Source organism: Paenibacillus piscarius, from assembly GCF_022234545.1.
GTDB lineage: Bacteria > Bacillota > Bacilli > Paenibacillales > Paenibacillaceae > Paenibacillus_AQ > Paenibacillus_AQ piscarius.
On the sequence record NZ_JAIEUI010000026.1, the window covers coordinates 1 to 57,671 of the forward strand.

Here is a 57,671-nt window from a genome sequence, read left to right on the forward strand (position 1 = left end):
GGTACTCCTTTTTCTATGCTCAAAAAAACCAGATATAACAAGGGTTTTGAATTATGAAATTGTCTCTAAATTGCAACAATAATCTGATCTGATTCGGCTAACTGCGGGAAATCCTGCAAAATGTGCAACAATCCCCGCCTTTACTCCTGAGTCAGCCAGGAATCCTGCATTATGTGCAACATTGGATGCATCTCGACTCTGGGTTCCTTCTACATCTGCTATATCTGCTCTAGCAAAAAAGCTGACAGACTATTTCACATCACAGATGAGAATAGCCAGTCAGCTTCAGCTTGTATCTAAGCGGAGAATATTATTCTTTCCATCCTATCACTTCATGCTAATCGCAATTCTGCCCTCCTGCGGCAGCCAGTCGACCTTGGCGCCAAGCTGTTCGCTGATGAAGCGCAGCGGCAGGTAGGCGGAACCGTTAACGACAAACGGCTTATTGGCCAGAGTTACACTTTTACCATTAACGGTTGTCGCTCCGGTCACGGTGTTGATCACAATGGTTAGCGGGGAGGCATCAGCAGCGGTGCCGGTGATGGTGGCTACTTTATCCGTAGAATATCCGACAGTCGCACCCATCTTGCTGAATAGCGAACGCAGCGGAATGAAGTTCTGTTCACCCCGGGTAATGACACCGTTCGTGAAGGCAACAGATTCGCCGTTCAAGGTAACAGAGATTGGCTTCTGCATCGGGACAGGCTCCTTATAGCTGAACTCATAAGTGCCGTAGCCGAGCTCGGCATTCTTGTTCACGCCCCAGCCCCAGAGGGTGCCATCGTTCTTCTGCATGATGATGTGTCTTCTGGCGCCCTTCATCGACTGGACATCGGACAGGAGCAAGGTGAACTTGGCATTCGGCGACATAAGTTCTGCAGCAATCGAAGCGGCATAGACCTTGCCGTCTGAGGTCAGTGCCACAATAGATTGTTCAACGATGTAGGCATCGGTCACCTTGCTGATCCCCGAGAAGACAATCGGAACGGGTTCATCCTGATACGTGGTTCCATCCGAATATCCGGTAACGGTGGAGCCCCAGAACCAGAGACGGGATTGCCCGTCAATCGCTAGCCGGCTGCGCCCGTTGTTGTAGAGAGACTTAATATCCTTCAGGCCGGCAAAAGGAACAGCCTTCACCTGGGCAGGGTCACTCTGGGTCTCCGGCTCATATTCATTCTGGACCGGCCAGGTCCAGACGCTGCCATCCTTGCGGAGGGCATAATTCTGTTCCAGCTGAACAACATCCTTCAGATTGGCGATTGGTTTAGTAGTAGCCAGCTCATCTATGCTCGTCCACACCGTCCCGTCTGTCTTCAGGAACAGGTAACGCTCCCAGCTGTTATACTTGTTGTTGTTTAGCTTGTTACTCTCGTAATATTGAGAGATAGATGCAACTTGATCCAGTCCCGGCACCTGGGTAAAAGGAGGGGCAGTTCTTTGCTCAGATGAGACGACAGAAGAATAGACACTGCCTGTGGCGGTGAAGGCCAGATAACGGGGATACATCCCTTGGACTCCGGCGACATTCTTCATGTCTTCGGGAGACAGGATTTCGCTGCCCTTAGCGTCAGTCTCCCATTTCGAGACGCTGCCATCCTTGGTCACTGCCAGTCCGCCGTTCCACAGCGGGAAGGCGGATTCCACATCGTGTAATCCCTGTACCTGCGTAGGTACGGACTTCTGCTCTCCCCAGACCCAGAGAGAGCCATCATCCTTAATCAGATAATCGGGTCCATACGAAGAGATACCGGAAGCCGCGGCACTGGCAGCAGAGCTGGTAGCCGGTGTCGAAACGCTTAGGATTGCGGTCAGACTCAGGGTAACGCTCATCAGTACATTTCTTTTTTTCATTATGTGATCCTCTACTTTCCCTATCATTAGTAGTTTCCATATAATTGCACCTTCACTATAGACGCTGCTTGAACGCAAAAAGTTTCTTTGAAAATTAACCGTTGCTGGCGGCGCTCCTGTGGTACAATGATTTAGTCTGTTTTTTGGAATTGTCCGTATTTGAGGAGGAAATTAGCGTTAATGAAACATGCACCCTTTATAGCCGTGGAAGGCCCGATCGGGGCCGGCAAAACCACTCTCGCCACCATGCTCGCCAGCGAACTAAAGCTTCCGGTCATCAAAGAAATTGTCGAAGAGAATCCGTTCCTGGACAAGTTCTATCAGAATATGGACGACTGGAGCTTCCAGCTGGAAATGTTCTTCCTCTGCAACCGGTTCAAGCAGCTTGAAGACACGACGGTGCAGTACATAGATCAAGGAAAGCCCGTCATCTCGGACTATCATATCTATAAGAATCTGATCTTCGGGGAACGGACGCTGAAGGGATCGAAACGGGACAAATACCGGGAGATCTATCATATTCTGACTGACGATTTCCCCAAGCCGAACATTATTCTGTATATCCGGGCGGACCTGGATACGCTGCTGGCCCGGATTGCCAAGCGTGCACGTACATTTGAAGAGGTCATCGCGCCCGCGTACCTGCAGCAGTTAATTGAAGATTATGACGAAGCCATGGCCTCACTGGCCCGCCGCGAACCGTCTACGATTATTGTCACTATCGACGGCAATCAGGTGGATTTCGTGGAGAACCCGCAGGATTTCGCTGCTATTGCGCAACAAGTAAAGGAGCTTATGCAATGAACAGTTACAATATCCCTGGCAATGCGATTATCACGGTGGCCGGAACCGTAGGTGTCGGCAAGTCGACGCTGACCGCAGCACTGGCGGAGCGACTGGGCTTCCAGACCTCGCTGGAGCAGGTGGACCATAACCCTTATCTGGAGAAGTTCTATCATGACTTCGAGCGCTGGAGCTTCCACCTGCAGATCTACTTCCTCGCGGAACGCTTCAAGGAGCAGAAGAAGATGTTCGAGCTGGGCGGCGGATTCGTACAGGACCGCTCGATTTATGAAGACACTGGTATTTTCGCAAAAATGCACGCCGACCAAGGTACCATGTCTCCGACAGATTACGCAACCTACACCAGCCTCTATGAGGCGATGGTGATGACGCCATACTTCCCGCACCCGGATGTGCTGATCTATATTGAAGGCAGCCTGCCTTCCATCCTGACCCGGATTCAAGAGCGCGGACGCGAGATGGAGATTCAGACCGATGTCTCCTACTGGGAGCATATGCACGGGCGCTATTCCCAGTGGATCAACGAATTCAGCGCCTGCCCGGTGCTGCGGCTGAACATTGATGAGTACGATGTGAAGGACCCGGCTTCGGTGTCTGCGATCCTGGAGCAGGTAGGGCGGACGATCGGGCAGCGGGCGGCACAGGCATAACACGGACATAAAGTGTGTATTTACAAAAAAAGAGCGTTTCACAGCCGATAGCGACTGTGGAGCGCTCTTTTGCGTTAGGACGAACGTTTAGTTCAATGGATCTACATAAACATGAGCTTTCCACAGGAAAATTATGCTATCTATTGGTCTGTATAATAATTCGCATTTGCACCTTAATTTGGGTAATAGGGCCTGTTTCAAATCGTCTTCTATTGGATTAATTAAAAACAGAAGGAAATATTACCAATTGAAGAAAGCTAAATCAAATCAAGCTAATACATAATGAACACGGTCAGAATGACTGGAACCGCAAGAAAAGGAGCGAAGGGCACGGAACCGGGAATCTTGTGCCCCGCTGTCCGCTTGAGCAGCAATGCCAGAGCACATAACAGACAAGCCGCACCGAACAGTGCCACATTCAGGAGTCCTCCCAGCCATACCCCTAGCGCAGAGATCAGCTTAATATCTCCCGCTCCAACTGATCCGGAGTACCTGCGCAGAAGAAGAAGGGGGGCGCCGGGGAGAAGCAAACCGCTCAGGGAATTCAATAGAGAACCGTACAGGATCATATGAAGAATACCCGCACCCAGAATTAAGGCTGCCAGGAGGTTGGGAATTCTTCGCTGACGGATATCACTGAGACTGCATAAGAGCAGGAGAAGCAGCAGGCTGGATAACAATAGGAGTTTCATATAGAGACACCGCCTCGTGTGTGCTGTGTTGGGTTTTGTGCTATGCACGATTAGTCATTTTGTGGGGAATTTTCTCATGAGGTGTCGTCCTATGTCAAGACTGAAAGCCTGTGCGGCATTCAAGCAAATTTCACTATGAAAGAGGATTGAGGATGAGGGTACTTATACTCGCAGGTACGGCTCACGGGTACATCACTGCCCATATCGCTGATCCGTGGACAACAATGAATGACGGAGGACTGAGGGTCCGGGAGACCGGAGATTACTTCCGGAATCTTACGGTTCCCGGACTGGAAGCTATTGTGATTACAGACCAAGGGCTGCCGGACGGGCTGGCTGCTGACAAGGAGTCTGTTCATACTCTGTTAGAGCATCTATCCCAGACCCGGGAAGACACTCCGGTAATTATATTAACGAGAGATCCGGGTCAGAGAGAAGCTTGGTCATCGCTTGCAAGACAATATCCGCAGCTTAATGTTCATGAATATCATACACCCCGGCTGCCGGTTTCGTTGCTGATACAAGCTCTGGCGCAGCTGACAGGTCGTCACAGGAATAAGGGGAGAGGTTCAAGCAGCCAGAACCATGATATACGTTCCGCGCAAGCCGGCGGGAATGAACCGGGTGAGCAGAAGGGCAGGAAGCGTTCTTTTCTGGACAGGTTCCGTTCCAAAGGCAAGGATGCAGAAGCGGTCCAGTCCACGGATCCGCTCTCCCGGGAGCTGGCGAACATCAGCCGGGGGATGAGCCGGATCGTGGCGGTGACCGGACACCGGGGCAGCGGGCTGACGAGCACGGCGGTCAATCTGGCGGCAGAAGCTGCCAGGCGCGGACTGAACACGATCCTTGTAGATATGGACGCTGAATACAGAGGGCTTAACCTCTATTTCAGCGGCTTCGATGAACAGGCGCGCAAGGATGAGCATCTGGGGAGCTCCCTGATCCGGATGCTGGCGAAGCCGCAGGAATACAGGAATAATGCTTTTCCTGTCCAAGAGAATCTATGGATCACTACACTCAGCTACGGGTTCCAGGACCAGCGGGCCATCCAGCAATTCTATACCAGCGGGAAGCTGGCCGGATTGTTATCAGCACTGCGGAATAACTTCAACCTTGTGGTGCTCGATCTCCCGCTGGATGCGATGCGTCAGATGGAGAGTGCGCTGATTCATATGGATACCTTCGCGCTGTGTGTGCCTAATAACCTGTATTCAGTATTAAGCACTCTGCGGAATATTGAATTAGTGTTTACAAAGGATTCTGCCGCCTATCTGAATGCCAAGACCAAAGTGGTTGTCACCCGCTATAATCACAGTTCCCGCTTCCACGGTGACCTGTTTACCCCGGAGAAGGTCGCAGAGTTGCTCGGCTCGGGGCTAAGTGACAGCTTCCGGTTCGAACCGGCCCTGGCCGGATACGTGCCTGCCAGTCCTGATTTTGACCAGCAGATCGAAAGTGATATCCCGATTGTGAACAGCGGGCCGGAGTTCGAGCGGGCGTTCGGCACCATACTTCTTAGATTGATGGAGGGTTCGGGGTAGATGGATATCAGAGGTGTAAAAAATGTGGCTCCCAACCGCAACCTGCTTAAACGAATGGGTGCAGTGCTGTTCAGTCTGACCGTCATTGTCGTCTCATACATAGTCATTACCAATGCCAGCCAGGATGCCCGGGATACGGTAGAGGTGCTGCGGCTCACACAGAAGGGAGGGCTGCCCGCCTTTACGGTGCTGACAGACAAGCAAGTGGAGACCTATAACATTATCCGCACAGAGTATACATCCGATATGGTGCTGGCGGACAAGCTCCCTGACGTACTGGGCAAGTTCACCAAGTATTATATTCGTGACAACAGTGTGCTGTATGAGGATCAGCTGCTGGATGAGAAGCCGGTCAAGAATGAATGGCTGTATAAGCTGGATGAGAAGCAGGAGGTCCTCACCCTGCCCTACAATTTCCTTGAGGCCGGCGGAGACATTCTGATGCCCGGAGACCGCGTCCGTATCCGTGTATCTTACAATGTGGAAGAAGCAGCAGCTTCTGGTGCAGGAGGCAATCCAAATGCCGTATTCAACTCTTCACAGTCCTCCGTCACGAAGACCGAGATTCTGTTCGACAGTATTGTCATCAAGGACATGCTCAATGCCAACAGCCATTCGATCTATGAGGTATACAAGGAAGTGCTGAAGCTGAGCGAGGACAAGCGGCAGGAGGTCATGCGCAGCGACGATTTCCTGAAGAGCATTCAGCCGAAGGCTCTGCTGCTGGAAGGCTCAGGTGAGGAGATTAATAAGTATGCCAAATACAAAAGCCTGGACAGCAAAAGCTTTCTGATTACGATGCTCAGCAGAAGCGGCAGTACGGTCATTATGGATGAGCTGCCCACACTGCAAAATGAGGTGGAGTCATGGATCGAAAAGAAGTAAAAAAACTGGAGAGCATCTTCCGCAAGATTTCCTCCAAGGAGCTGGTCGGAGCCGAGTTCCGGGACAGCCCGTTAATCTATAGTGTGATTGGCTTCCTGCCGGCCTGTGAAGGGACAGATCAGGCCATGCTGATCGGCAATTTAGGCTATTTGCTGGCACAACAAGGCTTCAACACCTGTATCGTGGATTTTAAAGTGTTCAATCCGAACCTCTACTATCTGTTTGGTGTTGATCCTCCCGCCAGAGGGAAAGGGCTCATCCGGGTGCTGAAAAGCGACAAAGCGGATATACGCGAGGATATTGCTTCCACCTCTGAGGAGAGCCTGTATCTGCTCTCCCCTAGTCCATACGATCTGCTGGAGGAATATTTTGAATTTGATTTCACGCATATTGAGCGCGTATTAGCCACACTCAAGGGAATGTTCGATATTGTCCTGCTGGATATTCCGTATAATCCGCCACTCGAATTCTGCACGGGGGCCATGAAGCATTGCCATATCGGATATTTCACAGCAGCCGAGCGGATCGAGGCTCCGGGCAATATGACCAAGCTGCTGGACTTCGCTGCCTCTATCGGCATCAGCACAGCCAAGTTCACCAGTGTCATTATGATGAACCTGCATGAGATCGGGCTGGATTATAAGGTGTTCAAGCAGATGGGCTTTCAGATCGCAGCAGCGCTGCCCTTCGTGAAGGCCGCAGCAGCGTACACCCAAGACGGCAAGCTCTACGTGAAAGATCATCCGCTGCAAAATAAGGCATTCATCAAGGAAATGAACCGTTTGCGGGATTCCATTATTAATCAGTAAAGGAGGCCTCAGCCTTGCTAACCCGGGCAAAAGTAAGTGAAATGCAGCAGAAGTTCTCGCACCACAGCACGCAAGAGGAAGATATGGATGCACTCAAAAATAAATACACCACGATCAGCTTCGAGGAAGCACTGGAATTATGCCAGAAATACATTAGCAAGGCGGCAACGAATGCCTTCCGCCGGGAGAGAGACCCGGTCCGCAAACGGGAAATGACCCAGGGCTATATTATGGAGTTCGTCGATAGCCAGAAGCCCAGCGTGGAGGGATATAACGGCTTGCAGTCCCTCAAAAATGCGCTGATAAATGAAATCACACACTACGGTCCGATCACCGAGGCTATGGAGGACCCGCAAATTGATGAGATTCGGGCCAACGGGCCGGAGCAGATCTTCGTGGAGAGCGGAGGCAAAACGCTGCGCTGGGAACAGCATTTCACGGACCGCGAGCATATGGAGCGCATTATCTCGAAGTTAATCGGAGTGTCCAAGATGCGCTTAACACCGAAGGTTCCGATGGTAAATGCCCGGACGGTGGAAGGGTACCGGGTGAATGCCACCCATGCGGAAATCTCGCCTTATGAGCTGCCGGCTTTTGTAATCCGTAAATTCAGCAAAAAAAGTCTCACTCCGGCCATGATGATTCGTGAACAGAGCTTCTCTGTCAATATGTTCCGGCTGCTCTCCCTGATTCCCAAAGCAGATCAGTCATGGATTACTGTAGGGCCAACCGGCAGCGGTAAAACGACGCTGAATGAAGTGCTGGTGAAGCAGATTCATCCGCTCTCGCGGATCATCACGATTGAGAATCCGTCCGAGATGCGGCTGCACCGCCGGGATGGCGGTGAATTCGGCCCCGTCATCAATGATGTGCTGCAGTACGAATCCGTGCCTGAAGAGGATGATGCCAGTCCTGCTACAATGGAGAATCTGCTGATTAATGCGATGCGGCAGTCTCCCCATTGGATCGGGCCGGGCGAGCTGCGGACCCCGGGTGAATTCGCCACTGCACTGCGGGCGGCACAGACCGGGCATTTCTTCTTCACCACGCTCCATGCCGAAGGGGATGAGGAGGCGATCTACCGCTTCCTGACTGCCTATCTGATGGTGTCCAATGAACCGGCTGAGCTTGCCTTGCGCAACATTTGCAGTGCCGTCCGGTTCGTAATCTACCAGGAGAAGCTGGCGGACGGGACCCGCAAGGTCACGTCGATCTCAGAGATTCTGGGATCAGAAGGCTTGAAGCCGCTGATTAATCCGATTTACAAGTTCATCTACGATGATGTGGTGGAAGAGGCGGGCGGCACAAGGGTGGTCCAAATCATCGGGCGGCACAAGCGGGTGGGCAAGCTCTCGCTGCGCGCCCAGGAGTCTATGATCAAGGCCGGCATTAAGCGCAGCCGGTTTGAATTCCTCACCCGGGAGCCCCTTGAGGACGAAACGGAGGGTTATGCATTCGATGAATGTGAACTTACTCATTAGTCTGCTGCTCGGTGCTGCGGCCTTCGTGCTGTTCAATACGGTCTTCCAGGTCCGCTTCTTCGAGGGCTCGCTTCACCGCTTCTTAGATATGCTGGACACGGTGGCCGACCATCTTGGTAAATACAATACCAAGCGTTACGTCGCCCGGATTAAGCGGGAGCGTATCGTCAAGCGGAAGGAGAACCCGATCGCGAAATACAACCGGCTGGTGGAAGGGCTGATTCTGGATTTCAACCTTCCGGTTACCCTGGAGAGCTTCACCTCGCTGCTCTGCATTTCTTTTGCGCTGGTCGCCGTAGTCATTGTGTTCTTCATGAACAGCGTTACCTTGTCGGTAGTTGTAACGATCTCCATCTTTGTCGGGCTGATGACCTGGTTCGTGATGCAGTCTAAGATTATTCGTGCCCAGGATATCGAAGATATTATGGACGCAGAGGATCTGATCTGTCCGCTGGCCCGGGACGGCGTGCTGGTCGCGATCAAGAAGGTGATGGAGAGTGACGAATACATCAGCCCTAACATCCGGGTCTATCTCCGGCAGTTCATTGATAACTGCGAGAACAACGGATACAGCTTCAGGCAGGCCATCACCCTGCTGAACCGCCAGCTCGGTCCTAAGTTCGATGATTTTACGAAGAAGGCGATTGTGTTTGAGTATAACGAACGCAAGGGAATGGCCGACATTTTCCTGGATATTGTCGATGAGAATGCGGTGCTGAGGGAGATCAATGCGCGTAAGGAGACGATTTTCCGTAAAATGAACCGCGATTTCCTGCTCAAAACCGTCATCGTATTGCTGTTCTTCATCTACGCCCTGTCCATTGACGGATTTCGCGGGTTCATGCTGTACACGCAGGCCGGGAAGCTGATTAACACCATGATGATCTGTGTGATCTGTCTGAGCTTTGCCCGCACCCAGGCGCTCCAGGGCAACCTTGGGGGAGGAAGTGACCGTAAATGATCTTTATCGCCAAGGTGTGTGCCTTAACCTCCATTCTGTATCTGATTAAGCTGTTTCTCCTGCCCATGCTGAAGCCGGTCAGCGGACGAAAGAAGAAACGGGCACGCCGGTTCATGAACGAACGCAAAAGCGCGCAGCTAAAGCAGAGAGTAACGCTGTACAAAAAGAGCTTTGCCCTGAAATATATGACAGGCTTGGTGGGCACAGCCGACCGCATCCGCTTCCGCAAGATGATCGACCGGCTGGAGCTGGCGGTCCGGCCAGAGGAAATTAGATTGAACCAATTGCTCTATGCCTCGGGTGGAATTCTTCTGACCATTGTGCTGGGCAGTGCCAACCGGCTGCTCGGCTGTGTGACCGCCATCTTCATTCTGCTGGGCTGGATCTATCCGGTTAAGAGTCTGGAAGAAACGATCGAGAAGAAGAACCGCAATATCTCGCTTGATTTTCCTGCTTTTTACAGCATGGTCTATTACCAGTACTCCAAATCGATCAATATCTATCTGGCGGATGTGATCCGCGATTACCTGCCCCATGCGGGCCAGGATATGGCTGAAGAGCTGGGTGTGATGCTGGACAATATTGAATACGGTGAGGAATATGCGCTGAAGCAGCTTAAGAAACGGGTGCCTATGCGTTATGTAATCAAGTTCTGCGACATTATGGAGACCCGCCTTAGAGGGTATGACAATGTCTCCCAGATGGTGTACCTCAAGAATGAGGTCAATCAATTCCGGGTGGAAGCGCTGGAGAAGGAGCTGCTGCGGCGTGAGCGCAGCAATGCACGAATCCAATGGGTGCTCATTATCATCTTGTTCGTGTACATTGCTATTTATTATCTGTTCCTGGTCAAGGGTTCACTGGAAATGTTTCAATAAATTTCACATTCGGAGGTTGAACAATATGGAGAAGAATTCGCAGAACGCGGCTAAGCCTAAGAAGAGTCAAGAGAGCTTTTGGACAGAGGAACGCGGGGATATCGGGGTGAAGCAGATTGCACTTACCGTAGCGGCAATCGTCATTATAGGTGCGGCAATCGCTATTGTGAACCGGAATTTAGGAGACTGGATCAGTGATGTTTGGGATATGTTCATGGAACAGATTAAGAAATTCACACAGTAAGCTGAAGGAGGTACACCGGCAATGCGGGGAGTCGCAAAATCCTTTCTGATCGCGATTGTGGTGGCAGCCAGCATTATGGTGTTCACCAATCTGGTGTTCTTCTTCCCATGGTACATGACTCTGGTCATCGAGACCTTCAACCTGTCACAGGTCGCTGCCGGAGATAACTACATCAAGCAATCCTATTATGATGATGCGCTGAAGCGCCTGAAGGAACGCCCGATCTACAGGGAGCACCCGGATCAGATCGAGATTGAAGCCGTCAATGAAGATAACGGCAGGGCCGTCGGCAACGATGACGAGACGGTCTATGCCAATGCTACCGAGCTGGAGAAGCCCTACCGCCAGCGGGGCGAGCCCGTGACGGTCACAGTACGCGCAGTTTATCCGCTGAGCGTCAGGCTATGGGGGGAAGAGCTCCGCACGGAGATTCCCGTGTCTTTTTCGCTAACCTCAGTCGGTCTGAAGCACTATAAGGATCTGGAGTATTATTTCGATTAACTCACTGAGCTGAGAAGCGGGGACTGAAGGACTTGAGAACATTCGCGGTGTCCATTCTGATCGCTGTGATGCTGTCCATCCTGATTGCACCGCTCACGGAAGTGTTCAATATTTCACGCGAGCAGATTGTGCTTAGTACGGCGCTTAATAACGCGCTGCGTTCTGCCAAGGACCGGAGCCTGGTCTATGAGAAGCTGCGGGGCCTGGACGCGGAGGTGGATGAAGAACGTTTCGCGGAGTATTTCGCTGAAGCGTTCGGTGCAGCGATGAAAGCCGGACTGACCAGTAATGAGGGCGGGCAGCTAACCTTCACAGGGGAGCAGCAGGCGATACAGGTAACCTTTGAATTTAGACATGAGACTGAGGGCTGGAATGAGCGGGAAACCACAGAAGTGCATGTCCGGGCAGAAGTCCCTTATGTATTCAAGACCCGTTATTTACGGCTGGCCCGTGAAGCCGGGCAGGATGTGGATTTCGTCATGACCGGCGAGCGGATGACCGTACTCTCTGTGAAGAATTAAGGACCTTAGGAGACGATGCTGATGGAATATGTGATGGTCACATTGAAGGCAGGAACGGTGGAGGCTGATCTGAAGCTGCCCGCGGAGATCCCGGTAGCTGAACTGCTGGAGATGCTGGAGGAGCCGCTGGAGCTGAAGCAGCCGCAGAGAGGCAGGCTGCAGGCAGAGCCGCTGGGCCGTATTCTGGAGAGCGCCCGTTCACTTGAGGAAGAGGGTGTCAGCCACGGTGCGCTGCTGACGCTGATAGGAGAGGAATGACAGCATGAATGATAATATTGCAGGCGGCGGACTTCTGCTACAGACTCCGGGTGCGTTCTACATTACGGATCTCTGCGGGACGCTGGAACCGGAACCGGGCACTTACCTGTTGAACCGGGACGAAGGAGGGGCCGAAAGGCTGCCCGGAATCCTCTGGTTCATGAATGAAGCGGGCGGTATGCTGTTCGCCAGTGATCAGAGCCGTGGCAGTGTCCTGGTTAGAGTGGATACGGGGACGCAGGAGCTGAAAGTGGTGCTGCAAGAGGCTTGCCGCGAGCTCAGGCTCCGTGCAGGCTGGCTGTATTACATTAATGAAAAGGATGAAAGATTGTACCGCTGCCTGCCGGATGGACGCAAGCCCGAACGCCTTACAGACAGTGCTGTACAGTGCTATACGATCTTGGGAGAACAGCTCTATTATGCTTGCGCACAAGGGATTTACAGTTACCCGATGGATGGTAACCGCTCCACCCGGCTGATTGAGGGGGGCGCTGCTTATCTGCAAACTTGCGGAGCGCGGCTTCTGTATGCGGATCTGACGAACGGACATGTCTTGACGCTGCTTGATCCGCTGTCTGGTGAGCGTGAAGCCTACCCGGACCTGATTCCGCTCAGCATGGTCAGCGAAGGGGGGTTCATCTACTGCTGCAATGCGGGCAATGATGGCTCGATTTATAGACTCGATCTGAAGTCGGGTGAGAGCCTGCGCATCTACGGGGAACGTGCAGACCGCATACATAAGGTAGACGGGCAACTGTTTTTCAATCATCAAGAGTCTTGGTACACGATGCCAATGTCAGGCGGACAGGCGGTCCGCTTTCAGGCAGACAGATATAGATAAGGGGGATGACGATGACCAAAGCTTACGAATTCAGCCGCCAGCCGAGATTTTTGCCGGATATGCCCGGCGGTGAACTGGAAATTCCGAATCCTCCACATGCCTATGCCAAACCGGAGATTGCCTGGATGGCCCTGCTGGTGCCGCCAGCCGTAATGCTTGTAATTACAGTGCTGCTGGCACTGACAGCCCAGTCTATGTATATGATGCTCTCCATTGCCATGACGGTAACCACGCTTCTGTTCTCATTCACAGGTGCAGCGTCACAGATCCGTAAGTATAACCGGCAGAAGAAGGAGCGGGAGCAGAAGTATCTGCAATATATTGCCGATGTCCGGGCCGAGCTGTCACTGGCCCGGACCCAGCAGAGCAAGGCGCTGCACGAGATGAACCCGGAGCCTGAGGCTTGTCTGCACAGGCTTCAGCAGCATGACAGCAAGCTGTGGGAACGGACGCCGGTGCACCAGGACTTCCTCTCCTTGCGGCTGGGAGTAGGCAGTGTGCCGTCCGCCCTGCGTGTCGTATACAACAAGCAGGCCGTCGTGCTGGAGAATGACCCGCTGCTGATGGAGCCGCACCGGCTGGCGCTGGAGTTCGCCAAGGTTCCTGATGCACCGGTTACGGTTAACCTGATGGAAGCTGAAATCTGCGGCCTCGCGGGGGATACAGAGCGAACCCGGCAGCTGCTGCAGCAGATGGTCCTGCAACTGGTGACCCATCATGGATACGATGATGTGAAGCTCGTGCTGCTGGTGCCGGAAGAACGTGTTCAGGATTGGAGCTGGCTGAAGCATCTGCCCCATGTGTGGAATGAAGATTTCACCACCCGTTATCTGCTCTGCGGCCGGCCTATGGCTCATCCTGTGCTGGGTGAATTGCAGGAGATTCTGAGAGAGCGGGAGCTGCGCACGGTTCCCGGCAGCCTGCATCCGCATTATGTCTTTATCATTGAAGATCCTGCGCTGCTGGAGAGTGAACCCATCTACAATTATCTGTATAACGGGAATGCAAGGCTGGGCGTATCCGCGATGTTCATTGCAGCCAATAAGGCCTATCTGCCGATGAACAGCCGCGTAGTGATCCATATGAACAACAAAAGTGCTGAGCTTGCGGACAAAATAACGGGAGTCAAGCTGACCTTCTTGCCTGATCAGGTGAATACGAGGTCACTCGCACAATCGGCCCGTAAGCTGGCTCCTCTGCGTCTGCGGTCCACGGGTGCAGCGTTTGCTCTTCCTGCCTCGGTCACTCTCCTGGATATGCTTGGGGTTCGTACGACAGAGGAATTGAATTTCCCGGCCATTTGGAGCCGTAATAAGACGTTCAGGGGAATGAGTGTCCCGATAGGCGTCCGCGCCGGCGGAACCGCCTTCCGCCTGGATCTGCATGAGAGCGGACATGGCCCCCATGGTCTGGTAGCCGGGACAACAGGCTCAGGCAAAAGCGAGCTGCTGCAGAGCCTGATTATTTCACTGGCGATCCACTATCATCCGCATGACCTGATTTTTGTCCTGATTGACTACAAAGGCGGCGGGATGGCCGACGTATTCCAAGGACTTCCTCATCTGGTGGGGACGATTACCAACCTGGGCGGAAATGAGACGAACCGGGCGCTGCTCTCCATCAAAAGCGAGCTGCTGCGCCGCCAGCGGCTGTTCGCTGAACAAGGGGTCAACAATATCGACCGCTACCAGAAGCTGTATCATAACGGAGGCCTGGAACGCGGCATGACTCCGATCCCGCATCTGATCATGATTGCGGATGAATTCGCGGAGCTGAAGCAGGATCAGCCCGACTTCATGAAGGAGCTGGTCAGTGCCGCGAGAGTAGGCCGAAGCCTGGGAGTGCATCTGATCCTGGCTACGCAGAAGCCGGCCGGGATTGTGGATGATCAGATCTGGAGCAATGCCAAATTCAAGATCTGCCTGAAGGTCCAGGATGAAGCGGACAGCAAGGATGTCATTAAGCGTCCGGATGCGGCCATGATCAAGGAGCCGGGGCGTGCGTTCATTCAGGTAGGCAATGACGAGATTTTTGAAATGTTCCAGTCCGCCTACTCTGGAGCGATGTATGATCCCGGCAACGAACAACGTCATCATCTCCGGCACAAACGCATTTACCGGCTGCAGCTCAACGGCAAGCAAGAGCAGATCTATCCGCTGGATGAAGAGAAGCTGCCTGAGATGGAGGTGCCAAGCCAGCTGGAGAGCGTGGTAGGGGGGCTGGCGGCTTCTGCCGAGAGAGCAGACATTCGCCCGCTCCCCGGACCCTGGCATCCTCCGCTGCCTGATACGGTACATTTAGAGGAATTGTACAAGGCCGGCGGGGGCTGGAATGAAACCGGCGGCTGGCCGCCAGTCAAGGAGACGCTGAGTATCCCTGTTGGACTGGTAGATGATCCGCGCGGGCAAAGGCAGGAAGCGTTGCTGCTTGATTTGGCCGGGGAAGGCAATCTCTTCATTTACGGTGCGCCGGGCACGGGCAAAACGGTGTTGCTGAGAACCTTATGCTTGTCAGCGGCGTACCGGTATTCACCGGAAGACGTACATCTATACTTGATGGATTGCGGAGGCTCTTCGTTCAAATCGCTTGAAGCGCTGCCTCATTGCGGAGGCGTGATGACGCTGGAGCAGGAGAAGACGATTCTCCAGTTTACGAAGTTCCTGTTCCGCACCATGAATGAACGCAAGCGGATTTTTGAAGACAGCGGGGCGGACGGCTTTGCCGATTACCGGTCAAGGATCGGCAAGCTGGCGTCTGTGGTGCTTGTGATTGACAATTATTTCGCCTTATCGGAGACCTATGAGGAACTGGATGAGCAGATGGTGGTGCTGGCGCGGGAAGGAACCAAATATGGAATCTATATGGTGGTTACGGCTACCAATGCATCGCTTGTGCGCTATAAATTCGCCATCAATTTCAAGAATGCCATCAGCCTGCAGATGACGGAGAAAAGCGAATATGAAATGATTGTCGGCCGCACGGAAGGCCTGGAACCATCACGCGCGGCCGGCCGGGGGCTTGTGCGCGGTAAGCCTCCGCTGGAGTTCCAGACAGCATTGCCGTTCCTGCCGGAGCAGAAGCATGGAGGAGTAGAGCAGTGGGTCCTTCACCTGCGTAAACAGGCAGACGCCGGTCGGTTAGCGGAGGCACCGCGGATTCCGGTAATGCCGGCTTCCATTGACATCAGTAAGCTGAATGAGGCTTGTGCCCTGCCGGAAGGGCGGCTGGCGATTGGACTTGCAGATGGCGACCTTCAGCCTGCCGTTCTGGATCTGGACACAACACCTATCGTAATGGTAGCCGGAGATCCTATGTCCGGTAAAAGCACATTGCTGGTATCCTGGATCGCACAGCTGCTGAAACTGTCCGGGAAGACCGCCATCTATGCGCTTGATTCAGGAAGCATGGGCATCTACAGCGCGCTGGGGCAGCCCGGTGTAACGGATCTGGCAGCCATAGATGATATGTATGCCTTCGTTGAAGAAATCAAGAATGAGCTGGACGGCAGACGCCGCTCCCTGCTTGCGGTCAAGAGCAGCGGCGGAGCAGCCGCAGAGCTGCTGGCCTCATGGCCGCGTATCGTCTTCGTCATTGACCGGCTTACGGAGTTCACGAATGGTGATCTCTATGCCTTGAAAGAATTGCTGGAACGAATAGTGAAGCAGGAACGGACGCTTAAGGTTGCCGTTATTGCCGGAGATAACACCTCCGAGCTGGCCGTGAACTGGGACGGACTCGGGAAGGCGATCCGCGAGGAACAATGCGGACTTCAGCTGGGCAGCCTCAAGGACCAGAACCTGTTCAACGCCCGGCTGCCTTACGGTGAGAAGGAGAAGGAGCTGGAGCCGGGAGACGGCTATCTGATTCTGAAGAATAAATACTCGGGTATCCGCACGGCTACTTAGCGCCTGTGTATCATCCGCGATGAAGGAGGTGGGCTTGTTGTCTACACCGCAAGAAATCCGCCGGCAGTCAGGACATGTAAGCAGCGCGGCGGAGGATATCCGCCGGGAGCAGAGCAAGAATGACAGCAGTACCAGCCAGAGCAGCAGCTGGTGGAAGGGCGGAGCCGGGGATACCTACCGCAGCGAGTATCAGGAGATTACCCGGGATGTGACCCGGCTGCTTGGACAGATGCGCGAGCTGCAGAATCAGCTGCAGGCCCTGGCGGGCGCTGTCCAGCGGGCAGATGATGAACGCAGAGCGAAGGCGAAGGCGGAAGAAGAAGCCCGCCGTGCGCTGGCCGCAGCCGCTGCGAGGAAGAAGTAGCGGCTCATAGATTCCACGAAGGGAGGTGAACCCAATGGTGAAACAGGTATTCAGCCCAGAACAGGCCAGAAGTGTAGCCAGTTCCATTAAGGCTAAAGGCCAAAGCGCTAAAGATATCATCAATAAGCTGGATAGTGAGATCAAAGCGGCTGAAGCATGGTGGCAAGGTGAATCCTCTAAGGCCTTCATTGAGGAATTCAATCAGTTGAAGCCGTCGCTCGACAAGCTGGTCGAGTGTGTGAATGGCATCAGTATGCAATTGAACAAGGTAGCAGAGATCAAGGAACAGAGCGATCGCGATATTGCCAGCCAGCTTCGCAGATAGAAGCAGGCGGAATATAGGTATAGGCGGCCGGAAGCATAGGCTTCCGGCGCGGCTATGCTTGTCGTACATAACTTCAGCATACCAGACCTCATGAAAGTGATGGTTCAGACATAGAAGTGAAGCAGGCGGAAGGAGGCCGGAACAATGGCGCAAAAGGTTGACCGTACAAGGCTGACTGAGCTGTCGGCCGGCTTGAAGCGGATGGGCCGGGAGATCAGCGGGAGCAGCACCAATATGCAGCAGGCAGCAGGCCAGACAGCGGCAAGAACCCGCGAACGATATACGGAAGGTTATGTGCAGTCTGCCGCCTATGGTGTGGAGAATCTGCTTAAGCAAATCAAATTGCTGGCGGGAACGCTCTCCGGTGAGCTGGACAAGAAAGCGGATGCGCTCATCTGGGCAGCGGATCAGTATCAGCGTGAGGAGAAGCAGTCTACAATCAAGCTGGAGCGGATATCTGTCAAAAAACAGAGTGCACCCGGTATTTCTCAGAACAAAGGCTCAGCCGCAGCGTCCAAAACGGCAGGGCTGGTATTGCCGGAGGGGATCAAAGCCCTTGCCTCCAAGCTCTCCTATAACCCCGATGTCTACAGTAAAGAGGTGCTGCTGCTGCAAAAGCGTCTGACTGAATTAGGGTATCCGCTTGAAGCAGATGGCTATTTCGGCAAGCAGACTAAGCAGGCTGTTAACGCTTTTAAGAAGACCTATGGACTGGGCAATACGGGCAAGGATGCCGGGATCGTAGGCGAGATGACCTGGCTCTATTTGTTCGGCGTCATTCAGGGCGGGCTGAAATATAGTCCTCATGAGTACTCTGAGCAGGTGCGGATCATGCAAATCCGGCTGCGTGAGCTGGGCTATGAGGTTAAGGTGAACGGCCGTTTCGACGACAAGACGAAGCAGGCGGTGAATGCCTTTAAGGCGGACCATGCCCTGGGCAATAAAGGCGACGTGGCTGGTGTAGTTGGCCCGCACACCTGGAAGAAGCTGTTCAGTGAGCTGAAGCAGGCTGATTCTTCCGCCGGAGCGGGCAGCAACGCGCTCACGGAGACGAAGCTTACAGACCTGGCGATGGACGTGATTTTTGGCAATGAAGGCCATTACGGTACGGTGGTTCCGGACGACGGCGGCGGCTTGAGTGTCGGGAAAATACAGTGGCATGGCGAACGGGCCAGGGATCTGATCCTCCTCACCTTCAAGAAAATGAACATAACGCCATCCCAGGGAGACTACGAAGCCAAGCTCAAGAAGCATCTGCCTGCCAGTCTGGCGAAGGATCTCATCAAATACGCCAAGCAGGATAAATGGTGGTACACCCGGGTGCTGACCGTGAAGGAGAAAGAAGCGCTTGCCGTCTTATTGACGGCCAAGGCAGGGAAGGACGCGCAGGATGAGCAGGCCCAGAGGGATGTTCAGGTCTATCTGGATAGCGGGAGAAAGCTAGGCATCACCGATCCCCAGGCACTGGTCTATTATGCGGATCTTAAGAATCAGTCGCCGCGCGGAGCGAACCGGGTGGTGGAGGCAGTGCGTAAGGCGGGTCTTCCGCTGACGCTCAAGAATATTCATCATGCAGCATTAAAAGATGAGGTCATGGGCAAATATACTACCCGGCGCAACAACACCTATAAAGAAAGCGCAGCGCTTCAGGCTCCCTCCGGGAATCCGCAGCTTCCATCGAAGCCGAAGCCGGAAGCACCGGACGCTAAGGGCGGTGTGAACAGCGGCAATACCGGGAATCCCCCTGGCATTGACAAATTCCTTGCGGCCGCCGAGAAGGAGCTGGCGAAGGGCTTCAAGGAGCATGTCCCCAAAGGCAAAAAAAGCGGTGACAACAATACGCCTTACGGCAAATGGTATGGGCTGAATTATCAGCCCTGGTGTGCGATGTTCGTCTCCTATGTCGCTAATGAAGCCGGAATTCTGGGCAGTGTGGTACCCAAATATGCCAGTGTTGAAGCGGGGAGACAATGGTACATCAAGCAAGGCCGTTACAGCAAACGCTCCTCGGGATATACGCCGAAGGCCGGAGATGTGATCTTTTTTACCCGCAGCGGGCAGAACCATACAGGCATTGTCACAGGCTATGACAGCAAGTCCAAAACGGTATTTACCATAGAAGGCAATACGAAAGACAGGGTGGCCCGGCGTTCCTATAAGCTTACAGATACCTATATCGTGGGATATGGCAAAAATGGCGGGGTTACGGAAGGGCAAACGGACAGCAAGGCGGAATCGGGCAAAGGGTACAGCACCCGCTGAAGAAGCTCATCCGCAGCAACACTTGGAGAGGAGCAACGGCAAAATGAAAAAAATGTTCTGGATCATCAGCCTTAGCGCCGCACTTATGATTACAGGCTGCGCACGGACAGATAAGGCTCCACCCAATGACACGGGTCAGGCTGCCACGCAGAAGCCGGCCATGGAAACCTCTGCTCCCAGTCCTTCAGCAGTCCCGGTCAAGAAGGTCATTACCGATGAGCAGAAGAATGGAGAAGATGGTATGTTTCAACTGGGCATGACCCTGGAAGAAGTACGTCAACAATTAGAGGCTGAAGGCGTGGACGACAGCAATGAGATTGAGAATGCAGGTGATCCCGCCGATTGGAATCAGGGCCACCGTACCATTATTACGGACCGGGCTGATTTCACCTTCGATGAGCATGAGCGGCTCTACATCATTGATGTTATTGATAATTCTCCTACAGCCGCAGGCCTCCGAACGGGAGATTCAGGAGCGGATGCTCTGCGGCTGTATGGGAAAGACTTCCATGCCTATGAGTTGCCTGAACATGGTGGGCGGGTGCTGGAATATACCATGAACGACCATTACTTCACGGTGCTGCTGCAGGAACAGAAGGTTGCCGGCTGGGGTGTCTCATCGTATAAGCAGGGGACGAATAGTCCCGTTACGGAGAGCTATGATCAGGTGAAGCCTGCCGGAGATCATGAAGGCGCTGCACTGAAAGAGAAGCTGTACGGAGAGTTGCAGGCGAATATGCAGAAGCTGGAGCAAAACTCTGATGATCTGATGGCCGCCGTACTGGCCTCCGACCGGATTCGCGGGCTGCAGAGCATCCTGTCCATCGTGCTCAGCGATGCGGAGGTGGAGGAGATGCTGGATCAGCAAGAACAGGTTCAGTCGCTGCTGGACGACTCTGTCATCTATACCGGCTATTCGACACAAGGTGTGCATCTGATGGCGCTTCTGTCGCCAACTACGCCGGGGAATGAGTTATTTAAGGCTGCGATGAACAAGTTGCGCGGCAAGGAGGATGAATATGCCTTCCTGTCCGCGATTACAGATGCTTCGGATGAACGTTCGCTTGAAGTTGGACTCGATCTCTATGCAGAGGATCTGACCGGCTCGCGTCAGGAGATGAAGCTTAGCTCGATTACAGTCTCGGACAGTGGTAGCGGAGCAGAGCAGGTGGTGCCCTTTACAGGCAAAGACCTGGAACCGCTCCTGACCCAATACAGCCGTAAGCAGAGTTCAGACCTTGTACTGCCAAGCGGAGCCTGGCACGCCTTCGGCTTCATGGGCACCCTGATCAACGATCCTGTCATAACGATAGAGTTAGACGGAGAGCCGGTAATTCTGCGGCGCCAGTAGAAGGAGTAAAGATAAGGCTTGTCACAACCCCACTTGAGGAGGATATGAAGATGAAAAAAATAACAATCTGGTTCACAGCCCTATTACTGCTAATCTCGTTAATACCTGTATCAGCACATGCCGCCCAGTCGGTCCGGGTGGTGGTGGACGGCTCCAAAATCAGCTTCCCGGATGCCCAGCCTTTTCTCGACAAGCAGAACCGGGTGCAGGTGCCTGTCCGTTTCGTGAGTGAAGCACTCGGGGCGAAGGTAGGCTGGGCTCCGGCTTCCAAGACCGTAACGGTGGAATTGAACGGCAAGAAGCTGGTGCTGGTCATCGGGAACAGACAATTTACACTGGATGGCGTCAAGAAGACGATGGATACCGCAGCCCTGATGAAGAACGGCAGAACGTTCGTGCCGCTGAAGTTCGTCAGCGCAGGGCTGGGCGTAGGCGTGAACTGGGACCAGAGTGTCAGCACCGCTTATATTTCCACGGATGGCAAGACGCCTGTTATCAGCTCCGCACCCGCTAAGGGCACTCCTAAGACATCTAACGGATTCACTTATTATACGGATACAGGCTCTATGCTTCTGGTTAGTTCTTCTGAAGAGAATCCTCCTAAGAATAAGGCCGTGCTTGTCATTCTGGTTGATTTTGAGATCAAGGGTGCCGATTATGCCATGCAGATGAAGGAAGCGGAAGCGATTATGCGGCAAAAGATCGAGCCGGCTACCGTGGATGCCATGCTGGCTTATGTCGCTCCCAAGAAGACAGTAGAGTATAACCTGCCGTTCAAAACTTTTGAAGATTCCAAATATGAGATCTTCGTGTCTTCTAAGGCATATAATCAACTGTCTTTTACTATATACAGAAAATAGGTGCAGATGAATGAAGAAAGCCCTGGTTGTAGCCATACTTTCGGTCATTGTTGTCGCTGCCGTCTTCCAAATGGATACGTACTCGGCTGCACGCGGGAAGCCGGCAACTCCGGCTGAGGTTCTCAAATACGCTAACGATGATTACAACGACTTATATGGAGTGGAGAATTATTTCAGTGAGCATACGGACAAGGGGAACTACCGCAAGGATTTGCTGCAAAAAAGAATCGCTTCCGGGGCAGAACGTTACTATGAGATCGTCTACGGGACCAGTCATGGTGCTCAATTGGACGGAGGAATCTATGAATATTCCGGCTATACCAGGGAAGGAAATTCGGTACCGACAGAGAATGTCCCCTGGTTCGCCGGGTGGAGCGGGACACAGATTCAGAATCTCTCCCTGATCAAGGAAGCCTGGGAGGATAAGGCGGTACAGCGAAAATTCGGCATTACCCCAAATAGGTTTGACCGCTACCAAAACACTAACAACCCCAAGCTCACCGCGTATCTCCCGGACGGGACCTTCGAGCAGGCGATTATCAAAGGCCTCAATATAGAATATGGCGGCAACCATACGTATAAGGACTTCATGTACCGTAATCAAAATAAAGAGCTGCAGAATGAAAAGGTCTATACCAACAACGCCACTCCGTCCAAGGGTGGCAAGTGGATTGACTATGTTCATGTGCTCCAGCCGCCCACGTATTTCTCGTGGGGGTATGGTACCGTCTATATCTCCCATAACAGCGGGAATATTACGTATTTGGACATTCCGATTGCGCCGCTGGCATTGGTCGAACAGGAGTACGACATAAAGACTGAATTCGAACAGCTGCCGCTGCAGGCACAGACGGGTGAAGAGGTGCAAGTACAGATCCGGGTGGGTTCATCTTTTCCAGAAGAGATCAAGACCCCCTTCCGTTGGGAGATTATTCAGGTGAGTACAGGCAAGGCCATCGATAGCTCTTCGGCGAAGCTGACGTTCACCGGTCATGCGCAGAAGGGTAGCGGGGAGCTTGTCATTCCCAAGAACGGGGAGCGCTTGCTGATAGCCAGCTTCAAGATGCCGGACAGTGAGGTGCGCATTAAGTTCAGTGTGAACCCGGAGGGGAAGACCCCCAAGGAGAAGCAGCTGGCTAATAACGTGCTTGATTCGCATCCAATCGCCGTCAAGCTGCTGAAGCCGCAGCCGCTGGGCTATAATGTGCTGACCCGGCAGGTGGAATTCCCGATCTACGGCGGTACACCGTTAGTTGCCCAGTTGTACTTACCCCGAGGAAAGTGGATCAACAATGCAACAGGACAACTGTATGTGACCAATGCGACGCCGGATGTTTTCCGGCAATATAAGGTGTCGGGCAATCCTGTGGTGGATGATCCGGGGAGCCGCATTTCGCGCCAGCCCATCGTCAGCGCTACTATTGACCGCAAGGATTTCGGCGATGACCCTGAGCATGGCAAATGGCTGAATCCGGCTAATCCATACTCCCCTGCCGTGAAAGAAGGCCGTGTGGAATTCCAGGGCGGAGTCCAAAGAACCTATGAGTATGACGTGACGAGCTGCAGCAATGGCACCTGCACCACTCGGACAGAGACCGGGACGGCAACCGCCAGCTTCCCGCAGGGAGCGGACCGGAAGCTCTATGAAATGTATTTCTATCATGGACGCAAGGAAGTGCCGGAGCCTGTGGTAGAGAGTAATATCGAGCAGAACACCGGGGCTTCTTTATCCAAAAAGCTGCTGTGGAGAACCGAACCGTATCCGGTGGATGTCATCCGCTGGATGTACCATTTAGATAAGAATAATCAGGCCTACCAAGCTGTAGCCGTAAATGGGCAATACAAGCGTACGTTCACGCAGCAAGGGAGTGGTGAAATCGTCTGGAGTGCAGACCGTCCGCAGCGCCAAGAATACCAGACTTCACGGACTGCGGCCAAAGACGGACAAGCGGGTAAAGCAGGCTATGACAAAGCCGTGTTCGCTACGGATCGGGAATTGCAGCGCTTCAGCTATCCGGTGAAGTCGGGCTACTATTTTAACCCGGCAGGGTCCTATTCCTTCAAGGTAAAAACCGTGGTGTACAAGCCGGTCAAGGACGATACCGAAGATCATAAAGAGCTGGTACAGCGGGTCATTGATTCCTTCCGTTACGAGAATGACCTGATCTACATCAACAACAAAAAGATCGCCGTAAACCTGAGCAATGAGCCGCTGGCCAAACAGGGCGGAGGGTTTGCCCGTAAAACCGGCATACTGACAGCCGCCAGTCCAAAGGGTGTGAATGGCGAAGTGCTGCTGGCCGTAATGGACCGCAGTACAGATGGCAGCCGCTACAGCAAAAAGGTAGTGGAGCTGGAGCATTCACAGGACGTCACGGGCGATACCCATGAATACTGGAAAAAGGTGATGGAAGGCTATAGCCAGTCCTCTACGGCAGGAAGCAATACGGCTTTTGAGTATAAGGAATTCGTAAAAGACGGGCAGAGCATGTATCAGATTACGGAAGAGACCCGCGTTACGGTGGTGATCAACCCGAAGAACAGCTATCTGTATACTCATGCCAATATGGCAGACGGTGAGTATCCGATTAAAGTGTCGGTTGGGAATGTGGAGCTTGGTAAAAGCAAGCTGGCTTATCGCACTCTAGGCTCTATTCAAGGCATTACGGCACTGGACGGCATGACCATAACAGTGAAAGGCTCCATGTTCGACGACTTGAATAACTAGGGCGGCGGAATTGTACTCTGGAGGTGAAGCATGCAGCAGCAGGTAGAGATCAAGCGAATACTGGAGCTGGAGCAGGGACTGAAGCGCTTGAACCGTGTGCTGGAGGAGCAGGTCACCGGTATGGACAGAAGCGCTGGCGGTTTGGTCCGTTCGGTGCAGGCTGCTTATCCGGAAAGTTATGTGCAGTCTCCCTCCCGCGAGGCGGTCCGGTTGCTGCAGGAGCTGGGGCGGGAGGCGCAGTCGCTTAGTGACCGGATAGAGCGCAAGCAATCGGCGTTACGCTGGGCGGCCGGGCAATATCAAGCTGCTGAAACGAAGGCGCAGAGTCTGGTTCATGCGACACCGGCCTTCACCTGGAAGCAGGCAGGCAGCATGTTCAGCCGGTGGCTGCAAGGTATACGGGATCAGGCAGCACGCGGCATTCAGGATCTCTTTCGTCATCCACCCACGCTTAGCCGCATGATTCAGGAGCTTCTGCGGAACGTCAGGGATGCGTCGGTGGACAGACAATTGCAGCCTTTTTCCACAGATGCAGTCATCTCTGAGCTGTTCCGGCAGAGAGAGTCCGGCAGTCCCGCCGAACAGCAGCAGGCGCGGGAACAATTGTCCAAGATTGCGGAGGCGTTGCGGGAAATCGGACGGAGCCAAGCGGCGTACTCTGTATATGAGAAGTATGGAAACAAAGCCTATATGAAGTCCGCGAACGAACATGCAGAGCGCCAGCGGGAACTGCTGCAGAAACTGGGGGTGGACCCGGAATTTTATGTGAAGACTGATCTGAGGACACAATACAAGGGCTCCCCCTTATCCGCCTGCACCTATAATCCGCTGCGGACGGACGGGTCGGCGGTGCCCGCCAGTGATGAACTGCGGTTCGCCATCACCTTGGGATTGGTGAATGAGCAATACCGCGCGTGGGCGAAGAGTAATTATAAGGACATCGAAGCAGCGGTAGTTAGAGCGGAACAGATTCGCGAGCTGGAATATCAGGTGGAAGAGTATAAGCGGCTCCATGGGCCGCCGATGACGTTGCCGGACGGCACGCCGATCACAGCGGAGAACAAAGAGAATGAGACGACCTATGCCTATTTCAAGGACAAGGTCTATGATCCCAGTAAACATACCGGAGCCGTATACACCGCTTATTATGACTGGGCTGAAGAGACCTACGGCATGACCAAATGGCGAAAAATAGTGGTGCAGGCCGATCAGGTGACCCAAGCCTTCGTAGGCGGCCTGATCAAATCTACAATCATGGGCGTGGTAGACACCGCCAAGTTCGCTTTTGACTTCGTCATCGACCCGGAGAAGACGACTCAGGAAACGATCGACAAGGTGAACTACCTCGTCAATCACCCCGAAGTTCTGGTGGATGCCGCCAAAGCCATGTATCATGATTTCAATGAAGGCACCCCGGAGCAAAAAGCAGAAATGCTCGGCAACGCCGCGTCCATCCTCGTCCCGGGCGTACCTATCGCCAAGAGCGGCATGGTCGGCAAGGTGGCCGACGCGGTGATGGACCCGCTGACCGATGCGGTGAAGAAAGTACCGGACGTTTTGAAAAATTGGGATTTTCCAGGGATGAATCCGTACCCGAACCGGTTAATCCCGGCAACGCCGGGCGGCCCGGGTCCGGTCGAGGTGCCGGGGCAGGTGTGGCGGAGTGAAGGGATGGGGGAAGTTCGCCAAATTTCTTCAGGAGGACTGAGGAATGAATTAGAATTAACCAATACACAAAAAAGTGAACTGGTTGATTATGCGAAGAGCTTAGGTCTTCCTGAAGAAAATATTGTATTTAGAGATGGCTGGAATACGGGGATGATGTATGACAGGCTTTATATAAATACTGACGTATTACCTGCTAAATCTCCCGGATTAGGGACTTTGAGTGCGAATAGTCGTGTCTCAGGAAAAGCGACCATTGCTCATGAAATTGTTGGACATTACGAGGCGTTCGCAAATGGAAAAGCTTTTAATCTTTATGATGTTGATCCTGTAACATATGTAAGAAACTTTGCTTTAGATGAAGCTCAGGCTAGTATTAGGGCGGCTAGATTTGCTCCTGATTTAACATCAACTGAGAGAATGACACTACTTAGGGATGCAATTACAAGATTGAATAATGCTGGGCTTCGTATTCGAGACGTCAAGGATGAATTATTCATTCAAAGCAGATGATAAGGGAGGTATCCAATGGAAAAGGTAATGGATGTAGAAGATGTGTTTGAATCCAAAGAATATGGAACTATTATAGTTGGACTTAGTCCTGTTTTGTCTTCAGTAAATAAGATTGGAGACACTATTGTTGTTCGGACACCTGAACATAAGGAGTTAGGATTAAAAGTTGTTTCAGTTCAAGTATCTAATTCACCCACTGATAAAAAAATGGTAGGTATATGTCTTGGAAACTCAATAAAACCCATAGATATACCATTAGGGTCAGTTGTATATACTATTTCCTAGTCTTCAATAAATTTTTTTGTGAGTTGGAACTTGATTTTAAGGTCAGTGGTGTTAGGTTTAAGGTTTAAACCTTATAGGCTCCATGTTCGACGACTTGAATAACTAGGGCGGCGGATTTGTACTCTGGAGGTGAAGCATGCAGCAGCAGGTGGAGATCAAGCGGATGCTGGAGCTGGAGCAGGGATTGAAGCGCTTGAACCGCATACTGGAGGAGCAGGTTACCGGTATGGACAGAAGCGCCAGTGGTTTGGTCCGTTCGGTGCAGGCTGCTTATCCGGAAAGTTATGTACAGTCTCCCTCCCGCGAGGCAGTCCGGTTGCTGCAGGAACTGGGACGGGAGGCGCAGTCGCTTAGTGACCGGATAGAGCGCAAGCAATCGGCCTTGCGCTGGGCGGCCGGGCAGTATCAATCGGCGGAGACGAAGGCGCAGAGTTTGCTAAAGACTACACCGGCCTTCACTTGGAAGCAGGCAGGCAGCATGTTCAGCCGGTGGCTGCAAGGTATACGGGATCAGGCAGCACGCGGCGTTCAGGATCTCCTTCGCCATCCGCCGACACTTAGCGGCATGATTCAGGAGCTTCTGCGGAACGTTAGGGACGCTTCGGTGGACAGACAATTGCAGTCTTTTGCCGCAGATGCAGTCATCGCTGAGTTGTTCCGGCAGAGAGATTCCGGCAGTCCCACCGAACAGCAGCAGGCGCGGGAACAGTTGTCTAAGGTTGCGGAGGCGTTGCGGGAAATCGGACGGAGCCAAGCAGCCTACTCTGTATATGAGAAGTATGGGAACAAGGCCTATATGAAGTCCGCAAACGAACATGCAGAGCGCCAACGGGAGCTGCTGCAGAAGCTGGGGGTGGACCCGGGATTTTATGTGAAGACCGATCTGCGGACGCAATACAAGGGTTCTCCCTTATCAGCCTGCACCTATAATCCGTTGCGGACGGACGGGTCGGCGGTACCCGCCAGTGATGAACTTCGGTTCGCCATCACCCTGGGACTGGTGAATGAGAAATACCGCGAATGGGCGAAGAGTAATTATAGAGACATTGAAGCAGCGGTGGTAAGAGCGGAACAGATTCGTGAGCTGGAGCGTCAGGTGGCAGAGTATAAGCGGCTCCATGGACCACCGATGACTCTGCCGGACGGTACGCCGATCACAGCGGAGAACAAAGAGAATGAGACGACCTTTGCCTATTTCAAGGACAAGGTCTATGATCCCAGTAAACATACCGGAGCCGTATACACCGCTTATTATGGCTGGGCCGAAGAGACCTATGGTATGACCAAATGGCGCAAAATAGTGGTGCAGGCCGATGAAGTCACCCGGGCTTTCGTAGGCGGTCTGATTGAATCTACAGTAATGGGCGTGGCGGATACCGCCAAGTTCGCTTTTGACTTCGTCATCGACCCGGAGAAGACGACCCAGGAAACGATGGACAAGGTGAATTATCTCGTCAATCACCCTGAAGTTCTGGTGGATGCAGCCAAAGCCATGTATCATAACTTCAATGAAGGCACCCCGGAGCAAAAAGCCGAAATGCTCGGCAACGCCGCTTCGATCCTCGTCCCGGGCGTATCTATCACCAAGAGCGGCGTAGTCGGCAAGATGGCCGACGCGGTAATGGACCCCCTGACCGATGCGGTGAAGAAAGTACCAGATGTTTTGAAAAATTGGGATTTTCCAGGGATGAACCCTTACCCGAACCGGTTAATCCCGGCAACGCCGGGTGGTCCGGGCCCGGTTGAAGTGCCGGGGCAGGTGTGGCGGAGTGAGGGGCGGGGGAATGTACTTGATTCTGTTCCATCTGTTAAAAATGGTGAGTTCAATGATTGGTTTAATTCTCTGACCCCTGATGAATTTAATAAAGTGTGGGCAGAGCCTAAACTAAGAGATACCATAAAAGATCGACTCAGACATCCAGGAGGATTACATGAGTGGCATTTGGTATCAAGAGCAGACGTATTCAAAAGATGGGGAGTAACAAGCGAACAAATTGCAGAAATGAGGACGCTCATAAGCGAGACCAAATTTGTGAATCCCACTGGTAAGCATGGTGGGAAAGGCTCAACAAAAGCACATAATGAATTGCTGGAAATTATTGATTCGTCTATTGATTATGATATGTTTAGAAGAAGGCTGCAAAACTGGGCTAATTATAGATTTGAGGGTGGGGTAGATGCTCTACCTGATGGATTAAAACCTTAGGGAGGCTTAACATGGAACAGGAAGGATTCGTGTCTTTATGGGTTGGCAATGTTCAATCTTTAGAGGAATTGGACAGATTACTTACAGTCTCGTATTCCGATGAAGGAGATTTTATTCCATCCATATTTGCTAATTACTTTGAGATTCGCAGATATGATGATGCTGTAAGAGAAGCAGAATATTATGAAGAGGCAAGTAATAACCTGAATCTATTACTTGAAGGATTCTCGTATGATGATGAAATTGCTCCGAAATTCATTACACTAGTGCAGGAAGAATTACCAGAAGAAATTAATGCAGTTATTTTACTTTATAACTTTAAGTATACTGGGGAGATAGCTGATGCTACAATTTCATCCAATTACCTCAGGTACTTAGGTTCGGTGGAATACCAATAAATGGGCTATCCAGTGTCGATAGTTTTAAGTGTAACAACCATAGTTATGCCATTGATAGGTTTTTATGTGTCTTGAAGGTAACCGGGTGGATGATGAATTCTACGATATAGGAGTAGTTAGAACTCAGTTAGATGAGAGAATTGTTGCAGACGAAAATTTATTAGGTACTGAGTTATTACCAATAGCTGCTCTATTTGCTGGTGATTTTGTGTGTTTAGACTATAGAAATACTGATAAAACAGAGCCATCTGTTTGCGTTTGGAATCATGAAGAATCTTCAGATTTAGACCCTGTAACTTATTTTACAAGTAACAGCTTTGATGAGGTTCTAAATATGTTAACCGAATAATTAACCTAATATTTAACAAATTACAAAATGAATTATGTAATCCATTCCACTGAACAGGTTGATTATGGTAAGATACCACCGTAATTAACCTGTTCTTTGTTAATTAGTGTAGCTAATCTGCAAATCGGAGTTACCGATGCTAAGGATTTATGTTTTCGTATCGATTCACTTAAAACAAAGATGCAAAGTGTCAACATTCGAAAAAGCTTAATTTTTTACCCCAACGTGCAATGAAGTGTGATTGTGTATTGGAATCTAACAGGATACACCTATAATGATACGTAGAGATAAGATGATTACGGTTAATGGCAAAAAAATTAATGGGGACGCAGCGGTCTTCTGTTCAGCGATGAAGTTGAGTATTCAGGAGGGGATACAGGTTTATGATGGTTCAAAATCAATTAAAGTTTCCAACGTGCATCACAACGGAGATCTACTGTCTTGATATTGTGTTAACCATGATGAATATTGCAAATATAACTGAAGAAGAAGCTTTTCAAAGAGTTAACTTCCACTGGGAAGGAATGGATTTGAATTCTGAAGATCACATTTTATTTCATGAAGGTCTAGAGTTTTGGGCCAAAACAATTTATTATGAACAAAGTAATTGGTGGAACTATAAACCAGAAGAGCTTACTCCTAAGGAAATAAAATAGTTGGTGTAAAGAAGCAGCACAGAATGGATGATCTGGGAGCTGTTTTTTAATTTAATGAGGGAAACAATAAATTTATAAATAGGGGGAGAACCATATTTCGATATCAGCTTCAATAAGCATACATTTGAGTGAACGTTCTTGTACCACCCTGTCTCTTGACGATCTGTTTCAGAAATTCGCAGACGAGGATTGGAATTACATAAACAACAAAGGTGAGGTTACGGTATTGCCATTGGGAGATGGTGGTGAATACAATTGGACTTCCTTTACGCTGAATAGAAGCAGCCTTTTTGAGCTGTTCAAGGAAAAGCAAAAAAGTAATGAGGTTATCGGCATTGAGTTAATGCGGGCAGATTCTGAAATTGGCTGTGAGCTGCTTATCTTTAACACGAAGCAATTCATGTTTAGTCTATCGATAGCAAGAAAGAAAATGATAATGCAAGATGATACCGACATCACTGATTTTAGCTGGTATCTGGACAGGATATTACCTGTCTTCAGAGGGTTGCAGGTAGAACAGATAAGCTGTGAGCAATTGCTTTAAGATTTTTTGAAAGAAATATAGAGAGGACAGAGTAATGAACAGTTTAACGCATATAACCTAGGTGAAGAGGAATATGCTAAGGGGAATTACAAAACGGCTCTATCCTACCTCTATCCTACTTTGAAGAAATGTGCTCGAACGCAGGCGCATGGCCAAATGTATACGGAAAACAATACAATGTGCTGGTGTGAAGGTAATCCTATTCAACCGCAACTGAGTCAATCTCAGTGCGGTTTATTTTATTTTTAGATATTTTTTTCGAGAATCCAGGACTTTTTTCGTTTTTCGAGTGTATTAACCCAATTTCGGGGCGTTTGACGCAGCTTTTGTCGAGATTTGTTAAGAGTTTGTTTAGAGCCGCCTGATAGAATGAACGCAGATATGAAAAAATAGGTAGTTTTTGAGCAGTATTTTTTGTCCACGGGAGGGCAGGGCGAAAGGAGAATGCGGAAGCCTAGGGAGTGAATCCAGACTACAACGAAGCTTGCTGCACGCCGGACATGATGAACGAATAAGGGGGAGCATCAATTGTTAATGAGCAGGAGATTGAAGAGATATACCTCGCTAAGCTTGATTCTTAGCATGTTGTTATCGTTAATACCCAGTTCCTTTAGCGGACTGGCAGAGGCTGCGGGTGATGATTATGAGGTCACATTCAAAAGTGGAGCCCATGTAGGGAATCTGTCCTACCCCGCAGATAATACATTTATTAACTTTTACAATGATATGGTGGAAGGCTTCAAGCAAACAGAGAAAGACAAAGATGCCAAATACGACTGGGCCAAGGGCGATATCTTTGCCGGTGTCGATGATAATGAAGCAACGGTTCAATTCGAGGTGAAGGTAGCCGACAACCCGATTCTAAAGAATATGGCGGAGAGCGGACATGCCGAGATGCTTACAGGGTTCTCAGTATTGCGCCGTCACTCCGGATTCTTATGGACCCGTCATTCATCCATTACAGTAAACATTGACGGAAAAAATATTATTAATGAACGAACCGGCAGCAGCCAGCGGTATAACAAGTCGGCCAAGGCCATCATCAAACCGAATTCGGTGATTACCGTTAGGGTCTGGGGCGAAGGTGATGACGACGGTGAAGCAGCCGGTGTACGCGGATTCTACCTCAAGTTCCAGGATCTCAAGCGTCCGGTCATCGATAACTATACCTTCACCGGCAATGGTGCAGAACGTCTGAACGAGAACATTAATCAGAAAGAGCTGTATGTCAAAAGAGACGAGAACATCACGCTCAGCTATAACTTCAGCGAGCCGGTCAGACCGAGCACGGTGGTGGAGGCAAATTCTGATTATTTCCTGCGGCACAAGCTGTTCATTAATGATCCGGACACCGGACTCCCGGCGGCCGGACAGCAGCAGTATCTGCAGAATATAAGCTTTACCAATACCAAGGTGAGTTTAGATTCCTACCAGAAAAAAATTGCTTATAGATACACGGGAGTTCCTTTCCATAACAGCAGCAACCTTCCGCTGAGACCGTTAATCACCGGAGGAACCACCGGCGGTGCGCAGATGGATCTGTCGCTGGAGAATAAATTGAAAGAAGCCGTGCTTAGTGATGCGGCAGGGAATAAAGCAGTTTTCAATCTAAACACCGTGCCGAGCAGCGGCAGCAATTCCTGGGTGGAGCGCAAGGCCGGGAACCCGTTTGACTTCGACCGCGGCGGATACCGCGTCATCGTCGATGCCGTACGTCCGAAGTATTCTAAGACCAAGAACGGCATTCAGCCGGAGATTCTGACCGGGGTTACGCTCAATAAGGGAGATGTCATTGACTTTACCCTGCAGATGACGGAAGAGGCGATTGCCAAAACCGGCTGGGATGAGAAGAAAACCTTCATCCTCTTCAATAACGGAATGAAAGCCTATTATGTTGCAGGCCGGAATACACCGAATTGGAGCTTCCGCATGACCGTTCCTGACGGCAAAACGGTGGAAACCCCGCTCCTCAAGGCTGTAGCTATATCTAATGATGCTAAGGGCGGCAGCGAGCCGATTCAGATGGATACCGATGTCATTCAGGATTACGCAGGCAATCTGATGATTCAGCCCGCGAATTTCGATGGAATCCATGAAGAGAAAATTAATCCTTACGGTAGTGACTTCTCACTCGCCAATTCCAAAATTGACTGGGCCAACCTGTTCATTGACAACACAGAGCCGGTGATCGGTTACCGGTTCGAGACAGGCGGCGCAACGGATACAACCTATGCTAAAAAAGGCAAGGTTACGATTGACGCCAACGATCCTTCTATTAAAGTGCCGCATCTTGATCCTACCGTTCCTGACCGTGGTACGGAGCGGCCGAGCCGCGGAATCTACCGTCCTTCCAATATGAGTGCGGAAGCCTCTCCTTCGGTAGGGCTGGTGTACTACTGGTGGAGCCAGGACAAGGCTGATCCGTTCGCAGGTGTAGCCGGGGATCATTATGCAGCGCTCAAGCGTTATGCACTCTCGGCCAAGCAGCCGTCGGATGAGCTGTATCCGGGAGAATTTGAGAATATTGAGCTGTCAGTAGTGAACAACAAAACGAACCTGCTCGCACCTCCGGCGGAAGCCTTCGAGGAAGGGAACAGCGGGGAGTGGTACCTGCATACCTGGACTGCCGATATGTCCTGGGATTCTGCCAGAGAGCTGATGCAGTATGAGAAGAAAAAAGCTTACGTGGCAACCCATCAGGCACAGTATGATGCTTGGTACGCTGAGGCACCAGGCGAAAAGGCGGATAAGACCTTCTATGCCGACAATCAGGCAATGGCCGCAGTAGGACAATACGGTGATCTGAGTGTCTGGCCGCTTAAAGATTTCAAGAATGACGACTCCAACTGGACGCATGAAGTAGGCGTGCTGAAGCTGGATAACAAGGGACCTGCCATTACATTGGCCGGCGAGGATACCGCTACGGTACAGGCTCTGGTGAATGACCCGCATAGCGGAGTCAGCAGTGTACAGTACCAATGGGTAAAAGACGGGGATTCTCCGGCATCCGGCAAGTGGGCAGATACGCCATACACTGGTTCGACTGTTACCCGGTCTACCTATGAGGATATTGATGAGGACGGCTCATACTGGCTCTATCTGAAGGCGCTGGATCATGCGGGCAATGAGACGATCAAGACACCGCAGGAAAGAGCGGTGGTTGTGAGTTCTGAGGCGGCGATTCCGACACAGTTCATACCGGAAGCCAATCCTAACTATGTGAAGAGTCATGAGGTTACATTCCAGATCAGCGGTGTGCATCCGGATTATGTGGGCTATGCCATCAGCGACAGCTCGCTTCGTCCAGGGGATAGTGATTTCACCGGGCTGGAGGTTTCTGAGTCATCCGGGCTATCTCCACTGTCTGATAAGAGCCTGATTGAAGACGGAGCGGAACCGGAAGCTTCTAGCGCTCCTACGGAACCGGCTCCTCCGGCTGAGCCGGAAGTTACAGCAAGCATCGGGCCGGTGGCGATTATGAAGTTCTTGTCCTCCGGGCCGGCAGCGCCTTCGCTGACGCCGCTTGAATTGGAAGAGACTCCGGCACCGGATCACAGTGCTGAGCCGGTAACGACTCCTGCCGCTTCGGCAGAAGCAACTGAACCGGCAGCAACACCTGCTGCTTCGCCGGAAGCCAGCCCCGATGCCAAGCTGGCAGCCAAGGGCCTTGGCGCTTCAGTGAGTGAAGCGACTTACAGCTATGTTATTCCTGCTAAAACAGAATTGAACGGAACGCAATACATTCATCTGATGGTGAAGCATAGCGACAAAACGTACTATTACTCGAAGGCTTATTATTTTGACAATGAAGCACCGGCAGTGTATTTCAGCCCTGATAGTGTTGCTTACCCGCTGCCGCTGCAGAAGACGAAAATTAGCGTGTCAGAGTTCTACAGCAAAACAGGACTGGTCAGCAAGTATCAATGGGTCAGACAAGAACCAGGTGCAGACGTACCTACAGAGTCTTCTACCAAATGGGAGATTGTCCCGGATGGCGGCTCAGTCTCCATCGATGACAACTCGCTGAAGTCGGGAGAAATCTCTGAGTTCAAGTTATATGTGCTCGCGGTTGACGGAGCGGGCAACAGCACAATCAAGGCAAGTGCAGGAACCTTCAAGGTCTCGGCAACGACCAAGCCGGATGCGCCAGTGTCGGATGCCAAGTCTTCTCTGATCTATCTGTCCGGTGATACAGCGGACGGCTACACAGCCATCATGAAGCTGAGTCTCGAAACAGAGGACAAGACCGGTTATGAATATTCGGTCTCACCGGATAACGGGGTGAGCTGGCTGAACTGGAAGCCATACACGAACTTCGTAGCCGTGAAGGTTCCGACGAGTAAGCCTGAGGAGCTTCAGGTATGGGTCAAGTACAGAACGCCGGGCGGTCTGATCAGTAAGCCGGCCAAGCTTGAAATCGAGCTCCCGCTTACTACCGTACAGCCGGTCTATGCCCTTGCTTCACTCAGCGTGAACAGCCCGGTCAACGCCAAGGTTGGTGCGGACATTGAGATTACGCTCCCGCCGGGTATCCGCGTCATGCCATCGAAGATTAACCCTTCGGAGCCTGTGCGGACCGGCAATTCATTCAAGATCTACGAGAATGGCTACTACAGCTTCGATCTGACCGATCTCAGTGATCCGGACCGGACAGACACTCTGTACCTGGTCGTGAAGAATATTGACGGTACTAAGCCTGAAGGAACCATTGAATATTCTTACATGGAGAGCACGAACGGTAATGTGATTGCCTATCTCCAGAGCACCTCTGAGCCGGTCACAGTGGTGAACAATGGCGGCAAGACGGCCTACACCTTCACAGAGAATGGTACGTTCGAGTTTGAAATTAAGGATGCAGCCGGAAATGTCAATACGGTTGAAGCCAAGGTTGCGAACATTAGCAAGGAAGTGCCTCGGGTAAAAGTAGTCCGTTCTTACCAATATGGCGAGAATGGAAGCCAGACCTTCGGCACCCTGAAGGATAACAGCGGCAATGTGCTGTTCTCCACCGGCGTTACGCTTACGGTAGAGAAGGCGGATGCTGCTGCTAAAGCGTTCAACATTATCAGTGCCAATAAGAGCATTACACTCATGGAGAATGGAACGGCTTCATTCACTGTGACGGATGTGTACGGCAATACAACAGTTATTAAAGAAAAAGTAACCAATGTTCTCTCTGCTCCGCCAGTACCGGACAAAGTGACTTATACCTTTGTAGATGCCGAAGGCAAAGCGGTTCCGGCCGATCAGATGGTTACCATCGGCGGACAGAAATATGCCAAGGGCAAAGTGAAGGTTACGCTTAGCGGCACAGTTGCTGCCCCTAATCAAATGTTCTCAGGCGTAAGACCTATTTCAGATGGAGCTGCCTATACGAACCAGATCAGCAAAGCGGATGGAACATACAGCTACTCGCGTGCTTTTGAGAGCGGCGGATCAGCGGTTATTGCGATCTCGGATCTCCTGGGCAATGTGAACAAGGTTCCGGTGAGCATTGCCGGGCTTGATAACACAGCACCTGAACTGACACTGAATAAGGAAACAGTAGGGATTGTCAAGAACAAGAAAGACTTTAACTTCCGCACCGATCTCGGGGGCTTCACCGTTTCCGATAATGTATCGGCCGCAGCGGATGTGAAGGTATCGGTCAGCGGACTGGATCTGAGCAAGCTTGGACGCCAGCGCGCCACGTATACAGCGGTTGACCAGGTAGGCAATAAGACGGTGGTCTATCAGGATGTGGTGGTCGTGAAGGACGGCGGATTGCTCGTCTTCGGTAACGATACCTTAATCTCGGCTTCCTCCGGCGAGTCCGCATTGTTCAATACCAATACCATTACCTTCAAGGTATCCGGCTTCAACCTGATGAAGGTAGGCGGAGTAGACAAGGTCAATCAGGCAGGAACGTTCGATATTCTCTATTACCCTGGTCTGTATCGCGAAGGACAGCTGAAGCTGGTGAAGCAGAAGCTGACCTATGCTGAGCTGGTGAGCAGTAATTTCAAGGTCACCTTCCCGAAAACAGGCTGGTACACCATTGTGGTGAGAACCCAGGAGCGTGACCGCGAATTTGCTACCTTCTTTGTCGGCAATCTGAAATAGTTGAAACAAGAACAGGGGGAATACTTGGTGAAGTTGTTGAAACGCACAGTAGCGGTAATGCTCACCTTAATCATGGTATTTCTGTCCACCTCCGAGAGCTTCCATGCTCTCGTTGAGGCGGCCAGCAGTACCAAGACAACCATGATCCAGAATGACTTTATTAAGGTTACTGTGGATAATGAGACGGGCCGCTACGGCATTCGCACTGTCGAAGGCCAGCCGATCCGCAAGAACGATAACAATGTGAACCTGCTGTTCCAGGGAGATGACCCGGAGACGTCGTTCACGACGTTCCGGATCGATGGAACCGATTATATTTATGGTAATAAATACAAGTTCGACTCCAGTCATTATTCAGAGACCAGTGCACCTAAAGTGGTCGAGAATTCAAATGGCACCAAGCAGCTGGAGATGATCTGGAAGATTAAAGGCGTAGAGATCAAACAGATTCTGATGCTCTACACCGACAGCAAGGATGCTGTGAATTCAGGTAATGTCAACATCCGTTATGAAGTGAATAATAAGAGCGGCGCGCAGGTACAGATCGGCAGCCGGATTCTGCTGGATACGATGGTCGGCGGCAACGACGGTCCGCAATTCCAGATTGGTACAGCCTACAAGTCACCACTGCAGGTGGAGCGGAAGCTGGTCCATAATCCGGAGGACGATCCGGGCATTCCCTTTGAGGACAGAGCGTACTTCAAGATTCCTGCTTATTGGGTGATGCGCGACAAGCTGGATCTGACGAATCCTCAGGCAACCAATGTGGTAGCCTACGGCTTCAATAACTTTGCTGAACAGAATATTAATATTGTGGATGAGATGATTGTTGGGCACTGGAACGGTCTGGCGAATACGAAATGGGATTATAAAGTAAATCCCAACCTCGACTTCACCAGAGACACCAATGATTTCGGTACAGCGGATTCTGCGGTTGCCTTCTACTGGAACCCGGAGAAGCTGGCACCGGGAGGCTTCCAGAGCTTCGAGACGGTATACGGTCTCGGTGAACTTACAGCCCCGGATAAAGTATTCTCGATCCGTTATGTAGATCAGGTACAACAGCTGGCGACAGCTCCGCTGGGAACGGGAGAGACCGTTCCGTCGAAGTATGCGGATAACGGAGTCTTCACGATTACGGCCGAAGTAGAGAACCTGCAGGCCTACAATATGGAGCACTCCAAGATCGAAGTGGAGATGACCCTGGAGAGCGGCCTCAGCTTCGTCAGGCAGAACGAAAAAGGAGAAGATGTCCTGGATGCCAGCGGGAATCCGGTCCTGGAGAATGCCCGCAGCAAAATGCTGGAGTTCAAAAAGTCAGCCACACCTGATGAAGCGGCTATGGGCATTGAGCCGAAGTACAAGCCGGGGGATGCGATCTCCGCAAGCTTCCGCGTTCAGGCTAAAGGCAGACCTTGGCCGGTTACCCGGGAGTATATGATTTCGGCTAGAAGCCCGGAAACACAAGGTAAAATCGAAGGCGTTAAGGATGAAGGCATCAGGGCCCAGTATGAATCCACGCGGACTAACTTCATTCTGCTGCCGCCGGTAGGGGAAGCGACGGCGACATATGCCTACTCACTTGCACCGGCAGAGCTGTACAGCACAGATGTGAAATATGTGACGGTCAATCTGTCGAATATTGAAGCTTACAATACGGGCAATGCAACGACTGCTCCGAACTTTGACTTATACCTCAAGAATAAAGCAAATGGTGACCGGTATAAGGTCAATGTCCAGGATGCGGTGGTGATGCAGCCGACCGATGACGGATTCTCCGGCGCCATGCGGATCACGTACCGTGGCGGTGACAAGGTGGATTCAGGCGGCAATGTGCTGGAAGCCGGGCTTGGACCTGAACTGCCGCTGGGTGAATACCAGGTGGAGATTGATTACAAGGGCGATGCCGGCGGGGATGAGGAAGTAGCGGCACTCTATGATATGACGACTCCGCAATCCTTCCTGGTTACCGATAATAACGACACGCGTATCCGTGAGGCCGGAGTAATGGCCGTCTACAAGGAAGCTGTGGATATCAGCGGTCTTGCGAACGGCGCTACGGTAAAGGATGAGCTGCTGGATCAGCTGAACTCTCTGTTCCCGGGCAAGCCTTTCAAGGACGGTTCGTTCCTGTACAAGGCTGTTACCGAGTATAAGAAAACCAAAGCCTTGTTCGGAGCAGCGAGCAAAGCGGTGGATCCGAAGTTCGACATCAGTGAATTCATGGATGAAGAAGCACTGAAAGAGACTCCAATGTATGCTTACAAGCTGTTTGCAACGGAAGAGGACTTCGAGGAATTCCAGGAAGAGGCGGAAGCCAAGGACCCGGAATTCGACCGTGAGATTCTGGTAACCATCCGCGGGATGATCAAGCAGGTTGGCACAGGTGACGAAGAGCAGGTCATCGTGGATACCAAGACAGAACCGGCAATTATTAATGATGCTGTAGCTTATACAGGTAAAGATCTGTCTTTTGTACGCGGTAAGCTGGACATCTTTGGAAACACCCTTCCCGGCGATCTTCCTTTCCTGGATACCTTGTTCATCAAGGGCGAGGGAACGCTGAGCGTAGCGAGCAGCGGGTTCGTCTTCCATAAAGGCGAATGGACCCTCGACTTCTTCAACGGCTTCAACAAGTCGCTTGGAGAAGAAGACTTCGATCCGGAGAAGGAGCAAGAAGAGGACGAAGACAAGGATGACGACAAAAAGGATGAGAAAGGCAATGACGGCAACCCGGAAGACGATACACAGAACGGCAGCTTGAAATGGGCGGTTGGCGGTGTAGGCGACCGGTTGAATCCGCTGCGCCAGATCATGATTGAGGATGTGTACTTCAACAAGCAGTCTCTGTTCGGGGCACCAAGCTTCTCGATTGACGGCTTTGGCTTCTCCTTCAATGACTTTATTCTTAGAGAGAATGGGATTTCCTTCGGCGGCTCGCTGTCCCTGAAGATCATTAACTCCGAAATTAAGAATGTTATCTTCAACAGTGCCGGCTTCTATGGCGTCGATGCCTCACTGGGCTTCGATCTCAATCAGGAAATGGGCTTGTTCGGACCGGATAAGAAGAAGGACGCGGATAAGAAAAAAGGTCCGGATGCTCCAAGCGGCAAGGTAACGATTAAGCATGCTGTGCAGGGTGGCGGCGTAGGCAATGAATACGGCCTGGAGTTCGCGGCACAGCTGAAGAATATGATGGGTGTGGAGATTGAATTCTCACTCAAGAAAGTAAAAGACGGCCGGATTCTTCCGGATGTCATTGCCTTCGGGGCAGAGCTTCCGAAGCCGGGTATCCTGGTCACAGGTGCAACTTACCTGACCGCTGTGCGGGGCGCAGTGCGTGAACTTGCGGACACGATTGCCGGCGGCACGGCAGAAGACCCGTTCCCGTTGACGATTCAGGCAGGCGTAGGCATGCGGTTCGGGATTGCTCCGGCGTATTTCTTCGGCGATGTGGATCTGACGGTGAAGCGTACCGGCCTAAAGGTGGAGGGCAAGCTTGATTTCGCTGCCAAAGCCGATGCGGAGAAGGACGACCGGCTTCCAATGCTGACCAAAGCGCTGCTTGAGGCGCAGTGGGTAACCCCATGGTTCGTGCGCGTGGAAGCAGAGATGGATATCGGCGGATGGGACATCATCATCGGGAAGGCGGGTATCTTCGTCGGACAGAATCTGGAGAAGAACCGCACTGATTTTGAAGGCTATATCAGCTCGAAGGTGCAGATTCCGAATGATGTACCGGTGGTCGGCGGCATGCCGCTGTCCAGTATGTTCCTTGGGGTCAACAATGATAAGGTCTGGGGCAGCATCGGTATTCTGTTCATCTCCCTCGGCATCACCTATTACTGGAGTGGAGGCATTGAATTCGGTACCTCTACAGATCAGCTGCCGGAAGGCATGATCCATCTGGTGGTGGATGATCCTGAGCTTGGACCGCGCCTGATGGTGATTGGTGCAGGGGTGCAGACACTGGCTACTTCCAAGGTGGTTACCGAGGAAGAGAATCAGGAAATTATCTACCGTGAGGTAGAAGAAGGCGTCAAATATGTCGAGAACGGATCAATCAATGTCGGCGTAGGCGGCATTACAGTCAAGAACGGCGGCAGAATCCATGAGATTCCGATGGACGGCGTAGCCGGCAATGCAATCATTGAGATGGAGTACAGCAGCAAGGACATGCCGGAATTCAAGCTGCAGGATGCTTCAGGCAAGAATTATCCGGTGAAATTCGATAACACGAACACGGATCCTACGGCAAATGCTTTTACACAATATATTCCTGCAAGCTATAAAACGGAGAATGGATCCAAACTCAGCAGTGAAGTGGACATTCGCAGAGCATATATTATTATTCCTGAGAATGAAGCCACAAAGGGCGGCACTTGGAAGCTGACAGCCGTCTCAGCAGTTGATACCAAGCTGCTTAACGTTCCTACCCTGCCTACTCTGGGTGAAGTCAACCTGGCGAAGGACAGTTCGGATGCGAATAAGTTCACAGCCTCCTGGAAAGTGGCTAACGCAGCCGAAGGCGATACAGTGAACCTGTATCTGGCTGAGGATGCGGTGACAAACCGCAAGGAAATGCTGAATGGTCAAGAGATTCTGCAGACGGGTGATCCGGGTATGCTGATCGCCAAGGATGTACCGGTCGGAGCAGGCGGCTCGGTCAGCGGCGGAATCACGAGCGGCAGTAAAGTGATCGACGTCACCAATGTAACACTGATGGGCAACCCCGAGGATATCCGCGGGCTGCTCAGACAAGGCAATTACTACCTGCGGGCCGAGCTGACATCCAGCTCGAACTTCGGGACGAAGACTTCCCCGCAGCGCTTTGAAATCATTGATCCGCTGGCACCGCAGAGTGTCAGTGATGTCAAGGTAGAGCCTGCCGGCAACGGCCTGTTCTCACTCTCCTTCAAGCCGGGAGCGAAGAAATCGGGACACAGCGGCTTCGAGCACAGCTACGTGGTTGATGCGAAGCTGGATGATGGCAGCAAACTGGGCGAATATGCTCCGTTTGGAGAGCTTTTGTATACCGAGCAGGAGCTTAAGCCTTACTGGAATGCCTCCACAGGCAAATACGAAGGTCTGTTGATTGGCGGCTGGAAGGCTGTATCTACAACAGATGAAGTCTACAAGGGCAGCCTTGAAGGCACAGTGCTTGATCTGAGCAAGGTGAAATACGTCGGACTTCAAGAGAATAAGAAGTACGTCATCGGCGTCACTTCAGCAACGGTTCCAACTGAGGATGCCGACAAGCATCAGAACTATCATTATGCGGAACGGCGGGATAGCAGCAGCACCTTGCTGCCGGTTCCGAGTCTGCCGAATCTGACGGTAATGAGTTCATCGGGGACGGTAGATGCCTCCTCCGGGAACTACGTGAACCTGTTAACGAATGAAACGAAGCAGAAGCTGACGCTCTCTTCCAAACAGTCCAATGTGACAGTGGAAGCATTCTATGCTGACAAATCCATTGCGACAGTAGCTCTGAAGAACAAGGCTGGCGGCGGAAGCGAAGGCATCCTCAATCTCGACCAGTTCCAGACGGATGGGCCGTATGCGATTGAACTGAGAGCCAGAAATACGGTGACTAAGGATATCTCAGTGACCATGCTGTATCTGACTGTAGATACGATCGCACCGGTGCTGTATCTCACAGAGCCGGTAACAGGTGAGCGGACGGCGAACGGTGAGATTCGTGTAGCCGGAACGACAACTACAGGCACCAAGCTGAGCGCAGTGTATACCGTGAGCCAGCTACAGCCGGACGGGAAATATAAGGACGTTGAGATTCCTGCTCCGCTTACTGTGGATCCATTGACTGGTGACTTCAAAGGCAGTGTGCAGATTAACTCAGCTGCCCCTTCCGTTTCCCTCAGCATTGTGGCTAAGGACGAGGCGGGCAATCAGAACACAGCGGTTGTAGATATTACGAATGCCGGCTTCAAGGTACCGGTTGCCCTGGTTCTGAAGGGAGCGGAGACGCTGACCCCGGGTGCAGCGGGCCAAATCCAGGCCTACCTCAAGGTGTCGGATGGCAAGGATGATAACGGCAAGCCGAAGTTCAAGGAGGAGCCGGTTACCGGCAAGGATCTGGCTAATCTGACTTATGAAGTTGCCGTAGGCGATGCGGTATCCCTGTCAGCACAAGGGAATGTTACTGCACTGGCTACAGGCTCCAGTCTGATTGAAGCCGAGTACAAGGTGTCCGAGGGTGTTACGCTCAAGGGCATGGCGGTGACGACTGTAGCTGTACCGGAACCGAGTGAACTCGGTACTGTACAAGCCGTATCCTCTCCGATTAGCGGAGACAGCAACCGCACGAAGATTACGGTGACGTCCGCCGGGGATATGACCGGACAGCAGATCGCTTACAAGGTCTTCTCGTCCAATCCGGCAGAACTGAAATTTAATGACAATGTAAGCTCATGGAGTCTGCTTCCGCTTGATGGTATCGTGACCGCTCATCCGGGTGCCATCGTCGTGCTGGCTAAGCGTACCTCCCTGGACAAGCTGGTTAAGGCTTCCGGCAGTGTTCCTGCATCCGTCTGGACCAGCAGTGGCTCAGCCGGTGGCGGCGGAGCTGGCGGTGGTGGCGGAGGCGGCGGTGCCGTGCCGGGAGTTGTTGAAGAACAAGCACCGGAACAGGCAGCTGAGGTTACCGTCAACGGCCAAGCCGTGAAGACAGAGTGGAATGGACTTACAGCCATCGTACACATTACGGATAAGGAAGCCGTGGCTGGCAGCGACCTCATGGTAAGCTCCACCGATCCGAATGCCAAAGCATTCAGTATCCGTGTAGACCAGAGTGTGGTTCAGCAGCAGCTGACCGCAAAGAAGAAGATTGTGATTGAAGTTCCAATGGGACAACTGGTCATTGCTCCTGAGAATCTTGCAGGTGTAACTGCCGGACTTACCATCGGTATTGGTGCCAATAGTAGTGCCGATCAACAGGCGATGAAGGCTATCGCCGATCAGCAAGGCTTCACCCTGATGGGGGCAGGTCAAGGTGCAGCAGTCACTGTGAACCTGCCGCAGGCCAGCTGGACTCCGGCGCTTGCCGCCAAGATCGCGATTCCTGCGCCGCTTGCGGCCAAGGAGATTACGGCCATGGTGCTTAAGGACAAAGACGGCAACTGGACAACCGTACCTTGGAAGCTGGACAGCAGCGGTACGGCAGTGGATGTGCAGCTGACTGGTGAAGGCAGCCTCTTCTTCATCCGCAACGAGAAGACCTTCAAGGATATGCCTTCAGGCTGGGGTAAGGAAGGTATCGCAGCGGCATCAGCCAAGCTGTTCGTGCTAGGGAAATCTGCGGAACTGTTCGATCCGGCAGGTAAAGTGACCAGAGCAGAGTATCCGACGATCCTGCTGCGCGTTACAGGTCTGATGAACAAGCAGGCAGCTTCGGCAGGCTTCAGTGATGTCAGCGGCAGCAGCTGGTATAACCGCAGCGTCTCCATTGCCGCAGAGCTGGGCATTGTCACCGGTCTTGCAGGCGGCAAGTATGCGCCTAAGGATACGCTGACACGGGTAGAAGCGATGACAATGCTCGGCAGATTGCTGAATCAGGTCAATCCGGGCAGTGAACTCAGCGAGACCGAAGTTACTTCGATCCTCAGCGGCTTCATTGACAAGGACAAGGTTCCGGCATGGGCCAGACAAGCAGTAGCAATGAGCATTAAGAACGGCATTATTCTCGGAGAAGGCAACAAGGTGAATCCGTCCAGTCCGCTTACGCGTGAGCAGGCGGCAGCTATTGCCATCCGGCTTGATCAGTTCATTACAGCCAACCAATAACCGGGATGTGCCCGTTCGCTCGTAAGCGGGCGGGCACACTCTGCTGGGAAATCCTTTAATCACAATACTATTCAGGTGGTGTCAACATGGCTTTGAAGCGAAAATCATGGATAGGTTATCTAATAGCACTGGCGGTAATTGTAGTTGCCGCAGTTGCCGGGGGCATCATGGCCAAGGCTGATCCGCAGACCTGGGACAGCGCGGCCAGGACCGAGTGGTACGTGCCAACGAATGATACCTTCAAAATTAAGACTGCTGCTGAACTAGCGGGTGTAGCCAAGCTCGTTAATGAAGGCACTGTAAACGGACTTAGCGGTAAAATTATGGAGATTACGGACGACCTGGACCTCTCTGCTTACCAGTGGGTGCCCATCGGTACGGCCGAACATCCCTTCCGGGGAACTTTAATCACGGAAGGCGGATTAATCAAGAAGATTTACGGTTTGAACGTAGTGGCGAACCGTTCTTACCAAGGCTTGGTAGGGAATATGCAAGGCGGTACAGTAGGCGGCCTGAGTTTTGAATCAGGCACCATCTCTGTGACCGGAGTAACCTATGATGTCTATGCCGGCTCTGCCGTAGGTAAAATGAGCGGCAGCAGCATTGTGTTTGACATTACCAACAAGATCAATATCACTTCGGATGCTTCCCCGTATCACTCCTACACGGGCGGTATTGTCGGGATGGGCGAAGGGATGATCTCGAACTCAATCAATAACGCAGCGGTGACAGCGTATGGTTCAGCCGATGTTGGCGGAATGTTGGGCTATGGCGATTCGAGAGGCATCATCATCAAAAAAGTGGTCAATAATGGAGCGGTTCTTGCCCAGGGGACGGACAACTCCGTGCTCACCGCAGGCGGGATTGCAGGGCACACCACAGGACCGCTTAGTTTAAATGATGAAGACACCCCAATCATCAATACGGCTTCTGTCACCATCGCTGGCGGGAATCAGGTTGCAGCAGGCGGCATTGTCGGTAAAGTAGACAACACCGTCGTGTTCTCCAACATGACTACCAATAATGGTGCAATTACCGTTAATGCAGCAGCGGCAGTGAACTCGGCAGCCGGGGCGCTGGTAGGCGCGACAGGAACAGTGGCCAGCCGTGAGGTTTCCATTACGTTTGTAAATACCGCTCCGGTTACCAATAACGGTGGCAAGAACGTATATACAGGCGGGATTGCCGGATATACCGGCAGCACATTCACCTGGACGCATCCTTATGTGAATACACAGAAGGTTACAGCGACCGGCTCAGAGAATGTTGCTACCGGCGGATTTGTCGGATACGCCGCAGGCGGGCTGGTGACCAGCAATGCTACGGCTGGGGTATTCGGGAATAGCGAGCTGATCTCGGTTAACGGCGGCACAGGCGTCTATACCGGCGGGATTGCCGGTTACGATGCAGGCGGGAATATCACCCAGACTTCTTCCACAGGCGAACTGAAGGTAAAAGGTACTGCGGATGTCTATACCGGCGGTACCGTGGGTTACGAAATCGGCGGAACCATTGCATCGTCAGTGACCGGCAAGACGGAAGGACAACCTCTGGCTATCACTTCTGATGGTACAATCGGCGGAATCGCCGGCTACCTGGAAGGAACCTTGAATAATTCTTCTATTAAATATGCAACGCTGCAGGTTACTTCGGCTGGCGGAGTTGTCGGCGGGATTGCCGGTAACGCACAGGGTACAGTAAGCGGAGTTACTGCCGGAGATGCTGAATCAGCAGGCTACAGCACTTTGGTGCTTCAGGCTGCAGTAGCGGATGCGGCAGACGGGCAGGACAATATCGTGTTCGGCGGACTCGTGGGTGTGAACACCAAGCCGCTGACGCTGACCGGCGGTAAGTCCTCGCGGATCAGCTTCCTGAATGAAGCCGGAAGAAGCGGGTATACCATCGGCGGCGCCGCAGGCAAGCTGACAGCGGATGCGGTCATCGGATCTGCAGCTGTGCCTGTGCAAGTGCAGGATATCCATACCGTGCTGAAGGCTGATAAGGTAAGCTTCGGCGGCGGTGCAGGGCATAACTCGGCTGCCCAGTTCAACGGGCACACGAATCGTATTAAGATCGAGGCTACAGGTACTTCGGTAAAAGCAGGCGGCATGTTCGGTGAGAACCATTCGGCCGCAGCCGCTCCGTTCAATCATGCGGAGTTCTTAGTCATCACCGCAAGCGGTGCAGACAACCAGCTCGGCGGGAATACAGGCTTCAATGCCGGACAGCTGGTTAACGCTACGGTGACTCAGATGTATATTCAAGCCAGCGGTGTCCGCGCTGAAGCCGGCGGGATTGCCGGACATTCGGAAGGGACAGAGACTCCTGCCGCACGTGCAGGAATTACATCCGCTGTGCTGAATTTTCTCGGGACGGATCCGATGATTACGCTGACAGCGGCGGATGCCAAAGCGGGAGCAATCGTTGGGGCTGCTGCAACAACAGATATTACAACACCTGAAGTGAACGTGGAAAATGGCGCCCTGATGATCATCCAGGCGCAAGCGGCCAAGCCGTCTGTCGGCGGCCTGGCGGGTATGCTTACGAACAGCAGCATCAGCAGTGACAGCAAAAAGGTCAACGTGGAGAATATGCTGATTCTGGCAGAATCAGCGGCTACAGATGCCTATATTGGCGGGATTGTAGGCTACAATGAATCCTCCAGGCTGGAACGACTGGTGGGTTCAGCTGTGAGTCTGACCCTTAATGCCCCGCGTGCTACTGCAGGCGGGGTGGCCGGATATAACCACGGCAGTGCTACAGGCATTATTGTGGACACTTATATCAGCGGTCTGAATCTGAAGGCGAACAACGGGGCAGTGTCCTCTTATGTCGGAGGCATTGTGGGCCTTAATGCGGCCCAGAGTATTGATCCGGTGCTGAATCCTGTGACCTCGGTCAGCACGATTCAGAATACCCGGACACTGGGGACGGTCTCAGCTACTTCCGCCAATGCTATTGTGGGCGGGATGGTTGGTGAGAACCGCACGCTGATTGCCAACAACAGCATTACCGATAAAATCTCGGTGATCTCCAGGGGCAATTCCTCCATCATCGGCGGTCTGGCCGGAGTGAATACGGCATCAGGAACTCTCTATTACACGTATTCCAATGCAAATCTGACGGTTGAGGGTACAGGTACCCATGCCGGCGGTCTGGCAGGCAGCAATGCCGGTGCAGTCATTGGCTCTTATGTAGATATTGATGTGACGGGCAATGCCCAAGGAACATCAGGCGGTTCGGTATATCTGGGCGGACTGATCGGCAGAAATACAGCCGGTACAGTGGAGCAATCGTATTCTGTCTCTAAGGTAACCGCGAACAAAGCCTATACCATTGTCGGCGGTCTGATCGGCGAGCTGTCGGGCGGGACTGTCAAGAACTCTTATGTAGCGAAAAGTGTTACCGCTGCGAACAACAATTCTTATGCGGGCGGCTTCGTTGGCCGGATTACTGGCGGTAAAATAAACAATGTCTACTCAGCAGCAGAGGTAAATGTAGCGGCGGATAAGACGGCTTATGCCGGCGGCTTCGCCGGACGATATGATAATGCAAGTAAAGAGCTGCTCTATAAATCCTACTATATTAAAGACGAAGGCTTGAACATCAACCGTGACCTGCCTGACTTCGCAGAGGGCAATCACCGCTGGCTGAATGTGCATGTCCGGCTGACTACCATTCTGTCGGAGACGCTGAAGGACAGAACGGTATTCCCGGGCTTGTCGGGCTGGGATTTCGAGGGAGCCTGGAAATACGGCTCGCTCAGTGCGGCCTACCGTTACCCTGAAGTCAACCGCATTGCCAATACCGGCGGCGGAGACAACGGTAATAACGTGAATGCCAATATCAACTGGTACACGAAGGATAAGGATGCGATCGGCTTTGAGATCACCTCGGAGGCTGAGCTGGCCGGTCTGGCGGGAATTGTTAACGGCACGATTGCCGGTGTAGAGCAATTCAGCTTTAAGGACAGAACCGTGACCGTGATGAGTCCGATCCACATCCAGTCCAAGCAATGGGTGCCTATCGGCGACAAGGAAGCGACTCCTTTTGAAGGAACATTCGACGGGAAAAGCCAGCTGATCGACGGCCTGACGCTGCAGCCGGTCTATACGCATTCCGGACTGTTCGGAATCATTGGAGCGAATGCTACAGTGCAGAATATGAATCTTGAGCCCCTCACGGTTGCCGGTAACGGCTACACCGGCGTGCTGGCCGGAACGAACCTGGGTACAGTCAAGAATGTGGACCTTAAGCTGCTGGACGGCGTGAAGGTCAGCGGCGGCATTGTCGGCGGCCTCATCGGCCAGAACTCAGGCACGGTGGCCGGGCTGCAGCTAACGCTGGACGGCGGAAGCCGGATTGAGACGGTCGCTGAAGGCGGGATTGCCGGCGGTCTGATCGGTGACAACACAGCGGATATTACAGCTGACACTTATGTCATTCACGATAAGGACGGCAGTGTAGGCAGTGCAGCTGACCATGCTGTTATCGGCGGAATTATCGGGGTACAGAACGGGAATGTGACAGGTCTAACCCTTGAGGTGAATTCCAGATACCGTATTGCCTCCACAGGAATGGACAGCACTGTGGGCGGAATGGTTGGACATTACCAATCCGGTCAGGCGCAGGATCTGACGGTAAGCTTTGCAGACGGAACGCTGGAAGCACGGGGGCTTGACTCCATCCTGGGCGGAGTGATCGGCCAGTCGGATGGAGGAAACCATATCCGGAATGTGACCGTCACCGGGACGGGAAGCGGCGTACAGCTGACGGCCAATGGTACAGCCGGTGGTGTGGTAGGCCTGAAGGAAGGCACACTGCACGGAATGCCGGTCCGTTCTGTAAATAACGGCAGCAGCTTCGATATTGAACATGCCGCAGTGTCAGGCGTGAAGCTGGCTACGACCGGCGACAGCTTGAAGGCTGTGCTCGGCGGGATTGCCGGATCGGCTTCCCGGACAGCAATCAATGATGCCAAGTTCAATGCTGCTCTTACGGCCGCAGGTGAAGTAATCACTGCCGGAGGGATTGTTGGAGTCAGTGATAATTCCATCATCTACAATGCAGATTCGTCACCTGAGCTTCAGGCGGCAGCGAAGAGCGGTGAGGTTGCCGTCGGCGGGATCGCCGGAACAATCGCTGCGGACGATATCAATCAAGGCTTTGATTTTGGCAAGGCGTATCCGCTGTATAAAGGGATTTACATTGCCAAGGTCCATGACGGCCAGATCACTGTTACCGGAACAGACCATCGTGCTGACCTCTATGCGGGCGGTCTGACCGGCAAGAATACGGATGCCTCCATCTATAGCTCCGAAGTGGCCTCCGGTCTGAAGGTAACCGGCGGCAATACCGTGAGTGCAGGCGGAGTTGCCGGATACAGTAACGGTATCATTGTGGACACTATTGTCAGAAGCGGTGTGAACGCAGATAACAGCAGAGTGATCAATGCCGGCGGGCTTGCCGGCTGGGGAGACGGCGGCGAGATTCATTACAGTAAGGTGATCTCCGGCTCCGGCCAGTCCATCACTGTCGGATCAGCGGTTACCTTGGGTGAATCGGTACCGAATACACGCGTCGGCGGCGTTATCGGAATGGCCGATCATGTCCTGATTACGAATACCCATACGGATATTCCGGTAGTGATCACAGACACCAATCAGGATAATACGATGTATGCAGGCGGTTTTGCCGGACTCCTGGGTGAGAACGGTACGCTTGCCGGACAGATTCAGAAGTCTTATGCGACAGGCAAGCTGAATGTCAGCGGCAGATTAGGCTCTTATGTCGGTGGCTTCGCGGGTTCTGTAGATCATTATTCGATCACGGATTCCTATGCCTCCGGTGACATCAGCAATACCGGCTTCGACACACGAAGCGGCGGCTTCGCAGCCTCCGTGGAGAGAAGCGGCAGCATCAGCAAGTCTTACGCCTTGCAGAATAAGCTGTCTACAGTCGGAGTGAAGTCTTCGACCCGTTCGTATAACGGCGGCTTCGCCGGTTATAATGACGGGACATTAACCAGTGTCTATTCCAATGTACCGCAGATTAATGTGGCGGTAGCGGGGAACAATGTCTCCACAGGCGCACTGGTCGGCTATAACTTCCGGGACGGTAAAATCATTAGCTCATCCTACACAGGCACTCTTTCTGCTGTAGGCCGCAACACAGGTGCAGCCGCAGCCGCCGTAAGTACAGCAGCTGTTGACCCGCTGAGTTCAGGACTCTGGAGTATTGATTATGACACTACCTTCCTGAACGATCTGAAGGATGCAACCATTACAGTGCAGACTCCGCTGCAGCTTGCAGGGGCAGTCATGTTCTATAACGAGTCAGGATTGAATTATTACAAGCTGTTCAACAGAACGGCTGAAGACAAGCCGCAGCTGGCAACGATCCTGCTCGGCGCGGATATCGACCTTGCCGGACTCTTCTGGACGGCATTCGACAGCTTCACAGGCGTATTCGACGGCCAAGGCCATGCGCTCAGCGGACTGTCGCTGAAAGCCTCCGGCCAGCAGACCGCCGGCTTCATCAAGGATAACCGCGGGGAGCTGCTGAATGTAAGCTTTACCGGAGCGAATATCTCCGGCGCAGTGAATGCAGGGGTTGCAGCCGGAATTAACCACACAGGCGCAGTCATCCGTAATGTGAAGGTAAGCGGCTCCGTAACTGGCAGTGCTGCTGCCGGCGGAGTAGCAGGCGTGAATCAGGGCACTCTGGAGAAGGTATCGAATGAAGGAGTAGCTCTTGCCGAAGCGGGCCGGATCGGCGGTATTGCCGGACGCAACGCCGGAGTCATTCACCAGGCCGTCTCAAAGGGCAATATTGACGATAAAGCTACACTCGCAGCAGGCGGAATCGCCGGCGAGAACAGTGCAGAAGGCACGATCACCGAGTCCATTGCCTATGGAGATGTCCGTGTGGCTTCGGCCCAGGCGATCGCCGGCGGGATCAGCGGTCTGAACGCAGGGGAGATCAAGAACAGCTACTCTGCGGGAACGATCATTGCTGAAGGGATGTCTACAGCATGGGCAGGCGGTATTGCCGGTCTGGCGGAGAGCGGGTCCATTACTTCTTCCCTGAACACCGGAGAAGTGAAGGCTGCTGTGAAAGGCAAGATTCAGCCGCTGCAGGCCTTCTTCGGTGGCATTGCCGGACAGAAGGCGGATCAGGCCACCATCAGCCAAACCTTATTCAACAGACAAATGCTGAAGAATAATATTGCGTACTACAATCTGAATGGCCAGGCAGTAGCAGGAGGCAGCAGCAATGCGGTGGGGCTTACGGGAACAGAGCTTACCGGCGCGGATCTGCCAGCAGGCCTGGATGCCGGAAGCTGGACAGCCCAGAACACATTCTATCCGGTGCTTCTGGCCTTTAACGGAACAAGCGAAGGGACTCTGGCTTCAGCCGCTGTTATCCTGAACCCGCAGGATCTGATTAACCGCGTGGGTTCGGCATTCCACTTAAGCAGCGGCGCAGCCCTCTCCTGGAGCGCTGATCCGTCCAAAGCTGTAGTGAACGGTACAACCGGCAGCCTGATATCAGGCGGCAGTGCAGTACTGAAGGCAAGCGCAGGAGGACAGAGCAGAAATATTACTATCAATACCGCTGCATTCCAGTACCCGAGTCCGGCATCAGCACCGACTGCCGCACCTGGGGATAAGAATTTCACCAGCGAAGTGAAGGTTGAACTGGTAACAGGCGAACAGGGCGGCATCATCTACTATACGCTGGACGGCACACAGCCGACTGAAGCCTCGATGCTGTACAGCGGAGCAATTACGCTTAAGAGCACCACGACAGTGAGAGCCATCACAGTAGTAACCGGCAAGGAATACAGCCCGGTTGCAAGCTGGACCTGGACACTTGTAGAACCTAATCCGGGTCCTAATCCAAATCCTGGATCCGGCAATGGCGGCGGCGGTGGCGGTCCGATAGCACCGCTTCCAAGCCCGACACCTGCCCCGGCGGCTCCGGCGATCACTGCAATTGCCGGTACCTCCACGGTGACTGGTGACAGTGAAGCACCGGTCAAGATCGCTAAGAACAGCAAGCTTGTGCTGACGGCTCCGGAAGGGCAGACGATCTATTACACAACAGACGGCAGCATTCCGACGACTAAGAGCACGAAATACACCGGTGAGCTGCTGATTACCAAGAGTATGACGATCAAAGCGATTACGGACAAAGACGATAAAGTCATTACGATTGAGTATGTGGTGGAGAACGCCAAGTACAGCCTGAAGAGCAATAGCGGAGAGATCAAGTATATGGCAGCCTATCCGAACGGCCTGTTCATGCCAAACGCTGCCATTACCCGGTATGAGCTGATCCAGTCTCTTGCACCGCTGCTTGATATGGAAGAAGTAAATGTCGGCAATCTGTTCAATGATGTCAATGCCGAGAATGAAGCCCTGACCGGATTCTTCGCTTCGGCCGGCATTATTGAAGGCTTCCCGGATGGCGGCTTCGGCGGAACGAAGGGCCTGACCAGAGCCGAGTTCTCCAAAATCATGACCACCGTTCTGAAGCTCGACGTAACTGAGACAGGCGTAACGAAGCAGAAGGATATGCAGGGACACTGGGCAGAGAAATATGTCAACGCCCTGTCGCAGGCAGGTTATGTGCAAGGCTTCCCTGACGGAACCTTCAAGCCGGGAACACCGATTACCCGTGCACAGGCTGTTGTCCTGATCAACCGGATTGCCGGCACGAAGAAGCTGACGGTAACGGCTGTACGGTTCAAGGATGTTCCGGCTACCCATTGGGCTTACAAAGACATCATGTCGGTGGTGAAATAACAGAAATTCATAGGTAGAGGAGCAACGCGGATGAAAACAAAGCTGCTTGCCGTGAGCCTGATCTTCTCGCTGATCGTAGCGGTGCTCTTCAATGAAGGCACGACCAGCGCTGACACGATAGGCGTGTATAATGCCGAGCAGAGCTACGCCATGGCGGGTGATGCGATCTTCTATCTGCGTGTGCTGAAAAACGACGGTACCGCAAGCTCTACCGGGACAGGAATCATCCTGTCCCCGGGCGGGACTGCAGCAACGGCGTATCACGTGGTGAAAGGCGGACAGCGCTTTGAAGGGGTCATGGCCGATGGAACGGTCATCAGTCCGATCAAAGTGACCAGGTTCGACGAGCTGAAGGATGTTGCCGTCCTGGAGCTGCCCAGTCCGGCGGCGATGAAGCAGAAGGGCAATGCCTATCATTATCTGCCGCTGCGCAAGGACAAGCTGAAGCATGGTGAGGCTGTATATGCCCTCGGCTACCCGCTGAAGAACACAGCGATCATCACGGAGGGCATTGTCAACACGCCGGCAGCCGACATCAATGGCAGAAGCCGGATTCTGACTTCGGCCCAGATTGCCAGCGGCATGTCAGGCGGTCCTCTGCTGGATAGCCACGGCGAGCTTGCCGGGATCATCTCCGGCTCGCTGCGGACGATGAACAATATCCATCTGGTAGTTAACATGGAGGATCTGCGCAGCCTGCTGCCGGCATCCTTTCAGTAAAATAATATGAACTGTAGCTGTCCCTACAGCGTTTGCTCAGCAAGCGCAGGGGCAGCACTTTTTTTAGGGAAATAAGCATTCCGTTAACAGGCAGGTCCCCGTATGGAAGGAGGAGGAACCCGGGTGATTAAGGCTTATTTGCTGGATGTGAATGAGAAGGATCTCTATAAGCTGTCATCCATGCTGCAGCATACAGGCAAGATAAATATAATTGGCATGTCGGCTTATCCCGAGAATGTTGTGGACCAGATTGTGCTGCTGCACCCCGATGTGCTGTTTCTGGATCTGCAGCTGCCCGGCCAACAAGGCGTCGTTGTTGCCGAGCTGGTGAAGAAGAGGCTGCCGGATATTCAGATTGTGGTGGTCACAGAGACGAAGCAGCATGCCCTGTGGGCCTTCGACCAGGACGTTGTGGATTATGTTCTGAAACCGCTGGAGGAGGTCCGGCTCAGCCAGTCGGTGGAACGGCTGCGCGAGGGGAGCTGAAGCTGGCAGCCGGAAGCGGAAAGCGGGATGCCGGAAGCCGCTTCTGCGTGGTACAATGGACGGACAAGCAGAAAGGATGGGTGAGTATCGTTGAAGTATGATTTTAACCGTATCATTGACCGCCGCAATACCCGTTCCTACAAATGGGATCAATCCGAGAAGCTGTTCGGGGATAAGGATATTCTCCCGCTGTGGGTAGCCGACATGGACTTCGAGAGTCCGCCGGCCGTACAGGAGGCGATTCTGCGCCGGGTGCGGGAAGGCATCTACGGCTACAGTGTGGGGGGCGACTCTTACAAGGAGGCAATTGCGGGCTGGTACCGCAGACGCCATGACTGGGAGATTCAGCCGGACTGGATCTCAGACTCTCCGGGGATTGTCACCTCGCTCAGCTTGTCTGTGGAGCTGTTCAGTAGTCCTGGAGATCAGGTGATTGTGCAGTCGCCGGTATATTATCCGTTCTATGATGTCATCCGCATGAATGACCGTAAGGTGGCGGCGAATGCGCTGAAGCTGGAAGACGGTCATTATGTGATGGACTACGTGCAGCTGGAGGAGCTGATGGCCGGCGGCGCGAAGCTGCTGCTGCTCTGTAATCCGCATAACCCCGGCGGCAGAGTGTGGGAGCGTGAGGAGCTGCTGCGTCTGGGCGAGCTGTGCCTGCGGTACGGGGTAACGGTAATCTCGGATGAGATCCACTGCGACATGATTATGCCCGGACACAAGCATATTCCGTTCGCCTCGCTGTCACCGGAGCTGTCGGATATTACGCTGACCACCCTGGCCGCTACCAAAACCTTCAATCTGCCGGGGCTGCAGACCTCTTATATCGTAACCGCAAGCCCTGAGCTAAAGCGGAAGTTCGATTATAAGATCAAGACGCTCAGCTTGCATATGTCGCCGTTCTTCTCGCCGGAGGCGGTCGAAGCTGCTTATAACGAAGGCGGTGAATGGCTCGATGAGCTGATCCAGCATATCAGCGGCAACGCAGACTATGCGATCCGTTATCTTGCCGAGCATCTGCCGCAGGTGCGGCCGATGCAGCCGGAAGCCACCTATCTGCTGTGGATCGACTGCCGCGCCCTCGGCCTGGATACGGACGGGCTGAAGCAGCTGATGTACCGTGAAGCCAAGGTCGCGTTCAACGAAGGCTCTGTCTTCGGGCCCGAAGGCCAAGGCCATCTGCGGATCAATCTCGCCTGCCCGCGTTCTGTGCTGGTTGAAGCGCTGGAGCGGTTCGTCCGGGCTGCGGCGGCTTATGTGAAATAGATATAGCATACATGTAAGAATTACTGCCGTTTTCTTCTTGAACATTATGTTCGGAGGGGAACGGCTTTTTTCGCGGTATCACGGATAAAAATACATTACAAATCAAAAGTATAATACCTAAATTTGAAGCTTGATGTTATAATAATCGACATAATATGCGGTTTTGCTTGTTTTTACGACAGAAATTCCATACGGGGGCATGTATTCTAACATTGCAGCGATTGGAAAAGGAGGGACAGCAGCCATGCGGATTGCGAAGTGGCCGGAACAGCAGCATCTGTTCGTGCGTTTGATGATACCCTATATTTCATTTATGGTGTTTGCTTTGTGTCTGGGGGGACTCTTCTATAAGCTAACCTACGATGTCGTCAAGGATGAAGTGACCGGCAGCAATATGCAGCTCCTGGAGCAGGTAAAGGAGACGATGGATATCCGCTTATCCGAAATTAACACGATTGCCCTGCAACTGTTGAACGATCCGATGGTGAAGAGCTTTGCCCGTGTCAGCGATCCGTTCAGCAGCACCAGAACCTACAAGGTACTGGAGACCCAGAAGAATCTCTACAGCTATAATACCTCGAACAATTTCGTGCTGGATTACTATCTGATTTTTAAGAACAGCAATTTGGCCCTATCCTCCAATTCCACTTATGAGCTTCCCGCTTTCTACAATTATGTCCTCTCCAGTGCCGGAACCGACTACGAGACCTGGCGGAGCGATCTGTTCAGTACCTACCGCAACCGTGAGGTGATGGCCTCAGGGTCGGCACAGTATCAGGGCAAGTCTTATGACATGCTCACTTACGTGCAGTCACTGGGTTATCCGGGCTCCATTCAGGGGGCGCTGGTCATTCTGGTGGACAACCGCAAGCTGAAGAAGCTGCTCTCGGGAGTGGATGTGTCCGATGGCGGCTGGGTCTCGATTATCGACAATGAAGGCCGGGTGGTGAGCGCGCTGTCCGGGGATGGAACGGTTCCCGATCTGGACCCTGCGGCTTATCCGGCCGCTTCCGGGATTATTGAGGCTTCGGCCAAGACGAACGATATGATGGTGACCTACACCAAGTCTGCTTATAATAAATGGTCTTATGTAGTGGCTCAGCCCCCGCATGTAGTTCTGGGCAAGGTCCTGTCGATCAAAAAAATAACC

Annotated in this window: 36 protein-coding genes (1 of these 36 running past the window's edge); 34 read left to right on the plus strand and 2 right to left on the minus strand. The window is 52.5% G+C overall.

Annotated elements, in window-relative coordinates; genetic code table 11:
• Window positions 1-327: 327 nt before the first annotated feature.
• Window positions 328-1,854, minus strand: coding sequence for a stalk domain-containing protein (locus K1558_RS28330; RefSeq protein WP_238655334.1), 1,527 nt, complete (start codon window positions 1,852-1,854; stop codon window positions 328-330).
• Window positions 1,855-2,034: 180 nt separating this feature from the next.
• On the opposite strand from K1558_RS28330, the gene K1558_RS28335 reads away from it, so the two are divergent.
• Window positions 2,035-2,658 carry a deoxynucleoside kinase gene (locus K1558_RS28335; RefSeq protein WP_238655335.1) on the plus strand — a complete coding sequence of 208 codons (624 nt, stop codon included), beginning with the start codon at window positions 2,035-2,037 and terminating at the stop codon, window positions 2,656-2,658.
• Window positions 2,655-3,308, plus strand: coding sequence for a deoxynucleoside kinase (locus K1558_RS28340; protein ID WP_238655336.1), 654 nt, complete (start codon window positions 2,655-2,657; stop codon window positions 3,306-3,308). Before K1558_RS28335 ends, K1558_RS28340 begins: the two co-directional genes overlap by 4 nt.
• A 272-nt stretch (window positions 3,309-3,580) precedes the next feature.
• On the opposite strand, the gene K1558_RS28345 is transcribed toward K1558_RS28340, so the two are convergent.
• The gene (locus tag K1558_RS28345; protein ID WP_238655337.1) at window positions 3,581-4,000 is read right to left on the minus strand and encodes a prepilin peptidase; all 420 of its coding nucleotides are present in this window, start codon (window positions 3,998-4,000) and stop codon (window positions 3,581-3,583) included.
• Between the two features lie 152 nt (window positions 4,001-4,152).
• Here K1558_RS28345 and K1558_RS28350 point away from each other — a divergent pair, with 152 nt between their 5' ends.
• The 32 genes from K1558_RS28350 to K1558_RS28505 form a co-directional block, all read left to right on the plus strand.
• Window positions 4,153-5,541: a CpaE/TadZ family protein gene (locus K1558_RS28350; RefSeq protein WP_238655338.1), complete on the plus strand. Its 1,389-nt coding sequence runs from the start codon at window positions 4,153-4,155 to the stop codon at window positions 5,539-5,541.
• Window positions 5,542-6,426 carry a CpaB family protein gene (locus K1558_RS28355; protein WP_238655339.1) on the plus strand — a complete coding sequence of 295 codons (885 nt, stop codon included), beginning with the start codon at window positions 5,542-5,544 and terminating at the stop codon, window positions 6,424-6,426.
• A complete protein-coding gene (locus tag K1558_RS28360) occupies window positions 6,408-7,235 on the plus strand; it encodes a P-loop NTPase family protein (RefSeq protein WP_238655340.1) in 828 nt (275 codons plus the stop codon). Before K1558_RS28355 ends, K1558_RS28360 begins: the two co-directional genes overlap by 19 nt.
• Window positions 7,236-7,249: 14 nt before the next feature.
• On the plus strand, window positions 7,250-8,716 hold the full coding sequence (locus K1558_RS28365) for an ATPase, T2SS/T4P/T4SS family (protein WP_238655341.1): 1,467 nt from the start codon (window positions 7,250-7,252) through the stop codon (window positions 8,714-8,716).
• Complete coding sequence (locus K1558_RS28370; protein WP_238655342.1) at window positions 8,694-9,677, plus strand: hypothetical protein; 984 nt, start codon at window positions 8,694-8,696, stop codon at window positions 9,675-9,677. Before K1558_RS28365 ends, K1558_RS28370 begins: the two co-directional genes overlap by 23 nt.
• Window positions 9,674-10,555 carry a hypothetical protein gene (locus tag K1558_RS28375; protein ID WP_238655343.1) on the plus strand — a complete coding sequence of 294 codons (882 nt, stop codon included), beginning with the start codon at window positions 9,674-9,676 and terminating at the stop codon, window positions 10,553-10,555. Before K1558_RS28370 ends, K1558_RS28375 begins: the two co-directional genes overlap by 4 nt.
• 25 nt (window positions 10,556-10,580) lie before the next feature.
• On the plus strand, window positions 10,581-10,799 hold the full coding sequence (locus K1558_RS28380) for a hypothetical protein (protein WP_238655344.1): 219 nt from the start codon (window positions 10,581-10,583) through the stop codon (window positions 10,797-10,799).
• 21 nt (window positions 10,800-10,820) lie between these two features.
• The gene (locus K1558_RS28385; protein WP_238655345.1) at window positions 10,821-11,300 is read left to right on the plus strand and encodes a hypothetical protein; all 480 of its coding nucleotides are present in this window, start codon (window positions 10,821-10,823) and stop codon (window positions 11,298-11,300) included.
• A 32-nt stretch (window positions 11,301-11,332) separates the two neighbouring features.
• Window positions 11,333-11,821: a hypothetical protein gene (locus tag K1558_RS28390; protein WP_238655346.1), complete on the plus strand. Its 489-nt coding sequence runs from the start codon at window positions 11,333-11,335 to the stop codon at window positions 11,819-11,821.
• Window positions 11,822-11,842: 21 nt separating this feature from the next.
• On the plus strand, window positions 11,843-12,079 hold the full coding sequence (locus tag K1558_RS28395; RefSeq protein WP_238655347.1) for an EsaB/YukD family protein: 237 nt from the start codon (window positions 11,843-11,845) through the stop codon (window positions 12,077-12,079).
• 4 nt (window positions 12,080-12,083) lie between these two features.
• Window positions 12,084-12,920, plus strand: a complete 837-nt coding sequence (locus tag K1558_RS28400; protein WP_238655348.1) for a DUF5050 domain-containing protein — start codon at window positions 12,084-12,086, stop codon at window positions 12,918-12,920.
• Between the two features lie 11 nt (window positions 12,921-12,931).
• Window positions 12,932-16,825 carry a type VII secretion protein EssC gene (gene essC / locus K1558_RS28405; protein ID WP_238655349.1) on the plus strand — a complete coding sequence of 1,298 codons (3,894 nt, stop codon included), beginning with the start codon at window positions 12,932-12,934 and terminating at the stop codon, window positions 16,823-16,825.
• Between the two features lie 37 nt (window positions 16,826-16,862).
• Entirely contained in the window at window positions 16,863-17,189 is a 327-nt protein-coding gene (locus K1558_RS28410) for a WXG100 family type VII secretion target (RefSeq protein WP_238655350.1), read from the plus strand.
• Window positions 17,190-17,223: 34 nt separating this feature from the next.
• Window positions 17,224-17,514, plus strand: coding sequence for a WXG100 family type VII secretion target (locus K1558_RS28415; protein ID WP_036702412.1), 291 nt, complete (start codon window positions 17,224-17,226; stop codon window positions 17,512-17,514).
• 144 nt (window positions 17,515-17,658) lie between these two features.
• Window positions 17,659-19,776 carry an NlpC/P60 family protein gene (locus tag K1558_RS28420; RefSeq protein WP_238655351.1) on the plus strand — a complete coding sequence of 706 codons (2,118 nt, stop codon included), beginning with the start codon at window positions 17,659-17,661 and terminating at the stop codon, window positions 19,774-19,776.
• Between the two features lie 43 nt (window positions 19,777-19,819).
• Window positions 19,820-21,127 (plus strand): hypothetical protein, encoded by a 1,308-nt coding sequence (locus K1558_RS28425; RefSeq protein WP_238655352.1) that lies wholly within the window; start codon window positions 19,820-19,822, stop codon window positions 21,125-21,127.
• Between the two features lie 50 nt (window positions 21,128-21,177).
• A complete protein-coding gene (locus tag K1558_RS28430) occupies window positions 21,178-21,987 on the plus strand; it encodes a copper amine oxidase N-terminal domain-containing protein (RefSeq protein ID WP_238655353.1) in 810 nt (269 codons plus the stop codon).
• A 10-nt stretch (window positions 21,988-21,997) separates the two neighbouring features.
• Entirely contained in the window at window positions 21,998-24,715 is a 2,718-nt protein-coding gene (locus K1558_RS28435; RefSeq protein ID WP_238655354.1) for a hypothetical protein, read from the plus strand.
• A 30-nt stretch (window positions 24,716-24,745) separates the two neighbouring features.
• The gene (locus K1558_RS28440) at window positions 24,746-26,893 is read left to right on the plus strand and encodes a hypothetical protein (protein WP_238655355.1); all 2,148 of its coding nucleotides are present in this window, start codon (window positions 24,746-24,748) and stop codon (window positions 26,891-26,893) included.
• A gap of 15 nt (window positions 26,894-26,908) precedes the next feature.
• Entirely contained in the window at window positions 26,909-27,178 is a 270-nt protein-coding gene (locus K1558_RS28445) for a hypothetical protein (protein ID WP_238655356.1), read from the plus strand.
• A 136-nt stretch (window positions 27,179-27,314) separates the two neighbouring features.
• Window positions 27,315-29,384, plus strand: coding sequence for a hypothetical protein (locus K1558_RS28450; protein ID WP_238655357.1), 2,070 nt, complete (start codon window positions 27,315-27,317; stop codon window positions 29,382-29,384).
• Window positions 29,385-29,395: 11 nt separating this feature from the next.
• Window positions 29,396-29,782, plus strand: coding sequence for an immunity 22 family protein (locus tag K1558_RS28455; RefSeq protein WP_238655358.1), 387 nt, complete (start codon window positions 29,396-29,398; stop codon window positions 29,780-29,782).
• A gap of 85 nt (window positions 29,783-29,867) precedes the next feature.
• Window positions 29,868-30,131: an SMI1/KNR4 family protein gene (locus K1558_RS28460; RefSeq protein ID WP_238655359.1), complete on the plus strand. Its 264-nt coding sequence runs from the start codon at window positions 29,868-29,870 to the stop codon at window positions 30,129-30,131.
• A 383-nt stretch (window positions 30,132-30,514) separates the two neighbouring features.
• Window positions 30,515-30,787 carry a hypothetical protein gene (locus K1558_RS28465; RefSeq protein ID WP_238655360.1) on the plus strand — a complete coding sequence of 91 codons (273 nt, stop codon included), beginning with the start codon at window positions 30,515-30,517 and terminating at the stop codon, window positions 30,785-30,787.
• 124 nt (window positions 30,788-30,911) lie between these two features.
• Window positions 30,912-31,331 (plus strand): hypothetical protein, encoded by a 420-nt coding sequence (locus K1558_RS28470; protein ID WP_238655361.1) that lies wholly within the window; start codon window positions 30,912-30,914, stop codon window positions 31,329-31,331.
• A 534-nt stretch (window positions 31,332-31,865) separates the two neighbouring features.
• Window positions 31,866-37,433 (plus strand): hypothetical protein, encoded by a 5,568-nt coding sequence (locus K1558_RS28475; RefSeq protein ID WP_238655362.1) that lies wholly within the window; start codon window positions 31,866-31,868, stop codon window positions 37,431-37,433.
• A gap of 27 nt (window positions 37,434-37,460) precedes the next feature.
• Entirely contained in the window at window positions 37,461-45,236 is a 7,776-nt protein-coding gene (locus K1558_RS28480; RefSeq protein ID WP_238655363.1) for an S-layer homology domain-containing protein, read from the plus strand.
• Window positions 45,237-45,322: 86 nt separating this feature from the next.
• Window positions 45,323-54,046: a chitobiase/beta-hexosaminidase C-terminal domain-containing protein gene (locus K1558_RS28485; RefSeq protein WP_238655364.1), complete on the plus strand. Its 8,724-nt coding sequence runs from the start codon at window positions 45,323-45,325 to the stop codon at window positions 54,044-54,046.
• A gap of 30 nt (window positions 54,047-54,076) precedes the next feature.
• A complete protein-coding gene (locus tag K1558_RS28490) occupies window positions 54,077-54,766 on the plus strand; it encodes a S1 family peptidase (protein WP_238655365.1) in 690 nt (229 codons plus the stop codon).
• Window positions 54,767-54,889: 123 nt separating this feature from the next.
• Window positions 54,890-55,252 carry a LytR/AlgR family response regulator transcription factor gene (locus K1558_RS28495; RefSeq protein ID WP_238655366.1) on the plus strand — a complete coding sequence of 121 codons (363 nt, stop codon included), beginning with the start codon at window positions 54,890-54,892 and terminating at the stop codon, window positions 55,250-55,252.
• Between the two features lie 90 nt (window positions 55,253-55,342).
• Window positions 55,343-56,521, plus strand: coding sequence for a MalY/PatB family protein (locus tag K1558_RS28500; RefSeq protein WP_238655367.1), 1,179 nt, complete (start codon window positions 55,343-55,345; stop codon window positions 56,519-56,521).
• Window positions 56,522-56,765: 244 nt separating this feature from the next.
• Window positions 56,766-57,671: the 5' portion of a helix-turn-helix domain-containing protein gene (locus K1558_RS28505; RefSeq protein ID WP_238655368.1), read on the plus strand. 1,398 nt of this gene lie beyond the right edge of the window; only the first 906 of its 2,304 coding nucleotides appear in the window; it begins with the start codon at window positions 56,766-56,768; the stop codon falls past the right edge of the window.

Bases quoted from the DNA above. Each gene is read 5' to 3' on its own strand.
- K1558_RS28330 (WP_238655334.1), bottom strand. From the start codon at position 1,854: ATGAAAAAAAGAAATGTACTGATGAGCGTTACCCTGAGTCTGACCGCA.
- K1558_RS28335 (WP_238655335.1), top strand. From the start codon at position 2,035: ATGAAACATGCACCCTTTATAGCCGTGGAAGGCCCGATCGGGGCCGGC.
- K1558_RS28340 (WP_238655336.1), top strand. From the start codon at position 2,655: ATGAACAGTTACAATATCCCTGGCAATGCGATTATCACGGTGGCCGGA.
- K1558_RS28345 (WP_238655337.1), bottom strand. From the start codon at position 4,000: ATGAAACTCCTATTGTTATCCAGCCTGCTGCTTCTCCTGCTCTTATGC.
- K1558_RS28350 (WP_238655338.1), top strand. From the start codon at position 4,153: ATGAGGGTACTTATACTCGCAGGTACGGCTCACGGGTACATCACTGCC.
- K1558_RS28355 (WP_238655339.1), top strand. From the start codon at position 5,542: ATGGATATCAGAGGTGTAAAAAATGTGGCTCCCAACCGCAACCTGCTT.
- K1558_RS28360 (WP_238655340.1), top strand. From the start codon at position 6,408: ATGGATCGAAAAGAAGTAAAAAAACTGGAGAGCATCTTCCGCAAGATT.
- K1558_RS28370 (WP_238655342.1), top strand. From the start codon at position 8,694: ATGAATGTGAACTTACTCATTAGTCTGCTGCTCGGTGCTGCGGCCTTC.
- K1558_RS28375 (WP_238655343.1), top strand. From the start codon at position 9,674: ATGATCTTTATCGCCAAGGTGTGTGCCTTAACCTCCATTCTGTATCTG.
- K1558_RS28380 (WP_238655344.1), top strand. From the start codon at position 10,581: ATGGAGAAGAATTCGCAGAACGCGGCTAAGCCTAAGAAGAGTCAAGAG.
- K1558_RS28385 (WP_238655345.1), top strand. From the start codon at position 10,821: ATGCGGGGAGTCGCAAAATCCTTTCTGATCGCGATTGTGGTGGCAGCC.
- K1558_RS28395 (WP_238655347.1), top strand. From the start codon at position 11,843: ATGGAATATGTGATGGTCACATTGAAGGCAGGAACGGTGGAGGCTGAT.
- K1558_RS28400 (WP_238655348.1), top strand. From the start codon at position 12,084: ATGAATGATAATATTGCAGGCGGCGGACTTCTGCTACAGACTCCGGGT.
- essC (WP_238655349.1), top strand. From the start codon at position 12,932: ATGACCAAAGCTTACGAATTCAGCCGCCAGCCGAGATTTTTGCCGGAT.
- K1558_RS28415 (WP_036702412.1), top strand. From the start codon at position 17,224: ATGGTGAAACAGGTATTCAGCCCAGAACAGGCCAGAAGTGTAGCCAGT.
- K1558_RS28420 (WP_238655351.1), top strand. From the start codon at position 17,659: ATGGCGCAAAAGGTTGACCGTACAAGGCTGACTGAGCTGTCGGCCGGC.
- K1558_RS28425 (WP_238655352.1), top strand. From the start codon at position 19,820: ATGAAAAAAATGTTCTGGATCATCAGCCTTAGCGCCGCACTTATGATT.
- K1558_RS28430 (WP_238655353.1), top strand. From the start codon at position 21,178: ATGAAAAAAATAACAATCTGGTTCACAGCCCTATTACTGCTAATCTCG.
- K1558_RS28435 (WP_238655354.1), top strand. From the start codon at position 21,998: ATGAAGAAAGCCCTGGTTGTAGCCATACTTTCGGTCATTGTTGTCGCT.
- K1558_RS28440 (WP_238655355.1), top strand. From the start codon at position 24,746: ATGCAGCAGCAGGTAGAGATCAAGCGAATACTGGAGCTGGAGCAGGGA.
- K1558_RS28445 (WP_238655356.1), top strand. From the start codon at position 26,909: ATGGAAAAGGTAATGGATGTAGAAGATGTGTTTGAATCCAAAGAATAT.
- K1558_RS28450 (WP_238655357.1), top strand. From the start codon at position 27,315: ATGCAGCAGCAGGTGGAGATCAAGCGGATGCTGGAGCTGGAGCAGGGA.
- K1558_RS28455 (WP_238655358.1), top strand. From the start codon at position 29,396: ATGGAACAGGAAGGATTCGTGTCTTTATGGGTTGGCAATGTTCAATCT.
- K1558_RS28465 (WP_238655360.1), top strand. From the start codon at position 30,515: ATGATGGTTCAAAATCAATTAAAGTTTCCAACGTGCATCACAACGGAG.
- K1558_RS28475 (WP_238655362.1), top strand. From the start codon at position 31,866: ATGAGCAGGAGATTGAAGAGATATACCTCGCTAAGCTTGATTCTTAGC.
- K1558_RS28485 (WP_238655364.1), top strand. From the start codon at position 45,323: ATGGCTTTGAAGCGAAAATCATGGATAGGTTATCTAATAGCACTGGCG.
- K1558_RS28490 (WP_238655365.1), top strand. From the start codon at position 54,077: ATGAAAACAAAGCTGCTTGCCGTGAGCCTGATCTTCTCGCTGATCGTA.